The following is a 43,887-nucleotide window of genomic DNA, read 5'->3' on the forward strand; positions in this document are numbered from 1 at the left end:
AAATAACAACTTCATTCATGGTATTGGTCTTTAGAGATGTTTGGCGATTGATCTGATCACCAAATACCTTGAATGTTCCAAATTATTTTAACAATGACTTACCAACTTATTTCGTGGGGATACCTCAGTCTCTGACCCTATTGATTTCCTAAACGATAAAACTCCTTTGTTTTCATGTATATCTCAAAATATATCGCTTGGTAGCCTTTGATCTCTGATATACCCTATTGTGTGATGTGAACGTTATTTCAACAACAAAAGCAATATCTACAGACTAGGTAAAAAGGTAGTTTAATGACAGATCGGGTAATCAATCATATTGAAAAACTGGGCGAAGATTACTTCACCCAAAGTATACTTAAGCCGATTTTTGAAGCTAAAAACTACAAATGGGTAGACTTCAATGGAGGACCAAACGAATTTGGAGCCGACCTCATAGCCGTAAAAGATGATGATCTTACTGGCGATTACGAATTAGTTTGTATCCAGTCAAAAAAAATTAAATCCTCAAAAAAAGAAATTGGTCAAGATAGTAAATTATATAAACTGATTATCCAATTACAGCAGTGTCTAATACGTAATCGCCCACTGCCTGACGGAAAAGAAAAGTGCGCGGACAAAGTCATACTAGCCGTACAAGGAAGGCTCCACGTCAGGTTGAGGGATGAAATAAAAGATCATACAAAACAAGGAATTATAATACTAGAGTCTCCTAGAATAGCTGAACTTTTAAGAACCCATTGTTTTGAAATCTACAAAAAAATCAACACAACTGTTTCGTCAATCACGAACAATCCAAACTTAATTTTTGGCAATCAATCTTTAAAAAAGGCTTTACGTAGTAACAATTTAAAAAACATTACAGACTATTCATGTGATTTAGAGTTCTTTATAGGCGGACGAAAGAAGCCATTATTTATCATAGAAGACTACAAAAAATTTCTTGCCCCGTTGAACGCCAAAGAAAAAGAAATTTTGTGGCTTATTTCTGCCTGTAAAAAAACAGAATCATTCGCTCAAAATCCGTTGATAATTGGTGACATCGCATCCATAAATTGTAAATTTCAAGAAGAGCTATTGAAGTATGAGTCTGAATCTAACAAGAATCTTAAACACGACATACAAAATAAAAAGGAGGCGTTACACAAACTTGAGGTCCATATACAAAGAATAACAAAAAGCACATTGAGGGAGCATGAAAGTAAAATAATCGAAGAAATATTAAACTTAATCTATTCAGGAGAGCAATCAAAAATTGATGGTGACATAAAGAAAAAGATTGAAGAATCGTTTTTTTCAACCAATTACTTAAAAGAGCACCTTAAGCTATCTAGGTCAATTTCATTGAAGGAATCAAGCCTTTTGGAAGAACCCTCCGTTGAAATAAATTTTTCAGAAAATTTCATCTCAGAAGTAAACAGGGTTTCGACGCAATATAAACATAATTTAAATGTAATAGAAAATGAAGATTCCTCAACAGAAATCGTCCAAGAACTGTTGGATGCCGCGAGTTTTTTACTTAATTTCCAGACTGTATTCTTTGACAATGCATCTCCTCTCACTAAGCGAGTAACGAATGATCATATTAAAAAATACAATTCTAGAATATCTTTTTCTCCATCAATATTATTTGACTCAACTAGAGATCTAGCCCTTCTTGGAGGTGCGGGTTATGGAAAGACAACTACACTTCAAAGTTATGCGCTTAAATGTCAAAGCAATGGAAGAAGAGATTGTATTTACATAGAACTCACAAGGTATAGGGACATACTCAAAAAATATATTCCTGACACTAAAGGAATCGCGATTAAACGATACGCTTTTCTAGATTTCATTCTTGAGTCTCACTCAATAAAACCCAACAGAGAAAGCCGTGATGAATTAAAAGCAATTCTGGATTCTGGATTCTGGATGCATCCTAATTGATGGGATTGATGAAGTATATAGCTACATCCCTAGAATTCTAGACGCCATAGATAAGCATAAAGAGGAATTTCCATCTTGCCAAATTATTTTGGCAACCAGAGATAACTTCGACTACATCGCCGACATTAATTTCTTAAATGTATCTCTTTTATCCTTTACAGAGGAGCAACTAATAAAGTTTATATTCGGGTGGTGCGAATCACAAGAAGATGCAAAACAACTTGAAAAATCAATCGAAAAAAGAAATCTATATTCTGTTTTAGGAAATCCTCTTCTAGCTACGATAGCTTGCACACTTATTTCACAGGGAATTAAAGTACCCAACTGTGAAAGTAGGTTATATGAAGAGAGAATTAGGTTACTTACAGGTGAGTATGATTCCGCAAGAGAAATTAATAGACAGTCTGTGAGACCTGAAATCCTATCAGAAGTGGCAAAATTTGTTGCTTTTAAAATGCACTCTCTTGAGTGCCGTTCAATTGGTAAAGATATATTGCAAAACTATTTGATTGAAAAGTTTAGCCGAAACTACAGTGTGAATATAATAATTAATGCCTTAAATGAGTTAATCACACCTTGTAATGTACTGATTTTAGACAGAGAAACTGATTTAATTTCTTTTGACCATTTTAGGTATCAAGAGAGCCTAACCGCTCAATATATTGAGACGATACAGTTTTTTGAAATCGTGAGCTATTTAAAGAGTGAATTTTGGACAGGAGCCTTTATTCTCTTTGCAGAAAAGAAATCCATTGTTCCAATTATTGAAGAACTAGTCAGAGGAGACTATCTTTATGACTCTTACTTTGAAACTTTAAAAGCTATGATATTGAACTCCTCAGATCCTAAGCATGTCCGCCAAGGACAGCTTGAAATTATAAATATGCATTCTAGTGAATCCTCTTACAAATTGTAATATCGCTTATAGAGACATATATGGGCGCTCCCGCGATGTCAACGCATTACCTATCTCTTCGAGCTGATTTTCAGAGCGATTATCATCACCGGCTTAACGAGACACTCACTGTAACAAAAACGATAAAGCATAATGAAATCATTACACTATGGAAAATGGTACTGCGGAAAAGTAGTGGCGTAGCCACCATAGCTGTTGTCGGCGAAGCCGATTTCTTTGTCTTTTGATTTACCCTCGCATTTATGTTCGCCGATTATCTGGTGAATTTAGTGGGGCAATTTGCATGGGTGAAACTGGATTCCTTAGAAGCACAGCTTCGCCCAGTTGAACAGCTCGACAAGCGACCGCCATGGACGGCGGAAGGTAGAACAATGCAGGAGCAATTGTCGAGAAGTCGAGATTGGGTGCCGATCATCAGGGATGTGTAATTGACTACTTTGAAGGTTTTGAACTTAGTTACTATAGACCCGCTAAATTTACCTGATAGTCGAATGAAGAACATATTTGGCGAGCGGCCTTTTTTGCCTACTTTTTTTGGCTGTTGACCATATTTACAGGATAAATATGGAACAGCTTTAGCTGGCCTGAAAGGTAAAGTGCAGGACGCACTTTATAAAAAAAGTATGGTCGTTTGGCAGGGATGCCAATCGAAAAACTGCATGGATGCAGGTAAGCGACAGCGCATTATGAACAAGGAGATTCCGGCCCAAAAGACTACCGGAATGACGGTATGGGGTGACGGTGCAAACCACACTCACTTCACAGCAAACTCACGATCCAACTCACTCACCCCCAACCCACTCTTCTTAGTCACCCGCAACTGCGTTGGTATCCGCTCCTTCATCGCCTCAATATGACTAATCACCCCGATCATCTTCCCAGAAGCATTCAGGTTGTCTAGGGCATCTAAAGCGATATCCAAAGTCTCAGCATCCAAAGTCCCAAACCCTTCATCTAAAAACAACGAATCAATACTGGTTTTATGACTGACTAAGTCAGACAAAGCCAGTGCCAAAGCTAGGCTAACCAAGAAACTTTCACCACCTGATAAGGTTTTGGTGTCTCGCTCTACGTCACCTTGCCAAGTATCGAGTACGGTTAACGCTAACCCTTGCTCTTCTTTACGTTTAAGCAAATAACGGCCATGTATGCGGTCGAGTTGTTTGTTGGCAAGGTACACTAAGTTATCTAGCGTTAGGCCTTGGGCAAAACGGCGGAATTTATCGCCGCTGGCGGAGCCTATTAAACCGTGTAGGTAACTCAGTTCATCGTAATCTTGTTTTTGTTGTTCTATTTGTTCGAGTAAGGCTTGTTGTCGGGTGGCTTCTTGTTGGTCTGCTGATAATTGGCTGCTAATGCCGCCTCGGCGTTCTACCAATAGGTCTTTTTCAGTTTGTAGCTGTTGTAGCAGTGTTTTCACTTCTTGTTGTGGGGTTTGCTGCCACAAGGACGCTTCTTCGATAGCATTAAGCTGTTCGAGCTGGGCAGCGGATTGTTCTAATAAGGTATTCGCCCGTTGTAATTGTGTATCTAATCTTTGTTTTAAACTGATTAGATGGTTGCGTTGCTGCTCGGGTAACAGCGCCATTTCAAATTCGGCTTGGTTAACAAAAGGGCTGTTGTTTAATAGCTCATGCCATTTTTCGGTGAGCTCTTTAAGTAACAGTTCAAGCTCTGTTTGCTGGTGTATTTTGGCTTTGATGGCGGCTAATAAGTCACTATGTTGCAGGTCGATTTGTTTGTGCGTAGCCATAGCCAACTGTTGGGCTTGTTCGGCGTTGTTTAGCTGAGAGTTGGCATTTTCTCTGGCCTGTGCCACTGTTTGCTCACCAAACAATTGCTGGCGCTGTTTGCTGGCTTCATCCCACTGTTGTTTGAGCGTAACTTCTTCTGACTGTAGCGATAAGAGTTGTTCAGATAGGTGTTTCAACTGCTGTCCCATCGCAGCATGTTCAGCACTTTTACCTGCCAACTGCTGACTTAACTGCTCCTTTTCTTGCGTTTTATGCTGATAACGCTGCACATCTTGACGTTTAGTTTGCAGCCATTGTACTAGTTCATTTTCTGGCGGTGCGATGTAACCTAAGGCAACAATATTATTGAGTAATGCGCTGCGGTTTCTATCTATCGACTCAATTAGCTGGGTGTATTCTTGGGTCGTTTTTTGACTGCTTTGTTGCAAGGATTGTTGGCTTTGTTCTAGTAATTTAAGTTCGCTGCTGAGTTTGTCACTGTCGCGCTGGGTAAGGTTTAACGCTTCTTTGTTTGTTTGGCGTTCTTTATCTAATTGCTTAAGTTGTTTTAATTGATTAGATACTTGGTCTAGCTGGTTTTTAAGCTCCACATCAAAGCTTTGTAAGCTGGGCTGATCGTTAATAACAAAACTTACCTGCAGTGTTGCTGCCCTCTCCTGCCATTGGGTGACTAACTCATTTTCAAGTGCGCTTAAATCAGCTAAACGATTTTGTAATTCTGTCGCTCTTAGCTTAAATGAATCCAGTTTTTCACGCACCTCTGTGCCTTGTTGTTTTAATTGGCTTAGCAAAGTTTCGGCTTGTTGTTTTCGGTTCACGGTTTCGGGAATATCTATCGCCATAGCCGATGATTTTGGATGTTCTGTGGCGCCGCATAATGGGCATTCTTCATCTGCTTTAAGTAACTGTCGATATTGCGCTAGCTGTTCTTCTTGGCTAACCAGTTGTTGTAAGTCTTTGCAGATTTGTTCTTGCTCTTGGTATTTTTGCACTAAGGTATTGCGCTGCGCACTTAGCTGCTCTACTTGTTGCTGGCTAGTAGATAATTCATTCTGGCAAGCTGTTTTATCTTTTTCTAATTGTAAATAACGACGCTGGGTATCTTGTGCTTTATGCAGCTCAGGCCAAAGACTATGAATATGTGAAACTTGGTTTTCAAGGGCCGTGGCGTCTGACTCATGGGTTAAGCTTTGATACTGGGCTTCTTTTTCTGCCTGTTTTGCCTGCTGCTCATTTAAACGTTCAGACAGGTTTTGCCATTGCTGTTGTAGACCTAGCTTAACTTGTTTTTTTTCATTGAGTTGGCTATCAATGTCTAGCGTTTGCTTTTGCAATACTTGAGCGGTTTGACTATCTCGTTCAAGTTGCTCAAGTGCCCCACTCCAACCACTAAGTTGTTCGCCTACCGCACTATCAGCTTGATGCTCAGTTAGGTAATTTTGAGCAAAGCTGTGCTGCTCCTTTAAGGCTGTTAACTCGGTGTTTAGTAATTGCTGTTTAGTGGCAGACTCTTGCTGTTGTTGCTGCAATTGGCCAATAGCCTGTTGTTTATCACTGTGTTTTTCAGTTAAGGCGCTTATTTGACTATCCAGCGGCATAACCTGCTCGGTGATTAGCTTTTCCTGACTTTGCTGCGCTTGTTTACTGCTTTTTAATGATTGTTCGGCCAACGATAACTTATCGGCGGCGCTGGTTAGCTCTATTTGTAACTTGGCCTTTGTTTCTTGCTGGTCAGCCAACTGCTCAGTCGCTTTAGTGTGTTGCAGTGTAACTTCTACTAAACGTTGCCAATTGGGGCGCAGGCGTTCGGCGGGTTCGCTTTTTTCAAGCAATGTTAACTCAACTTTTGCATCAGCAATGGCTTGCTTGGCATCAAGGTTTAATAGGTTGGCAGCTTGTTGGCTTTGCTGGGCAGCGAGTAGTTTGTCCCACCAATTCATATGATTTGTATGGGTTGTAATTTGTTGCTCAATGCCTGTTTGTTTGTCTTGTAATTGATTGAGTTCGTCTTGTAAGACTTGTTTCTGCTCAGCTGTGAGCACTTGAAAGGTATTCGCCCCTACCTGTAATTCGTTTAACCTTTGTTTGGCTTGGCTGTGATGTTCATGCACCTTAACTGAAATCTGCCCATATATTTCAGTGCCGGTTAGCTCTTCGAGTAACTCAGCCCTTTTATTTTCATCGGCATTCAGAAACGCCGCGAAATTGCCTTGGGATAACATCATAGATTTGGTAAAGCGGCCAAAATCTAGGCCGGTGAGTTTTTCTACTTCTTCACTTTTTTGCCTAATTTGGGTCGCTAGCACTTTGCCCGTAGCTACTTCGGCCAGTTCAGCGTCGGCGGGTTGTAAGTTGCCATCCACATTGCCCCGTGAGCGGCGCATACTCCAAAACGCTCGGTAAGCCGTGCCTTTTACTTCAAACTCTACTTCGGCCAAACATTCGCTGGTGCCTCGGGTCATGATTTCATTTGAGGTATTAGTGATTTGCCCAAGCCTAGGAGTTTGATGATATAGGGCTAGGCAGATTGCATCTAATAAAGTGGTTTTGCCTGCGCCTGTTGGCCCGGTGATAGCAAATAGGCCATTTTCGGAAAAAGGTGATTGGGTAAAATCAATTTTCCATTCACCCTTAAGTGAATTGAGATTTTTCAATCGAATACTTAAAATTTTCATGCATCAGTCTCCTGATGCTCTACCTCAGACAATATTTGGCTAAAGCGCAGTCGTACTTGTTGCAGAGTCTGCTGCTGATCATCGGTTTTTTCTGAGTCAACTTCAGGGCTTGTAACAAATGTCTCCATGGCTAAGCGTTTTTCAAATACATCGCGAGGGGTTAACTCTGCTAGGGTTTCACTTTGCATTTGGCTAAGCAATTGCCTGCGCTCGTTGCGCGAACGGCGCAGTTGTAAGACCTCAACGTTTAACCCTTCGGTCATGGTTTGAATGCGCTGTTGTAAGTCAGACAAATAGTCTTGGCTCTCGACTTCTAGGCATAACCAACAAGGTAAATCTGTCTGGTGATTTTTTAACGTCTGTAAAGCACTTTCTATTGCCGTCAAGTCGCCCTTGATCACTTGCATCGGCTGAAACAATGGCACTTCAATTGGCCTTAAACTTGAGCACTGCGCGCCGCTAAACTCCACCAGCATCACTTGTTTAGGTTTGCCGAGTTCATCAAAACTCAAAGGTATAGGTGAACCGCTATAACGAATATGCTCAGACTTGGCCACGATTTGCGGTTTGTGAATATGTCCCAACGCAATGTAATCGGCAGGCGGGAAACCATCTGCAGCAAAACCATCTAAAGTACCGATGTAGATATCCCGTACACTTTCAGATTGGCTCACACCTAGCGCGGTTAAATGGCCGGTGGCAATAATAGGTAAATCTAGTCCGCTTTCTTGTTTCTTCGTTAAAGCTATTTGATACAGCGTTTGGTAATGCTGCTTAATCGCCTCGCCTAAAGCTTGGCGCTTTTGTAATCCGGTTTCACCGGCAGTGCTTTGCAACACATCTCTGGCTCTAATAAAAGGCACAGCACATAAAATAGCGGCCGGTTGGCCTTGTTTATCAGGGATAGTAAACACTTGCTCATCAATAGACATACCAGTGCTTGCCACCACAAAGGTATTCAAACAAGCCAACAGTTGTTTTGACTCGTTTAGGGTAGACACCGAATCGTGATTGCCACCCAATACCACCAATACACAATTGAGCCTTTGCATGTCGACCACAAACTGGTTGTACATTTCTCGGGCATAACTGGGGGGAGTGCCGGTATCAAAAATATCACCGGCTATTAGCACAGCATCTATTTGCTCTTGTGCCACTATGTTTAACAACCAATCGATAAAACCTTGGTGTTCATCCTTGCGGCTTTTAGTGAAGAAACTTTGGCCCAAGTGCCAATCAGAGGTATGCAGTATCTTCATTGCGATTCTTCCCAGACTTCAAAAATAATGTATTTCATTGCTACATGCGCTAATCGGCATTATACCCATGGCACTGCAAAATATTGAAATAACAATATCTGGAAAAACTGTTTTAGATAATGAGCGCCCCTATTTTTGAGAGCGTTCCAGAGACCAATCTAAAAAAGACTATGGCGTGTCTAGTTTAATACCGTTTCATTTACGATACGGCTCTCTGCCCCGTTCAATCACAGCGTTTATTAATGTCGTTAGCTTTTTCTAATTCAGTGATGTGTTTATTTGCGGCATTTAATTGTCGCTCCATTTCACAGCGCGCATCAATCATTTCGTTGGCGATAGTGGCTAAATACTTAAATTCAGAAAATCCCAACTTTTTACTGTCCATATGTTGGTATTCTCTTTTACAACGATAAAAAAACATCACAAAATTCAAAAATGCCCGTTGAAAGGTAATATAACTTTTAACCAGTAAAATAATTAACGCCAAAGACGTAATGGTCATAATCACCAAACTAATGCGCTCTACTCGTTGTTCAGCATTGGAAATAAGCACCGCCAGCTTGTCATTGACTCTGGTTAATTGACTTTCCAGTGCGTGGGCTTGTTCGCGAAATTGACCTTGCAGCCCTAGATTGTGATCTAGACCATTGGTTTGATACGCCGACACTAACTGCATAAAACTTTGCTGGTAGGTATTCAGTAATGTTTGTTGTTGCTGCACGTTGAACTGATTGCTTCGAGAAATTGCCAATGAAAGCTGCTGATAAAGCACGGTTTCTCGGTCGACATACTCTAATTTTTTGCGCAACAAAAAATCCTTTTCACTACGGCGCATTTGCAATAGCAGCACTTGCAAATCATCTTGGCGCAGTTCTTGAAACTGTTTTTCTAAACTATGGGTAGCTTCTCGAAAACGTCCCTGATAACCGCTGTTCTCATCAAGACCAATCTGGGTTTGCAAATTGACTAACGCAAAAAATTTGCTTCGATACTGAAAAAAGTTATGACTAAGCTCATCAAATAGGGTGTTGGTATCTCCTAACTTCGCAAAAACAGGTTTTATCTGCGTAATCTGTTGCGAAAAGTCATCGGCTCGCGTTTTAAAAAGGTCGACATATTGCGGGTCTAATCGCAGTAGGAAGTCTTTTTCATGACGGCGTAGTTGTAATAGTTCCCTGCTTAGGCTCAGTAACTTTTTGCTTTGAGTATTAAGGTTAATTAATCTGTCAGTATTATAAATTTGGTTGCCGACTAGCACTAACATACCTAACAAACACACTCCGATAATGATGATTAAGCGGGTTTTGATAGAATCAAACTCTAATGATGCAAACACAGTCTAACCCTCTGAATTTTAATATTTGAGCATGACATTTTTTTATGACGTTTTTATGTATTGAGTGTCAGATCAGCCGAGACGTGAAGTTTTAGATAATAAAAGCAGTCAATTGGTTTCGAACTTCCCGCTAAGTGAATGACGCGGTATTAAGGGTATGAACCCATGACCCAAAAGCTGTATTTTGTTTTTATTCGAGTCATTTAGCTTGTTTTTATAGCTTTCGTCCTTACTATAACTGCACTTTAAAGTACTAGAATTAAAATCCTAGATTGTATTGAGAGTTCTAAATAATAGTGATGTGGTGTTGGCGCGGATTAATTTTCAGTTTGAGTGTTGTTATGTTAATAGCAATAGCTTGCCCTGCCCGAGCCATAGATAACACTCCAGAAACCACAAACTCAACTAAGCTAGTTAGCTTAGCTTTTGATTTTCATAATAAGTTTAATGATTTAGATACCACAGACAATTACGCCCAGAACCTATCCCCCTCCCAAGTTTTAGAGTCTATGCTCGACCTAGATAGCAATCTAAGTCACACAAACGATTTGGCTGAGCATCTAGGTAACAACGGTCACTCTCCAGAAAAAGCCCCCACTTTTGAATTCACGATAAACCCCAATTTCAGTTTACCGCCCCATGAGCGGCTCGCGGCCAGCACCTTTGGCGCCAGCGTACAAATTGAAGCCCTGTTCCTATTAGTTTTTGAATTTCATCCCGAAATTTTAGGTATAAAACACTTTCTAGCACCGTTAAATACAATTAGTGCTGTACCTTGGTTTTTACGTCCCAGTGCCACAAATAGACAAGGCCGTACCGCTGGTTGGAAAGAAAGTAACACCCTATATACCGGCATTATCACTTACCTAAGCTAAGTTCTTCTCTGGCGCTAAACAGCGCACAATTTTAGTCAGTACTTGTTGTACTACATTTTTTCGCGCCTGCGTTTTATTGCGCCCGCGTAGTCCAATTGAGCAGTACATTTTATCACTGCTTCTTGGCACCAATAGAGAACACTCATGCGTAAAGCCAATTCCAAGCCCAAACACACTTGGCAAATTTTAATCATTATTATCACTGTGACCATTTTAGGGCTAAATGCCTTGCCAACTTTTTATGGCAACAACAATGCCATATCGGTCAATACCACCAACGCAAACCTAACGCTCCCCAATACACAACAACTGCGGGACATATTGAATAAAAATGACATTGAGGTTAAACAAATAATTAACACCGGAAGCAGCAGTAAGCTTGTGATTGCGGGGGATGACAACAGGTTAAATCGTGCTCAACAACATTTAGAGGACACCTTAGGCGAAGGCTACAAAATAGCGTTAACCAATCAATCTGCAGCACCTGAATGGTTACAGAATTTAGGTATGTCACCCATTAAACTGGGATTAGACTTAAGTGGCGGCGTATTGTTTGTGTTAGAAGTTGACACAAACAAGGCCGACCAAGAACGCCTTACCAGTATTAAAGATCAAGCCTTGCAAATCATTCGTGACCAACGCCTTAGGGGCACAAGTATTAAGCTTGGTACTGCAGTTGAGAACCAAAGCAAATTTGACAATCAACTTCAGGTACAGTTTTTCAGCCACCAGCTTACGAAAGTCAAAAGTTTAGTACGACAAATTCAACAAACAATGCCTGGCATTAGTTTCACCCAAACCAGTGACCAAAGCGGTATTTTGGGGTTTTCTGAACAAAACACCCTTAGTTTTCACCAAGAAATTATGCATCAGGCGCTGTCTACTTTACGGGGTCGTATTGAGGAACTGGGTATCACCGAGGCAGTTACTCAGCGCCAAGGACAAAACCGTATTCGTATCGAATTACCGGGTGTTAAGGATCCTGAGCAGGCTAAACGTATTATTGGCGCAACCGCGTCGCTAGATTTTTACGAGATGGCCAATAGCAGCACAGCGAGTGCCAAACACCTTACCGATAAAAACGGGCAACGCTTAAGTCTGGCGCCTAAAGCTATTTTCAGCGGCTCAAATATTGAAAATGCCAGCGCCGGACGTGACGAAATGGGTTCGCCCCTTGTCAACCTGACACTTGACGGACTGGGTGGCAAAAAGATGTCTGAGTTTTCCAAAGACAATATCGGTAATCCTATGGTCTCTGTTTTCTCTGAATATCACAAAAACAGTGCCGGAGAAATGGTCAAAAACAGTAAGGTGATTAATGTAGCAACTATTCAAAGTCAATTAGGTAATCGTTTTAGTATTACCCATCTTAATAGTTTGCAAGAAGCGTCAGATCTGGCGTTGCTGCTTCGGGCCGGTTCGTTAGACGCGCCCATTACTATCGTGCAACAACGTACCATTCAAGCCTCGCTTGGAAAAGAAAACGTCGGTAATGGCCTAATGGCACTCGCCATTGGTCTAGGCATAACATTGCTATTTATGGGGCTGTGGTATCGCAAACTAGGCCTGATTGCCAATATCAGTTTAATGTTAAACCTAGTGTGTTTATTGGGATTAATGGCGTTATTACCTAACGTGGTATTAACCCTGCCCGGCATAGCAGGATTAGTGCTAACTGTAGGCATGGCGGTTGATACCAACGTGCTCATCTTTGAGCGAATAAAAGAACAACGCTTAAGAGGTAGAAGTAATTTTTTAGCCATTGAAACCGGTTACAAAGAAGCCTTCTCTACTATTTTAGATGCCAACGTAACAACAATGATTACCGCGTTAATCTTACTGAGTATCGGGTACGGTCCAGTGAAAGGTTTTGCTATGACCCTAAGCTTAGGCATATTAACCAGCATGTTCAGCGGAGTGTTTATTTCTCACATATTGACTTATTTGGTTAAACCACAAATTGCAGTTAAACAGAAGGAGTTAATCTAATGAGTAGTCCATCCATGGGTAAGCAAGATCTCATCAAACAACAACAACAGCTGCAGACACAGCAAGCTCCAGCATTAACACGCTTCAGTAAATATCGTTTAGCTGGCTTTTATCTAGCCATGACCTTGATAGTACTGTCACTCATAGGTCTTGGTTTTAAAGGCTTAAACCTAGGTCTCGATTTTACCGGTGGTTACATGACTGAATTTACCACTGAACAAAGTATTGATAAAACCCAAATGCAACAGCAATTAGGCGAAGTGTTGTCTGACGGATTTGAGCTCAGCAGCAGTTCAGCAAATACTCAGTGGAGCATACGCCAAGCAGTAGGCGCAGAAAATGTCATCGATAAGGCATGGTTAACCACTTTTGCCAACCAAAACAGCTACAGCATTACTCCACAAGACTCTACATTTATTGGGTCACAAGTGGGAGCTGAACTCATCGATAACGGCAGTTTAGCGCTATTGGTCGCTGCAATCGCGATGATGCTGTATTTGACTTGGCGTTTCGAATGGCGCTTAGCTTGTGGCTCGCTAGTTGCTTTAGTTCATGACGTTGTAGTGGTACTTGGTTTATTTGCGTGGCTCGGCTTACCCTTTGATTTGACAGTGCTAGCTAGTGTTCTTGCCATAATAGGTTACTCAATTAATGATTCTATTGTTATCGGCGACAAATTACGCGAGGTCATGGGAGCCAAAACCACTATGAGTATGAATGACATTATAGATACCGCTATAAAATCGACTCTGACTCGCTCTGTTATTACCTCGGGAACAACCTTAGCGACTATTGGCGCTATCTGGTTATTTGGCGGGCCGCCTTTGCAAGGTTTTGCTATCGGGTTATTTGCTGGGGTGATTTTTGGTACGTTGTCATCCATTGCATTGTCGGCCACCATTCCGCAACTAATTGGTTTAGACAGGGATTTTTATCAACACCGCGCACAGGAGTTATTACTCGACGAAGCCCCCTAAAACACTTTCATTTATCGACACAAACGCCCTAAAACCGAGGGCGCTTGTGTCGATACAAGGGTTTGAGAGCCAACCAAAACAATAAAATGAAATAAAAACAAATTAAATGAAATTTATTGAGAGATAAGGTAATGTTGAGTTTCTACATTGCTAAGGAGCACCTAGATGTTTTGGACTTCTATACAGAAACTATGCAACATTTTATTTTTGTTTACGTTAGTAGCTTGCAGTTCAAGCTCTAATAGTGATGACGAAACTGATTTTGCTGAAAATGAGAATTTCAGCAAGATCCCCTTACAAGCCAGCATATCCAACGTACAACCTATGACAGGCTTAGTTTTTTGGACTGACAATACTAGCGCCCTAGAAAGTTTAGGTTCCAGTGTGCAATTAGAGTTTTCCTATATGTTGTTTAGTGATGTCGTTCAACAAGTGGGTGAATACAATTGGCAGGTAGTCGATGAACTGCTCGATGATGTCGCCGGCCGCGGGCATCAAGCAATATTACGGTTTCGCTATACCTACCCCGGCCACACCCAAATATCAGTACCTGATTCCATAGCTAATTCAGCCAGTTACAACATAATGTTCGATAAAGTAGAAGGAAGAGATACCTTTTTGCCTGATTGGAGTCACCCCGCACTTCAAGACTTTAGTTTACAATTTTTCGTCGACTTTGCGGCACGGTACGATGGCGATCCTCGTTTGGCCATGTTGCAAGTGGGTTTTGGCTCTTATTCTGAATATCATTTATACGACGGCCCAGTGAGTCTAGGGATTAACTTTCCAAGTAAAGCTTTTCAAAACAGTTTCTTAGAAAAGATGTCTTCGAGCTTTAACACCACGCAGTGGTCAATTTCTATTGATGCGGCCAATGATGTTTATTCACCTTTGGCCACAACGCCAAGTCTCAAAGAAGCAGATTTTGGTGTCTTTGATGATTCATTTATGCATAAAGAGCATTCAAATAGTGATTCAGAATATAATCGCGCTAGCTGGCTATTTTTTGGTGCAGACCGGTACCAATCTAGTATGTTGGGGGGCGAATTTAATTACTACTCTGGCTACGACCAACAACATGTACTTAATTTACCTAATGGAGCTTGGGGACGTAGCTTTGAATCATTCGCCCAGCAATATCATCTCAGCTACATAATAGGTAACGACCAATACAGGTACCAATCTGCTCAGCGTATAAAACAGGCCTCTTTAGCCATTGGTTACAAATTTAACATCGATAGTTTTAGCGCCTCACCTAAGCAAAGCCGAGTTACGATTAGCAATACAGGCATCGCCCCTATTTACTATGATGCCTATCCAGCCATAAATGGCACTCGCTCTGCAATATCGTTAAAAGGTTTACTGCCTGGCGAATCACGTAGTTTTGAGTTTGAAATCGGTGGTCAATCCCCAGTTTTGACTATAGAGAGTGAACATCTGGTGCCAGGTCAACACATTGAGTTTTCAGCTAATTTGTAGCCTTAACTCAGGTTAAAGCTTTCCATTTATCATACCCACTGTAAGCGAAAGCGCTGCACTCGAATAAATTTCAATGAAAAGAACAGCTACGTAGAACCAAAGTGCCGTTCAATTCCTTTAATTTTGGGTAATTGATTGAAACGAAAATTTGAATACAAGCGTCGCCGGTTGTTTTAATTTTCACTGTACTATAAATTTGGATATCTGTTATTGAGTTAGGGTTAGCGATGTCATCTGAAAAAACACTTAAGTTTGTATTCGAAAAACAAAACAAAAATAGTATTCGCTATAAAGAGATCCCCGCAGATGGCATGCCTGCAGTCATTGGCAGTATTTACGTGCAAAAATGGTTTGCAGGCGATGCTAAAAATATTGAAATAACCATTAATAAAAGCGACTAAAACAATAGACTATCTGACGCAGTCATTTAATGGCTATGGTTGGCTTTTTTAAAAATTTTTACATGGAGTACCTAATGTGCAGTGATCGCCGAAAATCCACTAAATTACATGATTTATTAGCATCAAAGTTGCTTCAAGCTGAAAATTTAGTGGCAGCTCTGGTAAAAAACCTTGAATCAAATCATCTCTTCAATGTTACTCAAATCCACAATTCCCTTGACGCCATAACGAGTAACAACCACCAAATCTCTATCACCATGCAACAAATATCAACCATGTTGCTAAACGTTGAACCCAAAAAAGCGGATACTTGCCCTACCCCTGAACTCCCCACAGCCTTGCCTAAACACTTTGAAATACGAAACTGGTTATTAGCTTGGCCACAAATTGATGAGTTGGTCAGAACGCAAGTGCCGGCCACGAAACGAGCGTTATTTCGTGACACCAAGGCGGCGAATGACATCACTGTTAGTCAATTATCTGCCTACGATAGTGCCTTTGATTATTTACGTGGGAAATTCAATACCGAATCACAGGATTGCAAAGCAAAGGAGCACGGCTGTTTTGCTGATATTTCCTTTCCTAACAGTGTATTTTTAGAAAACATTCATGCTGCGTACCGGATACTGCTAGCTCAAGGGGTAGCATCCCAATCTCAATTTATCGATGTTGGCTGTGGTAGTGGTTTAAAAGTGATGCAAGCATCACTGTTTTTTAATCGAGTTGTTGGGCTTGAGTATGACTTGGGTTACGCAAACATCGCGCGAGAATTACTTGAACAGGTACATATTGCAAATTGGGATGTCATTCATGGTGACGGCATTACTTTCGATACTTACAGAGATTTTAACCTTGTATATTTTTATCGCCCTATGCGAGATCCCGCAATGTTGAATAAACTAGAGAACCAAATCGCTAACACGGTCGAACCTGAAACAATTTTGTTCGCTCCCTATGAACAGTTTTATTTTCGCCACAAAGAGTTAAATTGCGCACCACTTGGAGGCAGTTTATACCTTGCAAAATCGAATCAATCCCAAGCCGATTCGCTTCGAACAAAGGCTGAATATACCGGCACTTTTTTCAACAAACCGCGCAACACTCCCCCTTCAATTTGGGATCCGATCATCAAGTTTTCCCATAAAAACGGTTTTGGATTAGATAACTAAGCCAGCAGGTAAGGCGTTGAATTTGCAATAGCCTAAAGGCTAGTTATAATCCTGCCCTTTCGTTTTATCTACCTTATCTCTGAGCTTTATCACTTTGCAGTTTATTATAAGATTACACCCAGAAATCATCGTTAAGAGTCGCAGGGTACGCCAGCGTTTCACATTTTTACTAGAAGGCAATGTACGTAGAGTATTTGAACGTAATAATCTGGCCATTAACTTAGTTTGGGCTTGGGATAAACTTACCTTAATCGTTGCGCCTGAATCACTGCACAAACAAGATGAAATCATTGACTTGTTACAACGAATACCCGGCATCAATCAAATATTGCAGGTACAAGAAAGCACCTTTACGGATCTAGACGATATTTGCAAACAGGTTACACAAGTCTGGCAGCCATTGTTAGTTGGGAAAACGTTTGCGGTACGGGTTAGACGCCACGGCAAACACCCATTTTCGTCGATGGACATTGAAAGATATGTAGGCGCTCATATCAACCAACATTGCGAAAGTAACGGGGTTAAGCTTAAAGATCCTGATGTGACAATCGAATTTGAAGTAGATGGCAACACCCTAATACAAAGCCATCGTCGAATTCAATGCTTAGGAGGTATGCCTTTGCCCTCGCAGGAAGAAGTGCTTTCGTTGATGTCAGGAGGCTACGATTCTGGTGTTGCAGCCTACCAAATGATCCGCCGCGGTGCGCGCACCCATTTTTGTTTCTTCAACCTGGGCGGACGGGAGCATGAAATAGGTGTAAAACAAGTCAGCTATTACCTCTGGAAACGCTATAGCGAATCTCATAGGGTCAAGTTTATCGCGGTAAATTTTGAGCCTGTTGTAGCCGACATCCTCAAAAATGTTAAAAACAGTCAAATGGGCGTGGTGCTCAAACGCGCTATGTTAAGCGCCGCCGCTAAGGTCGCAGATAAGCTCGCGATCGACGCGCTAGTAACCGGGGAAAGTTTAGGTCAGGTATCGAGTCAAACCTTGAGCAATCTCAGTGTTATCGATAAAGCTACCGATAAGCTGGTACTGCGTCCGTTGATTTGCATGGATAAAATGGAAATTATCACCCAAGCTAAACACATAGGCACTGAAGACTTTGCTAAAGTTATGCCGGAATATTGTGGCGTTATTTCACGTAAACCAACGGTTAAAGCACAATTAAACGAAATTGAAATTGAAGAAAGCAAACTCGATTTTGGAATAATTGAACGTGTGGTAGCAGATGCCAGAATGCGTGATATTCGTACCATAGCCGAAGAAGCCGAACAAGAAACCCAATATGTGAGCAATGTTGACGTACTACCAGCTGGATGTGTTGTATTGGACATTCGCTCTACAGAAGAGCAAGAGCGAGCCCCTTTGCAATTAGCTGGAATAACAGTGAAACACATTCCCTTTTTCAAACTATCCTCAGTCTTTCCTTCGCTGCCACAACACCATGCTTATTATTTGTACTGCGACCGCGGGGTAATGAGTCAATTGCAAGCCTTGTTGTTGCATGAAGAGGGATACACACAAGTGCAGGTATACCGTCCTTAATGACTATGACCATTTAATTAGAGGCCACTTAATTAGACATTCAAGCGAAAAATCACTGTCTATATTTGTTTATTGATTTCCACAACACTTAATTGCATCATAATGGGTCTAAAATTTACTCTGCATAAGTCACGAGAAAAAATTGGATATTTTGAACTTCGCACTCCCCATAAGAGGTGGTTTTTATATCACTGCTTTGCTAATTTGTGTGTTGTTTCTAAGCTTTATTAAACAAGCAAAATTAACCAACAAAGGTTATTTAACGGCGTTTTTAGGTATAAAAATGACGATGGCCTTATGTGAATGGTTAATCATTTATGTACCTGCTCCCCAGAGTCATTTATGGCTGTCTCTATTGTTTGTTTTATCATTTGCTTCAGCGCCACTTTTGTTACGCTTTGCCTATGGTGTAACACCTTGCCATAATCAATCATTGTCCCATAACTTAAGATTGTGGGAATGGGGAGTCATTCTTTCTAGCATCCTATTAATCACGCCGTTAGTCTTGGCATCTGGCGTTTTCATAAATTTTGAATTTGGTCCGAATTTTGGCCATTTTATCCACGTCACTATGTCCATTTGCATAATATTGTTTGTTTTACAGGTGGTACTCTACTGGCAAAAAGCTTACAAAATTTATAAGCTTGAAGTACGTCGCACTATGCAGCAGTTTTCTGACTTACAGGTTCGTTCATTGTCAGTATTAAAATTACTGTTGATACTGGTGTTAGCCAATCTGGCCTTTAGTTTACTTCGCACCTTTAATTGCTGGTTTTGGCAAAGCCAAATTGAAATAACTGTTATTGCTAATATCTTGGAATATGCAATTCTTTTGAGTTGTTTATTCTTTATATTTCATGGCACCTTACCCACTCAAAACCTGACAAATGAAGAAACGCTAGTTGTACCGACACTTGACTCACTCAATCAAACAATTGGGTCGAGTGAACAGATTGCATCGATTGAAACTGGCAAGTCACCCAAATACGCTAAAACACAACTCGACAAGGAATTTAGACAAAGAGTGAAAACTAAGCTGCTCAGCAAAGAAAATATTACTCGACTGGCTTTAAATAGTGGTATTTCTTTGACTAAATTTGCCGAGGCCATAGGAGAAAAACCTTATTATGTAACACAAATATTGAATCAGGATTTACAAACTAATTTTTACGAGTTTATAACCGAACATCGAATTCAACATGTTATAAGTCAATTATCAGAATCGTCTGAACAAACGATTCTTGATATAGCTTTGACTGCCGGGTTCAATTCAAAGTCAACCTTCAATACAGCCTTTAAAAAACAAACGGGGCTTACTCCTTCTCAATATCGCACAAAAATGAAAACTCATTCGTCTGCTGTTTCTATCTAGTTTAGGCTCATAAGCGTTCGCCCCGCTGAGTCCGTACGTTTTAAAAACCATCTGTTGTTAGCCTTAGGTCTTTAATTTACACGAGGCAAAACAGTGAAAAATTTCTATTTACTTGCAATCTTGTTAAGCGTTACACAAGTATTTTTACCCATTAATATGGTTCAAGCGACCCCCGACACTAAGGTCGAAAGGCATGTCGTTGAAGCTATCAAAAAAGCTAATCAGGCTTGGCAGCGACACCTAGTTCAAGGGGAGATTGCCAAAGTGCTTAAAAACTATGGGGATAAGGCGATTTTTATGCCTGAGTATCAACCCACATTAAACGGTATAAATGACATTAATGAATATCTCACCACCTTAAACAGTCGGCGTACCTTGCACAAAGTGAGTTATCAATCAGAAGAAATGCTCAAGCTAGGACATTATGTGCTTGAAATAGGCCGTTTCGAAAAAGAAATTGAATGGCTAAACGTTCAGCCAGATAAGCATACACACTACACAGGTAAATATTGGCGAATTTGGAATACAGAGATACCCGAAGACCTTAAAATTATTGGAGAAGCATTTGGATTTTATCAACACCTAAAACACCCAGAGTTTTGGGTCACTAATAGAAAAACACGCTCAGGCACTTCACCCAACCACTTTAAAGCGAGTAACGCGAGTATTGAATTGCAAGCCTACCACGCTTTAGGGCGCATAGGCGTGAAACAAAAAGACGGTGAATTACGGGCTAAAATGTATACACAAGACGCCATTTTTTATCCCTTTGCGGCGCCTCCTAAAAAAGGAATGGCTGAACTTACCCCTTATTTAATTCAATATTCTTCCCATGGCGCAACGATCGAGTCTGTGCAAACTTACACCCATGACGTGATCTATTTTGATAATTTCATATTGGAATTTGCCAAATTTGCTGTGGCTTGGACTTACGAGGGGCTACCTGGAAGCGCTAACGGTAAAGGTATTTCCTTACGCAAACGCTTAGAAAACGGTGAATTACGTTTTTTTCGCCATATTGGAATGCACAATTACGATGGGTACTAGGCCTGCAACCATGAGACAAATCACATGAAAATATTGATGAACAGATACACAATAGTTAGTCGCAATCTAGTGATGATTTTTATTAGCCTGATACTTTCAACAACCGGTGTGAATGCAGGAAATCCGGTGTTGAATGCTGATATTAAACAGACTCTAAGCCCAAAACGGGTAAGTTATATGCAAGCCATGCTCGATGAAAATACACAAGAATTGTTAACACAATATTCTGTTGATACCCGGTTGATGCCTGAGGCTCACCCAACCATTTTTGGTAAACAAAACGCTCAGCGTTTTTTCGAGGCGCTTTTTTCACGTTTCGATATTCAGCGTTATGAAAAATCAGCCATTGATTTTATTCCTATTGCGAATGACATAATTGTAGAGTCAGGCGAATTTGAGCTAACAATGCTCAACCCAACAGGACAAAAAAGAGTATTAGCCGGTAGTTATGCCAATCTCTGGCGTCAGCAAAACCAATTCGAATGGCTTATAGAAACCGACATATGGAATTTTCACCAATGGATTGATTTCAAAGACGAGCTGACTTTTGATCATATTCCCTCAGTTGTCACCGCGCTAGGCCCGCGTATTCCGTTAGATAACGACCTAGCAATAGAAGTGGCCGCATATCAAGTATTAAACAAAGACGCGGTATTAGAGGGGGATGCTGGTATCTTAGTTGAAACTTATGGCGAGAAAGCGCGACTCTATCCCAATTACCACTCGGCATTGACTGGTAAAAAGGCGATCAAGAAATACTGGCTCAAACATATGGCAGAGTTGCCCACTTTCAGTATGTTGCAAAATCGAACAGACAAGATTGAAGAATACGGCAAGTACATCATCCAATATGCCTCACATATCGCAGCATATCGCAGCATATCGCAGCATATCGTAACGCGACTACATCAGGGGTAAGTACTGGAAAACACTTTAAAATATGGAAGCGAAATTCAGCGGGCAGAATAAAAGTCCAATTATCAATCAGTGCGTACGACAACTAGAACTTGTGTTGTTGAGGTTTAGACAATACCACCCAACCACTTTTTTGCCGTGTAAATGAATACATAGATTTACAAACATTGACGTTTTTTTGGCAAACACCTTTCGTAACGCTTACCAAAAATACAAAAATTAGTCGAAATTTAAGCCTGCCTCCGTCTGTCCTTTTTTGATCCTGTAGAATAATGGCTATTCAGACAATAAAGTGGGCACTTCATTAACGGCAAGGATGAAGTCACCCACAAGGACACAAATAAAGTCAACTAAACCTCGAATCCCGTTGATATCCTTGCTATATTTCGGCGCCTATAAATAAGGTTTTGTGTGTGTATGCGCACAACTTAAATGGGAATTTGGTGTAAATCCAAAACTGTGCCCGCAACTGTAAACGTTGATCAATACGTAAGTCAGATACCAGCCTTGTATACCTTTGAAGTATAAATTTATTTCAAATAATCCTTTTTAATTTTCGTGCGGGAACACACGGATACATTATCTCTGTAGCGCTTTATGCTGTTATTGATGTGTTTCCCTGCCTGCATGACTTAAGTCACCACTTTGATTTTGAAAGTTGTGCTGAGTATGAGTTTACACGTGTCTAATTGTTGCGGCCTTGTCGCTAAAAATATCAATCTGAGGATCGGTCAACAACAGATTTTGTCTGATGTGAGTTTGAACTTGGACTCAGGTAAAGTGATGGGCATTTTAGGCCCTAATGGAGCGGGAAAAACCAGCTTACTCAAAATATTGTCGGGACAATTAGCGAGTCAGAATAATGTAAGTTGGAAAAACAAAGCGTTAAACCAGTACGACTCGATGTCTCTGGCGCAACAAATCGCGGTAGTAAATCAACTCAACGACAGTGTGTTTGCTCTAGATTTATATCAAATTGTGCGTATGGGATTGTTGCCGCACAAATCTTTGCTTAGCAGGCAAACGCGCAGTGACAACAAGAGTATTCATGATGCAATTGCAACAGTCGGTCTCGAGAATAAAATCAATCAAACGTTTAGTGCATTATCTGGTGGCGAACAACAACGCGGCTTAATCGCCCGTGCTTTAGTGCAAAAAGCGGCGCTCATTATTTTGGACGAACCTGTTAATCACCTAGATGTGTATTACCAACATCAAGTTCTAAAGCTGCTACGTTCCCTTGCCCACAAGCTGAATATCACTGTGGTCATGAGTCTCCATGACTTAACTCTGGCAGCCAATTATTGCGATCATTTATGTCTGTTAGACCACGGAAAGATGGTTGCTCAAGGCGCGCCACAACAAGTGCTTACTCCTGCTCGCCTACAACAAGTATTCAAGTTGCCTTGCCAAGTCACAAAACGCGAACATAACGCAGCCTTTCGAGTGGACTTTTATCCTCCAGATGAAATAGAGCTAGATGATATGCCAGTTTCCAAGGACTTAATTAAATGACTCTAAAATGGTTATGGTTAGGTTTATTGGTTGTGGTTTCCCCCATTGCGGCTCTATTTTTTGGCGCGGCAGATTTATCAACTAGCCAGCTGATTCAATGCATAACTCAGGGTTGCCAAGATCCAGTGAACAATATGATTTTTTGGGAGATTCGCGCCCCTAGGGTTTTTGTTGGTTTTTTAGTGGGTGCAGGCTTAGCAGTGGCAGGTGCAACATTGCAGAATATCACCCGAAATGGTCTAGCCGATCCATACTTGTTTGGCGTGGTATCAGGCGCAGGATTAGGTGCCAGTATCGCCACTTTGTTATTTAGCAGTCAATTAACCGACCAACTGGGGGTGATGGAATTCTTTCCTAACCTACCTTTTTCTCTGGCTTTGCCCTTTGCGGCATTCTTAGGGGCTTTATTTTCGGTGTTTTTAGTGCAAATCATCGCCTTAAAAAGCTTTGGTAGCCGGACCGAACATATGCTTTTAGCGGGCATAGCCGTGTCTTTTATGTTGAGTGCATTAAGCCATTTCATTTTATTTTTAGGTGAGCCTTTTGCAGCAAACAAGGTGATTTTCTGGCTGATGGGTAGCCTCGCCAGAGTGGAAGTTTGGTATGCCTGGGTCATGCTGCCGGTTGTGATGATTAGTGTAGCCATTTTATTGCTTTATGGGCGTCATATGGACGCCTTACTACTAGGTGATGAAAACGCCAAAACTCTTGGAGTACAGGTCACTCGCCTACGAATTTTGTCTCTAGCAATTTGCGCCGCGCTAACAGCTTGTATTGTGTCTTATTGTGGTGGTATTGGCTTTGTTGGTTTGATGATCCCACATATTGTCAGAAGTTGGCTGGGTGTGACTAGCCGCATAGTCATAGTCGGCTGTGTGCTGCTAGGGGGATGTTTTATGGTGTGGGTTGATGTGTTAGCCCGCGTGGCGCTCTCGGAGCAAGAAATTCCAATAGGCATAATCACATCCGCTATCGGCAGTGTATTTTTTCTATTGGTGATGAGTCAAAGACGTCATTGAAGATGTCATTTAAAAAACTAGCGACAAAGGAAAGCAAAGTAGTATGAATCAATTAGTGGGTAAAATAAGGCGAAATAGAAATGGCTTAAGTTTAACAATGCGAGAGGATAACGTCAGTTTTCCATCACCATTAGTCGCTGCGGTCTCAAAAGACATCAAACTATGACGCAGAACGTTAACCACTCAAATACAACACAATTCGATCTCATTCGACACGGGCATATTGAGGGACCGGCGGCTTTATATGGCCGTACCGACGTCGCATTGAGCCCTGAAGGTTGGCGACAGATGTATCGACAAACTAATCGCTTAGAAACCTTCGATAATATCGTTAGCTCACCGCTAAGACGATGCGAAGCGTTTGCAAAAAAACTCGCCGCTGATCATGAACTAACGTTACAAGTTGAAGCTGGCATACAGGAGTGTGACTTTGGTGAATGGGATGGCATTGAATTTGATGATCATTCCCAACATTGGCCTTTAATGACTTCGTTTTGGCATGATCCTGACCACAACTCTCCTCCTCAAGGCGAATCCTTAGAAACCTTTCATGACAGGGTCATTTCAACCTGGCATTCACTGTGTAAACAACATCTGGGACAACACAGCTTACTGGTTTGCCACGGTGGTGTGATTAGGCAGATTTTAGCTCACATTCTTTCCACTGATTGGCGCTCTGGGGACTGGTATAGTCAACTACAAATAGGTTACGCAAGTTTAACACGTATTATTATTCCGGCTCACCCAGAAGCGAAACCAAGCGTGGCTTTTATTGGTCTTCCAGCCGACTTTGGACGTAATGATATTGATTTCGAATAAAACATCAGCACCCCAATCTTATTTAGATAAAGAGTAACCACAATGACAGACGAAAACGAAAACGACAACGCCAAACACAAAGCGCGAATGCAACAGCAAAAAGCTAAAGTAGACCAACGTATTGCATCAGCACAACAAGACAAGGGATTATTATTGGTCATAACCGGTAACGGTAAAGGCAAATCCACCTCGGGTTTTGGTACGATTGCCCGCGCGGTGGGGCATGGTTTAAAGGCCTCTGTTGTGCAATTTGTTAAAGGCGGTTGGGAATGTGGTGAGCGGGATTTACTACAACAACATGATGTGGAGTTTCATGTAATGGGCACAGGTTTTACCTGGGAAACTCAGGACAAAAACACTGATATGCAAGCCGCACAATCTGCTTGGCAGCACAGCAAGACGTTACTAAAAGACCCGTCAATTGATGTGGTTCTGCTAGATGAAATCACTTACATGATCACCTATAAATACATCGATTTAGATGATGTATTAGCCGCGTTAACGGCACGCCCTAAAGATCAACATGTAGTGATTACCGGCCGAGCTTGCCATAGAGCAATTATAGAACTTGCTGATACCGTAAGTGAAGTGAGGCCCATCAAACATGCCTTTGATAACGGCATTAAAGCGCAACAAGGAATTGATTGGTGAAACCACTACGCATCTACATATTAGGCGCCGTTTTTTTGGCTATACTTGCTACTTCTTCATTTATATATGCAGCAAATAGCGATAGTAATGACTCACTACAAAAACTGCGTATCATTGCGCTAGCACCACATATTGTGGAGTCGTTATATGCTATCGGTGCAGGTCAACAGATTATTGGCACCACTGCATACGCCGATTACCCCAGCGCCGCTAAAGATATTTTACAGGTCGGAAATTACGCACGTTTACAAATTGAGAAAATTATTCAGCTGCAACCTGATGTCATCATTGCTTGGAAAACAGGCAACCCAACTGATGACTTAGCACGACTAGAAAGTCATCAATTAAAGATAATTTACTCTAACCCGCAAACGTTAGAAGACGTTGGCAAAGAATTGATCATGTTAGGCAAACTTACAGGTCGAGAAAAAGTTGCCAACAAATTGTCCGATCGCTACTTAAATGAGCTTAGTAACATCAGGCAACGTTACGCAAAACTAGAACAGATTAAGGTGTTTTACGAATTGTGGTCACGGCCACTTCGTACGGTGGCTAACAACGCTTGGCCACAACAACAAATTGAACTTTGCGGTGCCAGCAACCCTTTTGCAAAAGCACAGGACGATTATCCTAGCGTTGGCCTTGAGCAAGTTTTAGTCACCCTACCTCAAGTGATTATTCAACCAAAACAAACAAACGCAGACAACCCTGATGGTTTGAACTGGTCACAATGGCAACATATTCCTGCGGCAAAGAATAATTTTATCTTGCATCCCAATGCCGACAAAGTGCACCGGATGACGACTCGCATGTTAGATGAAGTGGTGATTTTGTGTGAGCAGATTGATAAAGCTAGGCAGTTTTATCAAACACAGTGACATCCCAACGTATATATCCCGTCATTCCCGCGAAGGCGGGAACCCACTGCAACACCTGTGAAATGGCGTATATATTAAAATTAACTCTACAGTCGCTTGTTTGAGGTTCCCGCCTTCGCGGGAATGACGTGTAATAACTTGTATATTCTAACTTGCTTGGTTTCTTACTGCTAAATTCGATTATGACCGACTAACTCTTGCAACACTTTGACTGTGTCAGATTCATGGTTAAACCCTAAACCAATTTCCCGGGAAATTGATAAATCAGTTATCTGCTTAAGATGTATGTTTTTGTCTTTAACCATATCGTCGGATACAGGGATAAAGGCACAACCTAGACCCGCTTTCACTAAACCCAGGGCATATTCAATGGTTTGTATTTTTGCTCTGGTATCTAACCTTACATTGGCATGAGTGAGAGCATGTTTCAAATAGGCCCAACCTTCACAGGGACTACGTTGTATAAATGCGACACCCTGCAAATCAATAATACTCAGGCTGTCGATTAATGCTAACGGATGAGATAACGGAATAGCCAATTGATATTGCTCTTGCCACATAGGCACAAAATGCTCGTTTTTAAGTAATAGGTCGCGGCTAATAATTCGTGCTTGGCAAGGTTCGTCTGGCGACACTAAAGTAAGTTCTAAAGCATCAATCGCACGGGTAAACCTGCCTAATAAATCACTCATTCGTGCCACGCCTAGGCCTTTAATCAACCCTAAGCGAAACGGTGTTTTTGTGGTGTCGGTACTAAACACATCTCGAATGGCCGTGGCTTGCCCCAATAACTGTTTGGCCAAAGGATACAGCTGCTCACCTGCGTGGGTGGCTTGTACGCCTCTAGCGTGACGAACAAATAGACTAGTAGACAGGCTGTTTTCCAAAAGTTTTAAGGACGATGAAATGGAAGGCTGAGCCACAAATTTTTTCTTTGAAGCCGCACTTAAACTGCCGGTTTCGTATATTGAAACAAAATACTCCAATGCACGTAAATCCATCTTCATTTCCTTCACTTTCTGATATAGATAAAAACTATAGCAAATGAAGGTTATTAATATTATTCCTTCATCTAAATAATGCTTATGATTTACCCAAGTTTAATTTAAGCCGACCGACATCTGGCTTATAAACTTTTACCTAAGCAGCAGATTTGGGGCATAACAACATGATGCAAGACCGTAATATCAAGGTTAAACAACAAATTATTGAGGCCATAGAGTCTGATACTTTGCCTTTGGTAAACTCTTCATTCACACCTACAGAAGTAGGTTTGAGCAACGCGCAATTAATTGACTTATTTGAATCACAGGTGATGAGTCGACACTTAGATTTTCAGTCGCGCATCATGCAAAAACAAGGTCAAAGTTTTTATACTATTGGTAGCGCAGGCCATGAAGGAAACGCCGCCTGTGCCTTAGCGTTTAAACCAAATGACATGGCTTTTTTGCATTATCGAAGTGCTGCTTTTGTTATCCAGCGATCTAAACAAGTGCCCAATCAAAATCCCTTGTACGATATGTTACTGAGCTTCGCCGCCTCTTCGGAGGATCCTATTTCAGGTGGCAGGCACAAAGTGTTAGGCAGCAAAAGTCTGCTTATTCCGCCGCAAACCAGCACCATCGCATCACACTTGCCAAAAGCAGTAGGCACGGCTTTTAGTATTAGTTTGTCGCGCAAGGTGGCGGTCGATAACGTTTTAGAAAAAGACGGTGTAGTGATTTGTAATTTTGGCGATGCATCATCAAATCATTCCACAGCACAAGGTGCAATTAACGCAGCGGCATGGGCGGCGTTTCAGTCAGTGCCTATTCCTATTGTATTTATTTGTGAAGACAACGGCATTGGGATCTCTACCGCCACACCAAAAGGGTGGGTGCAGGCCAATTTTGAACACAGAGCTGGGCTACATTATATTCAGTGTGATGGCTTAGATTTACTCGATACTTACCACAAAACCCAACAGGCAGTAGAGATAGCCCGTAAACAACGTAAAGCGGTATTTTTGCATATGAAAACCGTGCGACTACTTGGCCATGCTGGTTCTGATTCTGAATTTACTTACCGCAGTACTGCCTATATTGAAGACACCGAAGCCCATGATCCGTTGTTATTTAGTGCTGCCATATTGTTGAAACACAATTGCCTTGAGGGCCAGCAAATAATTGATTTATATAAAGACATAGCAAAAACCGTTGCAGAGATTAGCCAGCAAGTCATCACTAAACCTAAATTAACTAGCGCCGAACAAATCAAACAAAGCATTATTCCGCCTAAGGTAAGCAAAAAATACCTCAGTAAGGTATCCAAAGCCGAACGCACTCAGTTATTTAGCCATGAAAAACACAACCTAGCGAAGAAACAACACCTCGCGAAATTGTTGAATTGGACCATGATCGACCTAATGGCGCAGCAACAAAATATTGTTATGTGTGGCGAAGATATTGGCGCAAAAGGTGGGGTGTATAACGTCACCAGTAAACTGGCTGATAAGTTTGGACCACAACGGATCATTAATACCCTGCTAGATGAACAGTCGATTTTAGGTATGGCAATTGGCTTAGCTCACAATGGCTTTTTGCCTATGCCTGAAATTCAATTTTTGGCTTATGTGCATAATGCTGAAGATCAAATAAGAGGAGAAGCCGCCACCCTGCCCTTCTTTTCGAACGGTCAATTTAGTAATCCTATGGTCATAAGAATTGCTGGGTTGGCTTACCAACGCGGTTTTGGTGGACATTTCCATAACGACAACTCTTTTGCGGTATTTCGTGATATTCCAGGACTCATCATTGCTTGCCCTTCAAACGGTGCCGATGCGGTAGAAATGCTCAGGGAATCGGTCAGGTTGGCCCAAGAAGATCAACGAGTGGTGATTTTTATTGAGCCTATCGCGCTGTATATGAAAAAAGATCTACATCAAGAAGGTGATGCACTTTGGTCATTTGATTATGTACCAACAAACGATGCTAAACCCATAAAAACTGGGCAGTTGGGCTGCTTTGGCAAGGGTAAAGACCTGTGTATTATCAGTTATGGCAACGGATATTATTTGAGTCGGCAAGCTGAAAAACTGCTAGCTGAATCAAACATTCACTGTACTGTGATAGATCTTCGTTGGCTTGCACCTTTAGATGAAAAAGCCATAGTTAAAGCAATTGGCGACATTAAAAATGTGTTAATCGTAGATGAATGTCGCCAAACAGGCTCCATTAGCGAAGCACTCATCACCCTGCTACTTGAACATGACAAAGACTTTCCCGAACGAACAGTACAGCGCTTAACTGCCCACGATAGTTTTATTCCCTTAGGCGCCGCAAGTTATGAAGTTTTGCCTTCCTGTGAATTGATCGTTGAGCAAGCCAAGCGCATGATTAAAAAAGAAAAGTAACAACAGATCTGTCATTTAGCCAACTAAAATCTTGTGTGTGCTTAGCTGTAATTGTATCTTGGTACTGGGGCAAAACGCAGGGCGCGCTTATGTGGAAATTAGTACTAACATATTACGTTACTTTCTTTTATTTAGTTGTACATAGCTCGCAAATATACTCTCGGGAAATAGTTGTTGGTTTTGAACCGTTTCCTCCATTAATTAATGAAGACGGCAGTGGCTTAGTTGTCGATATGCTTCACAAATTTTCTGGCACTGAAGATATCCACTTTAATGTCGAAATCATGACCTATGCCAGAGCCAAAAAGAACTTACAAAACAAAAAACTAGAACTCATCGGTATGACGCCTCATCAATTAGAAACAGATGACTTTTATCAATATGCCACTGAACTCGATTGGCATATTGATACCCATGTTCACCTATTTGCCTTGGATAAGAGTTATTTCAATATTAGCCAACTACCAACCCGAAGCATTGGAACTCTTTTAGGCAACGCTGAGTTTCTTTCTGAAATAGTGGGCTTGCCAGAGAAAAAATTTGTTGAAGTGAGTAAATTAGAGCAGTTAGTTAAAATGCTAGCCTTAGGACGCCTCAAAGTAATTTTGTTCGAAGGTGTCGCAACTATGAACGCCATCAAGTCACTGGAATTACAAGGTGTGTATTATAAAGAAATGGGCATAGTTCCAAGCACTCTGGCGATTCCTAAATCAGCAGAAGGCCTGACATTAAAACGAAAACTAGATGCATTTTTATCTAATCCAAAAAATCAAAATCTCTTCTACGAGTTTGATCACTATGTTCCGAGTAATCATGTCGGAATTCAGATGGTAGAGTAGAATACAGCGCCATTTAACCCTACTTATGATGCCCCAAATTATTCATCGGGCAAGGCGATAAAACAATCGCCTAATAAACGTGTTGGAATTTCATGTGAGGCTACAAATCGCAACTCCACGCTGGTTCGATTCGACCGCATTTGCTCAACCACGTGAGTACGATGTAAGGTACCGCCTTTAAAAATCGCTGCGTCACCTGCATGCATTTGAGGTTGCCAAAATGAATCAGAAGGATATCGGCTGTGAATACTTCTATGGGTTAATTCATTTGGATAAAGCAACTCATCAATAGTCTCGGTAACAAACTCTAGTCCTGGGGCATCTGCTCCGCATTGAGTCAAAGCTATCCAACATGTCACTGTGGGTAATAAGGTTTCAGTTACTCTAGGGATGTTCTGCGAAGCCGAAAAATCGAAACCTAAGGCACCATCTTGATGCCAACCGTGAGGCGCATGCATAGGTGGGTATAAGTGAGGCGCATATTGGCGTCGTATCCATGCCTGGTCATAATCACAACTTATTTGCTCACTTCCCAACATTTTTCGAATTTCACTCGCTACGGGACCCTGAGCGATTTCCTTTAATAAGTTAGTTTCGAGAACTTGATCGTTTATTGAGTTAAGACTGAAAGAAGATGCATGGGGCAGAAATTTTTGTGCTGGCAACAAAGGCGCGACTGCCGCATCCCCCCTTCGAGTTTCCATCAACAAGGCGTTACGTTGATAGCATTGTTGCGCTGCAAAATATAGGGATTTTGAAACGTTTAGGCTTATCGCATGCCGAGTCATTGTCACGGCATTCGCTGCAGTACTGGGATAAACCAAGTTTGAGTTATTCATATTATTTGGAAAACGTTATTTTGAATAAAGCGCTAACTCAATTCAAAGCGCATAGTTCACTAGTTTAGTTGCTTATTTATTGTAAGGAAATTAGCTCGCAATTTCACTCAAATAGGTTTCGAACATCACCAATAATTATCCGGACCGAGCTTTGCGGAATCCTGTTTTGAAACCCGACTTAAAAGCCTTATTGAGTAAATCAATGTAATGCTGAGCAGTCATTTCACTGGAGGTTTCTAGCCATGTTTGTTCATTACCATCTATCACTTGGTACTTCCCCTCTTGTGTACTCATCACAAAAGGACTGAGTTGTTCATCGTTCATATCATGCCTTAATAATTTGCACTTTTACGTAGCATACAATAGTGAAAATTTTATGATAACCATTATTTTGAGCACCACAATGACTACTGAATTTTCTGTACAAAGCCTGCAATGCCAATTATGTTTACTGGGCGAGGTTTAGCATTTCCAAGATTCAGGGTCAGAAATCAACTAGAGGTAGTATGGAAAAAGGAGTTTTAACATTAGCCAATCGAATCGGAGACTTTCTTAGTGTATCTCAAGATGGATACGCCATTTTTTCTGCAGAAGACAAGTTAATTGGCTGTAACCAAGCGTATGCCGATTTTATGTGTATGGACTTAGAGCCTATTATCGGACAGTCATTCAGCCAATTGATGCGTCTTGCTCATGAAAAAAAGCAGGGCCCCTATATTGAGACAAAGGATATGGAATCATGGCTAACAAATGCACAAAACAAAAGGCGTAGCCAAGAGTTTCGACTGTTTGAAGTAGATCATACTAACGGCAGTTGGTACTTGATATCTGAACAAACACTTCCCTCGGGCGAGGTGTTATTGCAAGCCAAAAGTCTCTGTGCTCAAAAAGATATTGAAAGGAAACTATCTGAGCATATTCATGAATTGACTGACTTAGCATTAACAGATGAATTAACCCGAATCGCCAACCGCCGCAGTTTCATAGGTAGCGTCAAGTCTGAAATTAATCTCTATAAAAGAAACCATCATACTTTTACTTTCTGTCTATTAGATATTGATTACTTCAAGAAAATTAACGACACATTTGGCCACCAAGTAGGTGATACAGTACTTCGTCAATTGTGTTCGCTGGTGAGTGGCACTTTGCGCGAGTACGATCTATTTGGGCGAATAGGAGGTGAAGAATTTGGGGTGTTATTAAGAAATACTCAAGCCACTGAAGCATACGACATAATGAATCGATTACGAGACAAAGTAATGAACAGTGCGTTTAACACGCCATCCACTCCAGTCAATATTACCTTGTCCATTGGCTTGGTTGAAAGTTGGATGAAATGTAGTTTCGAATTACTCTACAGTCAATCTGACATCGCCTTGTTTAGAGCGAAAAAAAACGGTCGAAACCAAGTAGCTGCAATCAATAAAGTTCAATCCATTTGAGAAGCTACAACTTTGGTTTTATAGCCCCCCTACTGAAACGTTTTATTCTAAACCCAGAGGTTTGAGTTTTTGCCGTTTTACATATTAAGTGCTGATTTGCATGCTTTGCTCCAAGCAACGCACTTTGCATCGCATCCTATTACATTGACATTTACGTTAAACATCCTCAAAATTGCGCGCTCAAATTGCTCAGGTGCTCTAACAAACAATCATGTATCGTTTGACTAATAGAGATAATCGGGAAGTTAGTGCGACATAGCAACCGTCTAATTCTAACGCTGCCCCCGCAACGGTAATACTGAATTTCAGTTAAGCCCGGAGACCGGCCTGTCAATATACACATTTACGGTGCGGTGGGCGCTAGGAATTGTATTGAAACATTCGCACTTGAACAAATTGTTTACGTGCTGTTTCGGCATTCCTATTGTCCTCATTTCAGAGGTCAAAATGTTTTTCCAAAAACGCTTTTTAGTGTGGCTTTTATGCTGTTGTTACCTGCATCTGGTAGCGGCAAATGAGCGCCCGTCAGAAAGTGTTGAAGTGCTCACAATTTACGACCAACCCTCTCTATTGTTAAGCAATTATCAGATTTTATCTGGTGACAAGTTTACCAACACATCTCAAACTTTAGCGGATATTTTACAAACAATTAATGGCATCCAGATCCGTCAAATAGGCGGACTAGGCAATCCTGTTTCTGTATCAATAAGGGGATCAACCAGTAAACAAGTACAACTGTACATTGATGGTCAATTAGTCAACGACAGTCAATTTGGTGGTTTTGATTTAAACCAAATTCCTATCGAACAAATTCAGAGTATCGAAATCAGTAAAAATCAAGCTATTGGTGCAGGTTCAACTCCAATTGGAGGGGTAATTAGAATCAACACCTATAACCCTAGCGAAACTAAGTTGAAACTGAGTTTGGTTCTGGGCGCTTATGACCACCAAGAACTCAACCTTTTATATAACAAAGCACTTGCTTCAAATACTCTATCAATTGGAGGAAGTTATCTAAAAACGGATAACAATTATGATTACCTTGTACCTCAAAGTTTTAGCAACAGTAACCAGTCTACTTATGAGCCTTTGAGCAATAATGAGTTTGAAAAACACGATTTTTTTATAAACAACCAGATAACGTTGGCCAATCAGCAAATTAGACTTAGCTTGCAATACAATGACCAAAAGAAGGCCATCCCTAACTATCAAAATAATACCCCTGAAAACTCCTCGAATCTCTCGTCTGAAACCTGGCGATTGGGATACAGACACAGTATTTATGTGCCAACAAAATGGTTAGAGAACCTTGAATTTGAAGCATACCGAGAAAACAAATCTGAACGTTATTTAGATATATTGGCCGATATAACCCGTTTAGATGGGCACTACGATATCACTAAAACCCATGCCGAATTCAATACGTTTTTTATGTTTGAAAGCCAATATGGCGACTTTGCTGTTAGCCCATTTATACAATTTAACCAACAACAGTTCGATTCTTTGAGCATCGACAGAAATGGCCCAATTGTTTGCAATGCAATCAGTAGTTGCGATGTCATAGCCAAACAAGATCAGCAATTGTTGGGTTCTCGATTTGAGTGGCAGCAAAATGACGGCGCATTTTCTGTTTATTCATTATTAACTCAGCTGAGTGAAAAAAATCAAAATATAGCAGTTAACCAAGCTGACGCTGAAAAGTTTAATAACAAGCAACACCACCAAACCCAAGAAATAGGCGTGGTGTATCAAGGGCAAAAATTAAAAACACAACTGGTGGCGAGTAATGGAATTCGTACTCCGACCTTATTTGAATTGTTTGGTGATAGAGGATTATTTAAAGGCAGCCAAGAGTTATTACCAGAACAAGCTAAAACCGTCAGTTTGGGAGCTACATTTGAGCACAATTTTGCACGAATGAATTACGCCTTAATTTCTTCGGTTTACCGGCAACAGTCAGATAATGCCATAGTTGCTATTTTTAACACTAGCGGTGTTGGAGCCTATGAAAATGTCAGCAACGCAACACTACATGGCCTAGAACTAGAATCAAAACTAAGGGTAACTGCTGCCTTTAATATTAACTTACAAGCCAACTTCATTGATAGCCAAACTGACTCTGCTATCTCATCATTTGACAATAAAAAGTTACCTGGGATTTATCACCAACAATACAGTTTTTCAGTTAACTATCAGTTAACGCCTCAATGGAAAATACAGCTTCGCAGTGCAATAGATAAAGACTTGTACTTTAACCGCGCGAATATATTCGCGTCTAATAATGGCCAAACTGGCAAACCAGCACAACGTAAAGTGACAGATATTCAATTAAGTTACGTTCGAGATATGTATCACTTTAACTTCAGCGTGAATAACCTCTTTGATCAACAGTATCAAGACTTAGCAAACCGTCCTGCACAAGGTCGAAACATCTTTTTCAAACTCTCAATACAAGGCATCTAAATGTTAATACTATTCAAAAAGTCTGCGATTACACTAGGCTTAATCAGCACCCTATCGATTTTGGGAGGTTGCGGAAGCGACGATAATCAAGCGCCAGAGTTGTCAGGTAACTTATCAATAACTGTGGCAGAAAATACCACTACAGTAGGCCAATATACTGCAACAGATGATGGCGACGTATTAACGTTTTCTATTGAGGGTTCTGACCAACAACTTTTTGCCATAGACAATACGGGGGCAGTGGAATTTATAAACGCCCCAGATTTTGAAAATGGTGATACAGGACCTTACAGTTTCACTGTAACTGTCACTGATGCCAAAGGTTTAACTGATTCAATTGATGTTACTGTAAATGTTGGAGATGAATTAGATACACCTTCTCTTGCAGTAGTACAAACCTTAGCGGCTGACTTCTCTAGCTCTCAAGTGGCGTATTTAGACTCTGCGTCACAAACTGTCGATGACGGTTTTTATGCCAAAACACAATCTGATTACACCATCAATGTTTATGAAAACGAGCTGTATCATATTGGGCGTTTTTTCATTGATACCATTAGTAAATATGATGTCGAAGACGCCGATACAGAAATTTGGTCTTACTCAACTCAGGATGATTTGGACTCCACCAGCCGTAACCCTTATACCTTAGTGTCACTTAGTGCAGAAAAAGCTTATCTCATACGTTATGGCTCGGATAAAATTTGGATAGTGAACCCACAAGCTAACGACTTTGAAAGTTTCAAAATTGGTGAGCTAGACCTATCAAGTTACATTCCTGACAACAATACCCTAGGTACCCCTAGTCCATCTGCAGCTGTTATTCACGACGGAAAATTGTTTGTAGCTATGCAACGTTTAGATGATGCTTATGCCGCTTCAAACCCAGTATATTTAGCGGTGTTTGATACCACAACAGACAGTGAAATTGAAACCAACGCAGACGCGACAGACAACATGAAGGGTATTCCTATTCTGGGTCTCAATCCTCTGGAACACAGTATCAGAGCGTTTGAAGACAATGTGTATATCACCACTCGTGACTCGTATGCCGCAATGAGTCCAGAGCTAAGTATGATCGAAAAAGTAGATACTAACGATTTCAGCCTAAGCACAGTATTAACTGCAACAGACATCACCGACAACACCACTCAATTCATCCAGTCAGCAGTAGTTGTTTCTGCCGACAAAGGTTACTTTTTTGCGAACGAAACCTTCTTTGGTCCTTACCGCGAAGAATCGACGCTGTATCAATTCAACCCCAGTACCGGTGAGATAAGTAGCGAAACAGCCTATGACGTAGAATCTAGTAATATTGGATTTATCGACGTAGATACGGCAGGATTTTTATGGATAAGTGTTAGAGAAGATGCAGCACCTGGAGTAGAAGTCATTGATACAGATACCAATCAGCCTGTTATCAATCGTTTAGAAACCCAGTTAAACCCTAGTGTGATTAGATTTATTCAATAACAAAGTGTGAGTTTTTGATTAAGTTTTTAATCACAAACAACTAACTGGTTCTAAATAAACAGCCCTGTTTAATTCACAGGGCTTTTTTACCTCTAACAATCAATCACTGAGGTTGATTGACATATCAATAGCAGGCATAGTTCTGTAGTTTTTTGCCTTTTGATCCCGCGAGTACTTATCTATGCCCATTTCATTTTCTCCTAAGCCCTGTTATCAAAACTTTGTTGATGGTCGTTTTCTAGCCAATCAAAGTGGTGAAACCTTTGATGTTACGAATCCAGCAACAGGAGAAGTGATTTATCGGATGGAAGTAGCAGACGATTTTATTCAACAAAACGCGATTGCTAGCGCTCAACAAGGTTTTGCCAGTTGGTCACAAATGACCGGAATACAACGTAATCGTATTTTGCTCAAAGCGGTTGCATTATTGCGTAAATACAATGACGAACTCGCCTTGATTGAGGTCGCGGATACAGGAAAACCATGGCAAGAGGCAAGCGTAGTAGACGTTGCATCAGGTGCCGATGCAATCGAATTTTTTGCAGGTCTTGCCCCAGCAATTGAAGGTAATCAACAACAAGTGGGTGACGATTTCTATTACACCCGGCCTGAACCCCTTGGTGTATGTGCAGGCATCGGTGCGTGGAACTACCCTCTGCAAATCGCTTGTTGGAAAGCAGCTCCCGCACTTGCGTGTGGCAATGCCATGATATTTAAACCTTCCGAAGAAACACCATTAGGTGCGCTAAAACTAGCAGAAATATTGACTGAGGCTGGGTTACCTTCTGGAGTATTCAACGTGATCCAAGGTGACGGCAAAGTAGGCGCTTGGCTTAGTCATCATCAGGACATTGCAAAAGTGTCTTTTACCGGAGAAGTAAGCACCGGCAAAAAAGTCATGGCTGGCGCGGCGACAACCCTCAAAGAGGTCACTATGGAGCTCGGCGGCAAATCGCCCTTAATTATTTTTGATGATGCTGATATTGATAACGCTGTGTCTGCTGCCATGCTCGGCAACTTTTACACCCAAGGAGAGATTTGCACTAACGCCACTCGAGTCTTTGTACAAAAAGACATCTACCCAGTGTTTATCAAAAAACTATTAGCGCGAATCGAAGCCAATATAATACCAGGCGACCCTTTGCATCCAGACACCAACTTTGGTGCGCTTATTTCCAAAAAGCATCAGGAGTTGGTGTTGGGTTACATTGCCAAAGGAAAAGCTGAAGGGGCGACGCTATTGTGCGGTGGCGAACCACTGCAACCACAAGACGCACCTAACGGGTATTTTGTGGCACCAACGGTATTTACTGACTGTGAAGACAATATGAGTATTTGCCGCGAAGAAATATTTGGCCCAGTAATGGCTGTTTTAACCTTTGAAAATGAAGACGAAGTGATAGCTCGCGCCAATAATACTCAGTTAGGCCTAGCCGCTGGAGTATTTACCCAAGATATCACCCGAGCGCACAGAGTGATTCACCAAATGCAAGCTGGCATTTGCTGGATCAACAGTTATGGGTTATCTCCTGTTGAAATGCCAGTTGGAGGTTACAAACAATCAGGGTTAGGTCGAGAAAACGGCTTAGCTACCCTGAAGCAATATACCCAATTAAAATCTGTGTATGTAGGTTTAGCACCTTTAGACAGTCCGTTTTAGCTTAGGAGATAAAGATGCAAGCAGTCTATGATTACATCATAATCGGTGCAGGCTCAGCGGGTTGTGTGTTAGCCAATCGGTTATCTGAAGACCCTAACAGTAGCGTATTGTTATTAGAAACGGGAGGCAGTGATAAAAGTATCTTTATTCAAATGCCGACTGCCTTGTCTATTCCCATGAATACCCAAAAATACGCATGGCAATTCGCTACCCAACCGGAACCCCACTTGAACGACCGAGTAATGCATTGCCCTAGAGGTAAAGTGTTAGGGGGCTCATCATCAATTAACGGTATGGTGTACGTGCGTGGGCACGCCAAAGATTTTGATGAATGGCAACAATCAGGCGCAACCAATTGGGATTATGCCCATTGCCTACCCTATTTTAAAAAAGCTGAAAGTTGGGCCTTTGGTAAAGACGAGTATCGTGGTGATGATGGCCCGTTGGGCGTTAACAATGGTAATCAAATGCAAAACCCGCTTTATCAAGCCTTCATTGATGCTGGGGTTGACGCTGGATATTTTGCGACTAAGGATTATAACGGCCAACAACAAGAAGGATTTGGCCCGATGCATATGACAGTCAAAAATGGCCGCCGTGCATCCGCTGCCAACGCCTATTTACGCCCAGCAATGCAGCGAACCAACTTGACGGTTTTGACTCACGCATTGGTACACAAGGTATTGATCGAAGATAAAACCGCTGTTGGGGTGCGATTCGCACACAAAAATCAAATTAAAGAAATCAGAGTCAATAAAGAAGTGGTTTTGAGCGCCGGCTCAATTGGCTCACCTCACCTGTTACAGTTGTCAGGCATAGGCCCCAAAGAGGTGCTAGAGAAGGCTGGTATTGAATGCCTACATGATTTAAAAGGTGTCGGTGAAAACCTGCAAGACCACCTTGAATTTTATTTTCAATTTAAATGTACTCAACCCATTACTCTAAATGGTGAATTAGACTGGTGGAGCAAACTTAAAATTGGCGTTCGTTGGATTTTAAATAAAGACGGTTTAGGGGCCACTAATCATTTTGAATCATGCGGCTTTATACGCTCACAAGCCGGTGTAGAATGGCCAGACTTGCAATACCATTTTTTACCAGCGGCTATGCGTTACGATGGTAAAGAAGCCTTTGCTGGGCATGGCTTTCAGGTGCATATCGGGCATAACAAACCGAAAAGTCGTGGCAGTGTACGAGTGGTATCTGCAGATCCCCAAGACGCGCCGCAAATTACCTTTAATTATTTACAGCATCAGGATGATATTCAGGGATTCAGAGACTGCGTTAGACTTACCCGCGAAATCATCAATCAACCTGCATTAGATAATTTTCGAGGTGAAGAGATCCAGCCCGGCACAAATATTCAAAGCGACGAGCAGATTGATAAATTTGTACGCGAATCAGTAGAAAGCGCCTATCACCCAAGTTGTTCATGTAAAATGGGGATTGATGCGTTATCTGTGGTAGATCCACAAACTAAAGTACAGGGCATTGAGGGTTTACGAGTTGTCGACTCTTCAATTTTTCCGACTATTCCAAATGGCAACTTAAACGCGCCCACTATTATGTTGGCAGAGCGCGCCGCAGACTTGATTAAAGGTAACACTTTAGCTCCTGAAACAGTTAAAGTGATGGGCGATGCTCATTGGGAAACGCAGCAACGAACCAATCAAGCTAAACGTTAAAAGGACGCAGTCATTTATTACATTTTGATTAATTGTTTAGAAACACATTTTCCGGTCTCGGGGCATAGGGATATGTCATGACACTTTGGTTATCCGCCGGTATTTTTTTCACCTTTGCATGTATCGTTGGCGTTTTACTGAAATGGGGCAATATCCGCTGCATTGGTGTGACGCCTGTTAGTACCTTTACATTTATCGCCATACTCTTCACCTCCGGTTTAGATGTAGGGCTCATTATGTTCCCATTGACGGAGTTCGCTGGTTATGCAGATATAGTCAGCAATCCTGAATATGCATTTTCGAACCCTCTGGCAATAGAGTTTGGGTTTTGGGCATTTTTAATTTGGAGTTTTTACTTTCTCACCTGTTTTTACTTTTGTGTACTTGAGCCTAAAGTACAGTTTTTTAGTATTCCCGTGGTCAAGCTTGTTAACAATATTGTGATCATTGGCACTTGTGCATTTACCGCTTTTTTACTACTCAGTAACTTACCTTGGTACATCCCACAGTTAGCCGATGCAGGGAGCCTTACTGCAAGTTTTTACATAATAGTCTTGGCCATCATTGCACTATCTGTGTATTCCAGTACGGATATTCGTTACGTCAAAGTGCTTAGCTTAGCCAGCACTTGGCTGTTCATAGCATTAATACTTTTACTTTGGGCAAGCGCTTTGTTTTCTCAACAAGGAACCGCAACGGAGTTTTTTTCGACGTTTAATTTACTCGGTAACTATTTCGCAAATCTCCATAACTTTGTATTACCCCTTAATGCCTACCACGAGTTTTACCTGTACTGGTGGTTTGCGTGGTGCATTATGATAGGCCAATTCACTTCTCGCTTTGTCAGTGGTTTACGCACCTATCAAGTATTGTTAGCCATGCTGATCTTTCCTTCAATACCTATCGCAGTGTGGTTTGTAGGTTTATATTATTACCATCTAAACGAGTTAAATATGAACAGTTTTATCAACGTCTCTATGGTTGTTGTGGGTATTATTTTTGTAATTAACTCTTTGGACTCACTGATACGTTTATACACAGACAATCTCAACTTAACCGTTGAACGTTATGGAGCGACTCAATATTTTGTCGGCAACTTAGCTGTGTTAAGTGGCCTTACTTTGTTATTTACTTTGGATTTTTTACAGATTCAATGGGTAGGAGCCTTAGTGATTGGTCTGATATTTAGTTGTTTTGTGTTTGTGATGTTTAAGCGGTTTACCTCAGAGCCTACAATTATCTCGGAAATTGCTGGCTCCAATAAAGTGAATGTGAAAAGAGGGAATTAGTTTACCGCAGAGATAAAATTCCGAGTGCCGTTTAAACGCTTCACTAATATGTGCAGCAATATGTGCAGCAACTGGCATCACTGCCGAAAATATTTTATTACACAATCGAGTTATCACTATTGGCAATATTGGGTGATACTTAAATCGCACAAAAAACACGCTAACCATTGTTACCGTTTAACGCGTTGAAAAAAGTAAGCCTCGCATATGCGGACAATTAAATGATTAAGCAAACATTCTCTAGGAGGAGATTATGCTTAAATTAAACACTTTTTCTACACAACTGAAACACGTTACTCGGTCTACCTTGCCTTTAAAGCTGTGCACTGGGTTATTAATTATTACTTTGCCTTTTTATGTCAACGCCCAACAGGCCAATGCCCCCAAAAGTGACGAAGAAAAATCTGATACAACAGAACGAATTGAAGTGACGGCGGCATACGGCGATGCTGCGTTACAAGCATTTAATTCTGGCAATTTTGAACTCGCAGAAGTTGAATTTAAGAAAAATGCCAAGTGTGCATTGCGGGCTGAGCGCAACAAGAGAGCGGGTATCGATGGGCTTATTAACAGCCAAATCAATCAGAATATGCTGGCCAACCAAACATCCAATAGTTCAGGCCAATACAGTCAAACCAGTTCAGGCAATGTATCTGCTTCATCTATTTCCAACTCAGGCCGTAGTAATAAAGATCCTAATGAGCAATTAAGAAAAAGTACCTGTACCAATCGAGGCTTCCAACTATACATGATGGGTATGTCACAAATTCAATTGGGCCGACCTGAAGAAGCCGAAAAGAACTTTAATACCGCAGTCGTGTTGAACAAAAATCTCTACGACGCCCACCATCGCTTGGCGTTAATGAAATTGCTTCGAGAGGATGTTGAAGGAGCAGAAGACGAACTTTCATCAATCAAAAGCATGCTCAATCGCTGTTACGACTGCGACGCTCGCGACAAAATTTTAGCTCGAGTCGATTTTCTTGAAAAAGCCTTATCTGGGGAAATAAAACTTAGATAATTATTTGCAAAGGCCCCTTGTTCGTCAGATTTGAAGCGTACACTATTCACATAAACGATACGAACAACGGGCTCTTTTGATGACATTTTCGTTTTTCAGTACCTTTAGTAAGTACAATGCGTCGACTTTCCCCATTGCTTACAACATTGATAACGCCTATTCTTCTAAAATCTAATCATCCTCATTCTGTAAAATCATAATGCGTCAGTTCCTACTATTTTCTATCTGTATATTTTTAATGGCTTGCTCCAAAGATGAGACTGGTGAAGTCACCGGCTCAGCAGTGATGTTATGTACCGATGCTCAGAATAAGAAAATATGTGATTTAACCCACGATGGTGCTTTATGCGGTTTACCCCGCGCCGATACTATTCGAGCGTTGATTAATCAAAAACGTATCCCCACTGTGAAAAATTCCTATATTGCACTTACTGTTCTCGATAAGTACAAAGCGTGTTTAGAAAATGTTGTTTTGGCCCAGAGTTCGATTCAAAAATCTGACGAGATATCTCGCTTTTCAACTATTGCTAATATTCCCAAGTTTCAAGATAAAATCGTTAAGGAAACCAAAGGCGTTAGACCCGAAATTAACTTATGGCTTTACCAAAAAACAGGCAATACGGACTATTGGGAGTCAATGGTCAATGGCGTAGATTTGAAGGATGATGTGCATCAAGATGTTTACACAGTGATGATGGCAAAAGCCGCCACGCGAAGTATGGATGAAGCCAGAAAAATAGCGGATTTGTTACTCGATCGTACCGAATTTTTAAATGATCTCGCTCCCGAAGTGTTTGAATTTTATATTATGTATAACTTAAAAAACCAAGATAATTTTAAAGCTGCCGTCTGGCATGGCCTATACACTGAATATATAAAAGAAAACCCAGGAATAAATACAAGATATTTCAAGTTTCATCGCAAAATGGCGAGCTCTACGTTAGACAAAGCGCAAAACCTGGTGGACAGTATTGTATTTGATACTAATTGGAAAGGAGTAAGAGTAAAGGAGCTCAGAAACGCCCTTATGTAATACCAATTCATCTTATCAATTAGTCACTCAGAGAACACCAGCGACTTTCAATCGAGGCGTAGTCCTGCAGGAATGGCTACCCCCTTTCAATGGACTAGAACGAAGAGTGAAAGTCGCTGGTGTTCTCCCTTTGGGCGAGGTTTAAAAGCACCTACTCTGCGTTGCTCGAACTTACAATAGAATAACTATTGCTTCATTCGAGCGCCTTGATTAGGTGATTTTAAATCTCGCTGA

At 41.2% G+C, this 43,887-nt stretch carries 34 protein-coding genes and 2 riboswitches; of the genes, 28 read left to right on the forward strand and 6 right to left on the reverse strand.

Annotation, left to right across the window (positions count from 1 at the left end):
- The first annotated feature begins 294 nt into the window (after positions 1–294).
- Together ABJK37_RS10375 and ABJK37_RS10380 are read left to right on the forward strand one after the other, a co-directional pair.
- On the forward strand, positions 295–1,926 hold the full coding sequence (locus ABJK37_RS10375) for a hypothetical protein (protein ID WP_348352905.1): 1,632 nt from the start codon (positions 295–297) through the stop codon (positions 1,924–1,926).
- 88 nt (positions 1,927–2,014) lie between these two features.
- Positions 2,015–2,842 (forward strand): hypothetical protein, encoded by an 828-nt coding sequence (locus tag ABJK37_RS10380; RefSeq protein WP_348352908.1) that lies wholly within the window; start codon positions 2,015–2,017, stop codon positions 2,840–2,842.
- 754 nt (positions 2,843–3,596) lie between these two features.
- Here the strand turns inward: ABJK37_RS10380 and ABJK37_RS10385 are convergent.
- The 3 genes from ABJK37_RS10385 to ABJK37_RS10395 all read right to left on the reverse strand — a co-directional run bounded on the left by ABJK37_RS10385 (position 3,597) and on the right by ABJK37_RS10395 (position 9,866).
- A complete protein-coding gene (locus ABJK37_RS10385) occupies positions 3,597–7,271 on the reverse strand; it encodes an AAA family ATPase (RefSeq protein ID WP_348352911.1) in 3,675 nt (1,224 codons plus the stop codon).
- Positions 7,268–8,530: an exonuclease subunit SbcD gene (gene sbcD / locus ABJK37_RS10390; protein WP_348352914.1), complete on the reverse strand. Its 1,263-nt coding sequence runs from the start codon at positions 8,528–8,530 to the stop codon at positions 7,268–7,270. The genes ABJK37_RS10385 and sbcD overlap by 4 nt, the downstream gene beginning before the upstream one ends.
- A 223-nt stretch (positions 8,531–8,753) precedes the next feature.
- Entirely contained in the window at positions 8,754–9,866 is a 1,113-nt protein-coding gene (locus ABJK37_RS10395) for a hypothetical protein (protein ID WP_348352917.1), read from the reverse strand.
- Between the two features lie 341 nt (positions 9,867–10,207).
- On the opposite strand from ABJK37_RS10395, the gene ABJK37_RS10400 reads away from it, so the two are divergent.
- The 16 genes from ABJK37_RS10400 (at position 10,208) to ABJK37_RS10475 (ending at position 26,521) form a co-directional block, all read left to right on the forward strand.
- Positions 10,208–10,741: a hypothetical protein gene (locus ABJK37_RS10400; protein ID WP_348352920.1), complete on the forward strand. Its 534-nt coding sequence runs from the start codon at positions 10,208–10,210 to the stop codon at positions 10,739–10,741.
- Positions 10,742–10,885: 144 nt separating this feature from the next.
- Complete coding sequence (secD, locus tag ABJK37_RS10405; RefSeq protein ID WP_348352923.1) at positions 10,886–12,730, forward strand: protein translocase subunit SecD; 1,845 nt, start codon at positions 10,886–10,888, stop codon at positions 12,728–12,730.
- Positions 12,730–13,707 carry a protein translocase subunit SecF gene (secF, locus tag ABJK37_RS10410; RefSeq protein ID WP_348352926.1) on the forward strand — a complete coding sequence of 326 codons (978 nt, stop codon included), beginning with the start codon at positions 12,730–12,732 and terminating at the stop codon, positions 13,705–13,707. The genes secD and secF overlap by 1 nt, the downstream gene beginning before the upstream one ends.
- Positions 13,708–13,872: 165 nt before the next feature.
- Positions 13,873–15,186: a hypothetical protein gene (locus tag ABJK37_RS10415; protein ID WP_348352929.1), complete on the forward strand. Its 1,314-nt coding sequence runs from the start codon at positions 13,873–13,875 to the stop codon at positions 15,184–15,186.
- A gap of 227 nt (positions 15,187–15,413) precedes the next feature.
- On the forward strand, positions 15,414–15,587 hold the full coding sequence (locus ABJK37_RS10420; RefSeq protein WP_348352932.1) for a hypothetical protein: 174 nt from the start codon (positions 15,414–15,416) through the stop codon (positions 15,585–15,587).
- Between the two features lie 74 nt (positions 15,588–15,661).
- Positions 15,662–16,756: a class I SAM-dependent methyltransferase gene (locus tag ABJK37_RS10425; protein ID WP_348352935.1), complete on the forward strand. Its 1,095-nt coding sequence runs from the start codon at positions 15,662–15,664 to the stop codon at positions 16,754–16,756.
- A 94-nt stretch (positions 16,757–16,850) separates the two neighbouring features.
- On the forward strand, positions 16,851–18,305 hold the full coding sequence (gene thiI, locus ABJK37_RS10430; protein WP_348352938.1) for a tRNA uracil 4-sulfurtransferase ThiI: 1,455 nt from the start codon (positions 16,851–16,853) through the stop codon (positions 18,303–18,305).
- A 142-nt stretch (positions 18,306–18,447) separates the two neighbouring features.
- A complete protein-coding gene (locus tag ABJK37_RS10435) occupies positions 18,448–19,677 on the forward strand; it encodes a helix-turn-helix domain-containing protein (RefSeq protein WP_348352941.1) in 1,230 nt (409 codons plus the stop codon).
- Between the two features lie 93 nt (positions 19,678–19,770).
- Positions 19,771–20,724 carry a hypothetical protein gene (locus ABJK37_RS10440; protein ID WP_348352944.1) on the forward strand — a complete coding sequence of 318 codons (954 nt, stop codon included), beginning with the start codon at positions 19,771–19,773 and terminating at the stop codon, positions 20,722–20,724.
- 24 nt (positions 20,725–20,748) lie between these two features.
- Positions 20,749–21,642, forward strand: a complete 894-nt coding sequence (locus ABJK37_RS10445; RefSeq protein WP_348352947.1) for a hypothetical protein — start codon at positions 20,749–20,751, stop codon at positions 21,640–21,642.
- 382 nt (positions 21,643–22,024) lie between these two features.
- A riboswitch (cobalamin riboswitch) is annotated at positions 22,025–22,164 on the forward strand.
- Positions 22,165–22,308: 144 nt separating this feature from the next.
- Entirely contained in the window at positions 22,309–23,154 is an 846-nt protein-coding gene (locus ABJK37_RS10450; RefSeq protein WP_348352950.1) for an ABC transporter ATP-binding protein, read from the forward strand.
- Positions 23,151–24,173 (forward strand): iron ABC transporter permease, encoded by a 1,023-nt coding sequence (locus tag ABJK37_RS10455; protein ID WP_348352952.1) that lies wholly within the window; start codon positions 23,151–23,153, stop codon positions 24,171–24,173. Before ABJK37_RS10450 ends, ABJK37_RS10455 begins: the two co-directional genes overlap by 4 nt.
- 43 nt (positions 24,174–24,216) lie before the next feature.
- Positions 24,217–24,339, forward strand: coding sequence for a hypothetical protein (locus tag ABJK37_RS10460; protein ID WP_348352955.1), 123 nt, complete (start codon positions 24,217–24,219; stop codon positions 24,337–24,339).
- A complete protein-coding gene (locus tag ABJK37_RS10465) occupies positions 24,336–24,992 on the forward strand; it encodes a histidine phosphatase family protein (RefSeq protein ID WP_348352958.1) in 657 nt (218 codons plus the stop codon). The genes ABJK37_RS10460 and ABJK37_RS10465 overlap by 4 nt, the downstream gene beginning before the upstream one ends.
- A 42-nt stretch (positions 24,993–25,034) precedes the next feature.
- Entirely contained in the window at positions 25,035–25,643 is a 609-nt protein-coding gene (gene cobO, locus ABJK37_RS10470; RefSeq protein ID WP_348352961.1) for a cob(I)yrinic acid a,c-diamide adenosyltransferase, read from the forward strand.
- Positions 25,644–25,684: 41 nt separating this feature from the next.
- Positions 25,685–26,521 (forward strand): cobalamin-binding protein, encoded by an 837-nt coding sequence (locus ABJK37_RS10475; protein ID WP_348353001.1) that lies wholly within the window; start codon positions 25,685–25,687, stop codon positions 26,519–26,521.
- Between the two features lie 170 nt (positions 26,522–26,691).
- Here the strand turns inward: ABJK37_RS10475 and ABJK37_RS10480 are convergent, their stop codons facing one another.
- Complete coding sequence (locus tag ABJK37_RS10480) at positions 26,692–27,522, reverse strand: LysR family transcriptional regulator (RefSeq protein ID WP_348352964.1); 831 nt, start codon at positions 27,520–27,522, stop codon at positions 26,692–26,694.
- 167 nt (positions 27,523–27,689) lie between these two features.
- Between ABJK37_RS10480 and ABJK37_RS10485 the strand changes: the two genes are divergently transcribed.
- Both ABJK37_RS10485 and ABJK37_RS10490 read left to right on the forward strand, forming a co-directional pair.
- Complete coding sequence (locus tag ABJK37_RS10485; RefSeq protein ID WP_348352967.1) at positions 27,690–29,912, forward strand: thiamine pyrophosphate-dependent enzyme; 2,223 nt, start codon at positions 27,690–27,692, stop codon at positions 29,910–29,912.
- 89 nt (positions 29,913–30,001) lie between these two features.
- The gene (locus ABJK37_RS10490; RefSeq protein WP_348352970.1) at positions 30,002–30,751 is read left to right on the forward strand and encodes a hypothetical protein; all 750 of its coding nucleotides are present in this window, start codon (positions 30,002–30,004) and stop codon (positions 30,749–30,751) included.
- 38 nt (positions 30,752–30,789) lie between these two features.
- Here ABJK37_RS10490 and ABJK37_RS10495 read toward each other — a convergent pair whose 3' ends face one another.
- Both ABJK37_RS10495 and ABJK37_RS10500 read right to left on the reverse strand, forming a co-directional pair.
- A complete protein-coding gene (locus ABJK37_RS10495) occupies positions 30,790–31,590 on the reverse strand; it encodes a phytanoyl-CoA dioxygenase family protein (RefSeq protein ID WP_348352973.1) in 801 nt (266 codons plus the stop codon).
- Between the two features lie 135 nt (positions 31,591–31,725).
- Positions 31,726–31,914: a hypothetical protein gene (locus ABJK37_RS10500; RefSeq protein WP_348352976.1), complete on the reverse strand. Its 189-nt coding sequence runs from the start codon at positions 31,912–31,914 to the stop codon at positions 31,726–31,728.
- Positions 31,915–32,096: 182 nt separating this feature from the next.
- Between ABJK37_RS10500 and ABJK37_RS10505 the strand changes: the two genes are divergently transcribed.
- The 8 genes from ABJK37_RS10505 (at position 32,097) to ABJK37_RS10540 (ending at position 43,653) form a co-directional block, all read left to right on the forward strand.
- The gene (locus tag ABJK37_RS10505) at positions 32,097–33,032 is read left to right on the forward strand and encodes a diguanylate cyclase (protein WP_348352979.1); all 936 of its coding nucleotides are present in this window, start codon (positions 32,097–32,099) and stop codon (positions 33,030–33,032) included.
- A 194-nt stretch (positions 33,033–33,226) separates the two neighbouring features.
- A riboswitch (cobalamin riboswitch) is annotated at positions 33,227–33,378 on the forward strand.
- A 101-nt stretch (positions 33,379–33,479) separates the two neighbouring features.
- Positions 33,480–35,495, forward strand: a complete 2,016-nt coding sequence (locus ABJK37_RS10510; protein ID WP_348352981.1) for a TonB-dependent receptor — start codon at positions 33,480–33,482, stop codon at positions 35,493–35,495.
- Positions 35,496–36,965, forward strand: a complete 1,470-nt coding sequence (locus ABJK37_RS10515; protein WP_348352984.1) for a cadherin repeat domain-containing protein — start codon at positions 35,496–35,498, stop codon at positions 36,963–36,965.
- 181 nt (positions 36,966–37,146) lie between these two features.
- Positions 37,147–38,625, forward strand: coding sequence for a betaine-aldehyde dehydrogenase (gene betB, locus ABJK37_RS10520; protein WP_348352987.1), 1,479 nt, complete (start codon positions 37,147–37,149; stop codon positions 38,623–38,625).
- Between the two features lie 14 nt (positions 38,626–38,639).
- On the forward strand, positions 38,640–40,310 hold the full coding sequence (betA, locus tag ABJK37_RS10525) for a choline dehydrogenase (protein ID WP_348352990.1): 1,671 nt from the start codon (positions 38,640–38,642) through the stop codon (positions 40,308–40,310).
- A 77-nt stretch (positions 40,311–40,387) separates the two neighbouring features.
- Positions 40,388–41,599 carry a BCCT family transporter gene (locus ABJK37_RS10530; protein WP_348352993.1) on the forward strand — a complete coding sequence of 404 codons (1,212 nt, stop codon included), beginning with the start codon at positions 40,388–40,390 and terminating at the stop codon, positions 41,597–41,599.
- 253 nt (positions 41,600–41,852) lie between these two features.
- A complete protein-coding gene (locus tag ABJK37_RS10535; RefSeq protein WP_348352996.1) occupies positions 41,853–42,620 on the forward strand; it encodes a hypothetical protein in 768 nt (255 codons plus the stop codon).
- A 238-nt stretch (positions 42,621–42,858) separates the two neighbouring features.
- Positions 42,859–43,653, forward strand: a complete 795-nt coding sequence (locus ABJK37_RS10540) for a DUF2989 domain-containing protein (protein ID WP_348352998.1) — start codon at positions 42,859–42,861, stop codon at positions 43,651–43,653.
- Positions 43,654–43,887 lie beyond the last annotated feature (234 nt).

It is taken from the genome of Paraglaciecola sp., from assembly GCF_039964565.1.
GTDB lineage: Bacteria > Pseudomonadota > Gammaproteobacteria > Enterobacterales > Alteromonadaceae > Paraglaciecola.

Excerpts from the sequence above, each read along its gene's own strand:
- ABJK37_RS10375 (WP_348352905.1), top strand. The coding sequence starts at position 295 with ATGACAGATCGGGTAATCAATCATATTGAAAAACTGGGCGAAGATTAC.
- ABJK37_RS10385 (WP_348352911.1), bottom strand. The coding sequence starts at position 7,271 with ATGAAAATTTTAAGTATTCGATTGAAAAATCTCAATTCACTTAAGGGT.
- sbcD (WP_348352914.1), bottom strand. The coding sequence starts at position 8,530 with ATGAAGATACTGCATACCTCTGATTGGCACTTGGGCCAAAGTTTCTTC.
- ABJK37_RS10400 (WP_348352920.1), top strand. The coding sequence starts at position 10,208 with ATGTTAATAGCAATAGCTTGCCCTGCCCGAGCCATAGATAACACTCCA.
- secD (WP_348352923.1), top strand. The coding sequence starts at position 10,886 with ATGCGTAAAGCCAATTCCAAGCCCAAACACACTTGGCAAATTTTAATC.
- secF (WP_348352926.1), top strand. The coding sequence starts at position 12,730 with ATGAGTAGTCCATCCATGGGTAAGCAAGATCTCATCAAACAACAACAA.
- ABJK37_RS10415 (WP_348352929.1), top strand. The coding sequence starts at position 13,873 with ATGTTTTGGACTTCTATACAGAAACTATGCAACATTTTATTTTTGTTT.
- ABJK37_RS10420 (WP_348352932.1), top strand. The coding sequence starts at position 15,414 with ATGTCATCTGAAAAAACACTTAAGTTTGTATTCGAAAAACAAAACAAA.
- ABJK37_RS10425 (WP_348352935.1), top strand. The coding sequence starts at position 15,662 with ATGTGCAGTGATCGCCGAAAATCCACTAAATTACATGATTTATTAGCA.
- ABJK37_RS10445 (WP_348352947.1), top strand. The coding sequence starts at position 20,749 with ATGAAAATATTGATGAACAGATACACAATAGTTAGTCGCAATCTAGTG.
- ABJK37_RS10450 (WP_348352950.1), top strand. The coding sequence starts at position 22,309 with ATGAGTTTACACGTGTCTAATTGTTGCGGCCTTGTCGCTAAAAATATC.
- ABJK37_RS10455 (WP_348352952.1), top strand. The coding sequence starts at position 23,151 with ATGACTCTAAAATGGTTATGGTTAGGTTTATTGGTTGTGGTTTCCCCC.
- ABJK37_RS10460 (WP_348352955.1), top strand. The coding sequence starts at position 24,217 with ATGAATCAATTAGTGGGTAAAATAAGGCGAAATAGAAATGGCTTAAGT.
- ABJK37_RS10465 (WP_348352958.1), top strand. The coding sequence starts at position 24,336 with ATGACGCAGAACGTTAACCACTCAAATACAACACAATTCGATCTCATT.
- cobO (WP_348352961.1), top strand. The coding sequence starts at position 25,035 with ATGACAGACGAAAACGAAAACGACAACGCCAAACACAAAGCGCGAATG.
- ABJK37_RS10480 (WP_348352964.1), bottom strand. The coding sequence starts at position 27,522 with ATGGATTTACGTGCATTGGAGTATTTTGTTTCAATATACGAAACCGGC.
- ABJK37_RS10485 (WP_348352967.1), top strand. The coding sequence starts at position 27,690 with ATGATGCAAGACCGTAATATCAAGGTTAAACAACAAATTATTGAGGCC.
- ABJK37_RS10490 (WP_348352970.1), top strand. The coding sequence starts at position 30,002 with ATGTGGAAATTAGTACTAACATATTACGTTACTTTCTTTTATTTAGTT.
- ABJK37_RS10495 (WP_348352973.1), bottom strand. The coding sequence starts at position 31,590 with ATGAATAACTCAAACTTGGTTTATCCCAGTACTGCAGCGAATGCCGTG.
- ABJK37_RS10500 (WP_348352976.1), bottom strand. The coding sequence starts at position 31,914 with ATGAACGATGAACAACTCAGTCCTTTTGTGATGAGTACACAAGAGGGG.
- ABJK37_RS10505 (WP_348352979.1), top strand. The coding sequence starts at position 32,097 with ATGGAAAAAGGAGTTTTAACATTAGCCAATCGAATCGGAGACTTTCTT.
- ABJK37_RS10510 (WP_348352981.1), top strand. The coding sequence starts at position 33,480 with ATGTTTTTCCAAAAACGCTTTTTAGTGTGGCTTTTATGCTGTTGTTAC.
- ABJK37_RS10515 (WP_348352984.1), top strand. The coding sequence starts at position 35,496 with ATGTTAATACTATTCAAAAAGTCTGCGATTACACTAGGCTTAATCAGC.
- betB (WP_348352987.1), top strand. The coding sequence starts at position 37,147 with ATGCCCATTTCATTTTCTCCTAAGCCCTGTTATCAAAACTTTGTTGAT.
- betA (WP_348352990.1), top strand. The coding sequence starts at position 38,640 with ATGCAAGCAGTCTATGATTACATCATAATCGGTGCAGGCTCAGCGGGT.
- ABJK37_RS10530 (WP_348352993.1), top strand. The coding sequence starts at position 40,388 with ATGACACTTTGGTTATCCGCCGGTATTTTTTTCACCTTTGCATGTATC.
- ABJK37_RS10535 (WP_348352996.1), top strand. The coding sequence starts at position 41,853 with ATGCTTAAATTAAACACTTTTTCTACACAACTGAAACACGTTACTCGG.
- ABJK37_RS10540 (WP_348352998.1), top strand. The coding sequence starts at position 42,859 with ATGGCTTGCTCCAAAGATGAGACTGGTGAAGTCACCGGCTCAGCAGTG.